Genomic DNA, 57671 nt, shown 5'->3' with positions numbered 1-57671 from the left:
CTGACAGGATCTCCGCTGAAATTGACGGTAGATGCGATGTCGGGCGACCTGCAAACTCTGCACAACCAAAACCTAGATAAAGTGAAGCAACTTAAAGCGCTATGGTGTGAATCCGAAGCGGACTTTTGGGCTTTGATCTCTGCTTCGGATGTGAACAAACGTAGCTACACCAAGAAGTCTCTGCCGACATGGTTAGAAGCGGTGACAGCATGGGCGCAGAGCGACACTCATGATTATCAATATCCAGATAAGTTAGAGAAGTTCTCGCAAGCCACTCTCATTGAAAAAACACCGAAAGGCACTGCACCTCAGCATGCAGTTTTCGGAGCGATTGAGGATTTCTTAAATCACCCAGCTGATTTGAAAGCTCCGTTATTGGCGCATGCGATTACTCATTGTCGAACTATGCTCGCCAAGGCGAAACAGCAAAAGCAGTGGTTGTCGTTTGATGACCTACTGACCCAGTTATCTGCGTCGATCGATGTCGATGAGCAGTCACTGCTGGTGGAAAGGATTCGCACGCTCTACCCGGTGGCGATGATCGATGAATTTCAGGATACCGACCCACTGCAATACAGTATTTTTAGCCGAATCTATCTTGATAATCCGCAGTGCGGCTTGTTTATGATCGGTGACCCAAAGCAGGCGATTTATGGCTTCCGTGGCGCAGATATCTTTACCTATATCAAGGCGAGAAACCAAGTTAGTGCTCACTACACCTTAGGCACTAACTGGCGCTCAAGTGCCGATATGGTCAGTGCAGTAAACCAAGTGTTTATGAATTCGGACAGCCCGTTTATCTACGATCAAGACATTCCATTTTTGCCCGTTGCTGCCAGTCCATCAGCCGACAAACGCCAATGGGTGATGAACGGAGAAACTCAGCACGCACTTACCTTTTGGCTGCAAGAGGCTGAAGATAAGCCATTGCCGAAAGGTGAATATCACAAGGCAATGGCAGAAGCGACAGCGAGTCAAATTCAAACTATTCTGACCGCTTCTCAAAATCAACAAGCCTATTTTGATAACGGCAAAAAACAACATGCCGTGAATGCGGGTGATATTGCTGTTTTGGTTCGAACCGGTAGTGAAGGTCGTCTGATTAAGAACGCGTTGTCGGAACAAGGCATTGCGAGCGTGTATTTATCCAACCGAGACAGTGTGTTCACCAGCTTGGTCGCACAAGATATTCAACGTTTGTTGCAGGCGGTGCTGACACCTGAAAATGACCGAGCATTACGCGCCAGTTTAGCGTCGGAGTTGTTTGCTCTGGATGCCGCATCATTGGATGAACTCAACAACGATGAAGTGGTGTGGGAAAACGTCGTTAACGAGTTTAGAGAATATCGTAAGTTGTGGCTTCAGCGCGGCGTGTTGCCAATGCTTCGCAGCGTGATCAGTAAACGACATCTCGCGGAACGCTTACTGGAAGAAGAAAATGGTGAGCGCTCACTCACTGATTTAATGCACATTGGCGAATTGTTGCAACAAGCAAGACAAGAACTCGACAGTGACTATGGCTTGTTGCGTTGGCTGGCTGAAGCAATCTCAGATGCACAAAATGGTTTAGGTGGCAGTGACGACGACATTCAACGCCTTGAATCAGAAAGAAACTTGGTTCAAATCGTTACCATTCATAAATCGAAAGGCTTGGAATATGACTTAGTATTTTTGCCGTTCGTTGCAAGCTATCGTGAAGCGAGTGAAGGTAAGTTCTACGACCATGACTCAGATACCACGGTACTTGATATTACGGGTAGCGACAGTGCCTTAGCTCAAGCCGACAAAGAGCGATTGGCGGAAGACTTACGTTTGATTTACGTGGCGCTGACTCGTGCTGTTTATGGATGTTTTATTGGCATGGCACCGCTACGTAAAGGGCGTTCAACCAAAGAGCCGACCGGCGTGCATTTGAGTGCGATGGGCTATTTGGTTCAAAACGGACAAGAGCAAGGTATTGCCGAATTGCACCAAGCTCTAGCGGCCATTGAAGGAAAAAATTCAAGAGTGCTGTTAGCCGAAACGCCAACCGCTCATGAGCAAGTGTTTGTACAAACAGAGCAAGTGAGTGAAGACTTACATGCTAATGAACTCAAGGCTTCAATTGACCGAGCCTGGCGAATCACCAGTTATTCGGGGCTTGTAAAACAAGGCAGTCACAGCGCGAGCCATGACGCGACCATTGAGGTGTCTGGCTTCGATATTGATTCGGCTGATGAGCAGGGTGAGTCTGAGTTAATTGAACCTGAACGCTCTATCTTTACGTTCCCTCGTGGTGCTCGTCCGGGTACTTTCTTACACACCTTGTTTGAGGACGTTGAATTTACCGAGCCAGCAACCAGCGAACATAACACGCAAGTAATCACTCACTTATTAGAATCAGAGCAATATGAATTAGAGTGGCTACCTGTGCTTCAGCAATTGGTCGATACAGTGCTGAACACCGCATTAGACGGCAAGAACTTAAAACTAAGCGAGAAAGACTCGACGCAACGTTTAGTTGAGATGGAATTCTTACTGCCGATCGAAGTATTGGCTGCATCTGAACTGAATCAAACCATTCAATATCACGATCCATTGTCAGCCAAAGCGGGCGATCTAGGTTTCCAAACCGTGCAAGGTATGTTGAAAGGCTTCATCGATTTGGTGTTTGAGCACCAAGGTAAATACTATGTACTCGACTGGAAATCGAATCACTTAGGAGATGATGTTGCTGTCTACCATGGCGAGGCATTGAAATCGGCGATGGCCGACCATCGCTATGATTTGCAATATCAAATCTATGCATTGGCGTTGCACCGTTTCTTACGCAGCCGCGTTGCCAATTACAGCTACGAACAACATTTTGGTGGCGTGTACTACTTGTTCTTACGAGGAATGGACGGCCAATCTCAGCAAGGTATTTTCTCGGCGAAACCAACACTGGCTTTACTTGATGAAATGGATCAATTGATTGACGGTAAAGTGATAGACAGACGTTCGGCACAATTGAATGACGATGAAACTGGACAGATGGGGCTTTTATAATGACAACAACGACCACTAATACCGGCATAGATACTGCGAACACAGCAAAGCCAGTTTCACTTATTCCTGAGCAACTGATGGATGTACTCCAGTTTCTTGCGGATAAGGGTTCTATTCGTCAGTTGGATTATCAATTTGCCCGTTTTCTTGCTCAGCAAGCCACGAGCTACCCTCAAGAGATCGGCTTTCTCGCGGGGGTAGTGAGCCATGAATTAGGCAAAGGACACATTTGTACTCAGCTTATACAGCAGCATACGACAGGCCCTGAACTAGCGGCAGATCTTGCTCAGTTACTTGGGTTATACGGTGAAACTGCACTGCAATTGAACCAAAAACTGTTGGGTATTGATTGGGTGGCTGTGCTTCAATCATCAAACTTAGTGGGAACGACCAACGATTGTGTTAAGCCTCTAATGTTCGATGGGCAGCGTGTCTATTTACAGCGTTATTGGAACTACGAAGTTGTGTTGGCTGAGACCTTAAACCGTTTAAGTAAGCCGGTAGAGTTCAATACTGAGCAGAAAAAAGCGCTGACTGAAACGCTCAATCTACTTTTTGCACGTAGCTATCATTTTCTGTTTAACGCCTTAGCCAGGGCTGAAGCAAATCAGCAGACGTCTCAGGTATTACGCCAACAATTGGTGTGTGACCATCTTGATATTGTGAATGAGCAGGCTTTAGATTGGGGATCAATCGACCAAGCGATTGTACAAGCTAAGCAGGTGACGGACTTAGATGTGTTGGACGACTTGGTGCCGTTATCGGCATGTTTGAACTGGCAAAAAGTGGCGGCAGCAGTCGCACTGAGTCGTCGTTTTGCGGTGATTTCTGGTGGACCGGGTACCGGTAAAACGACCACGGTAACCAAATTACTGTCGGCGATGGTCGAGCAATCACTAAGCCAAGGTAAAACACCAACGATTAAGCTAGTGGCACCAACGGGTAAAGCGGCGGCGCGTTTAACTGAATCAATCGGTAAAGCGATTGAGCAACTGCCTTTAGCGCCTGAAGTAAAAGCCAACATACCAACGGAATCGAGCACTTTGCACCGATTACTTGGCGCGATTCCCAACCGTGCTGAGTTTAGACACAACCGACGTAATCCACTCCACCTTGATATTTTGGTGGTGGATGAAGCATCGATGGTTGATCTGTCGATGATGTATAAGCTGGTGGATGCACTTCCTGAACACGCAAGGCTTATCTTGTTGGGAGATAAAGACCAACTGGCTTCCGTTGAGGCCGGTGCTGTGCTCGGTGATATCTGTTCGTTCAATTCCGCAGGTTATAGCAGTGTACAAGGCACCTTGATTGCGGAGATGACAGGTTTTGATGCGATAGCCAATACACAGCAGGCAAAAGCGGTAGCTGTTAACCCTCCAGCGATTGCAGACAGTCTGTGTATGCTGCAGAAGAGTTACCGTTTCGATGCGCGCTCTGGTATTGGTCAGTTGGCAAAAGCAATCAATAATGGTTCTGCGAATCAAGTAGATCAAGTGTTTGCTAAAGGATTTGGTGATATCGAAAATCATCCTCTATCGAGCGACAGCTATAACTTGATGCTACGTACCTTGGTTAATGAGTATGGTGCGTATCTCAATCGAATGAATGTGCCGTTAGAAGAATTAGAAACCCAAGAAGCGAGAGCTAAATCGGTACTCGATTTGTTCAGCCAATGCCGACTGTTGTGTTCTATTCGTGAAGGCGATTTTGGTGTTAATGGCCTTAACCACAGAATAGAAAGAGCGCTTGCCGCAAGGCGTTTAGTGAATCCCCATAATGATGAATTGTGGTATCACGGGCGACCTGTAATGGTTACGCGTAACGATCATGGCTTGGGTTTATATAATGGTGATATTGGTATCTGTATGCTTGAGGCGGATTCAAACCAACCTGAATCAACGCCTCGTTTGAAGGTCTATTTTGAATTGCCTGATGGCAGCGTGAAAGCGGTACTACCAAGCCGAGTGCCTGAGCATGAAACGGCTTATGCGATGACAATTCATAAATCTCAAGGTAGTGAATTTGATTTGACCTTAATGATTCTGCCACCAGATTTCAGCCCAATCTTGACTCGTGAGCTTATCTATACGGGGATTACGCGTGCGAAGAAACGACTGATGATGTTCAGCGATACGAATGTATTGAAGCGTGGGATTAAGGTGAAAACAGAGCGAGTGAGTGGTTTAGGAAGCCGCTTAACCAACTAGAGATAATTGAGGTATTTGAACAAAGCAACCATCCCTGGTTGCTTTGAGCGTGCTAGGAATCAGTGCCTAAAAACGCTCGAGTAAACGATATGTGGTTTATCTTGTATTTTGCTTGGCAATTCAAAATAAACTCTTTTAGATTTTCGCTCACAGGGAACACGCAGTGAACGTCTAGCCCTTCTAAGAATTGGTTATCAGCCATATCCCAAAAACTTTGCAGCGAGTTACAAACAATGGTTCTCATATCAATGTTGCTCTTTTTGCTGTTTATATCAACGACCAGAGCATCAATCGCCTGCTGATCGTTAACGGGTATAGCAATCCGTGCAGTAACCACTTCGATTCGCTCAAATGATTTGTGTCATAGGGCGGTCGAGGTGGTCATTCCAATAAAAACATTTGTTATTTTTTTAAAGCGAGCAAATTCTAAACAATTTTGTTTGTGAGTTAAAGTGCATACCTAATAAATCTCATATAGAAAACGATTACATTTGCAATTATTTTTCCTTTGAAGTGAGATTTTAGTCCAAAACTTTATTTACACATTTAACGCTAAGATTTTTGAGTTACGTTGATAGTTGTATAGGCCCTGTTTTTCCATCGGTAGCTCATCAACTCCAATCTCGTAAAACCCTTGTTCACGGAACCAATGCAGGCTATGTGTAGTTAAAACGAAAATTTGGTCGATATCACGAGACTTCGATTGATGACGCATATAATCCAGTAGTATTTGTCCGCGGTTGCCATCACGATAATCAGGATGAATAGCCACACAAGCCATCTCCGCCATATGATCTTCCGGGTATGCGTAAAGCGCTGCACAACCGATAATCAGTCCATCTTTTTCAATAATGGTAAATCGGTGGATCTCTTGTTCTAATTGCTCTCTTGAGCGGCGTACTAAGATGCCTTGCTCTTCAAGAGGGCGAATAAGGTCAAAGATGCCGCCAATGTCGTCAATCTGAGCTTGTCTTACTTGCTCGGCACTCGCCATCACCACTTGGGTTCCAATACCATCGAAAGAGAACAGCTCTTGTATCAGGGCGCCATCCACTTTGTAGCTGATTAAGTGGCAACGAGGTACGCCTGCACGACAAGCGGAAATTGCTCCTTTCAGGAAGCGCATGGTCCCGGTGCTCATGTCTTCAACTGGATTCTGATTTTCGGTTAAGCGTTCAAGAATCTGTTTAGCATCTTTAGGAAAGAGCTCGGCGAGCACATTGCCGTTTTGGTCTGTTACCCCTTGCTCAGAGCAAAAGCCAATAAGCTTGTCGGCTTTTAAACGAATCGCTACCTGGGTTGCGACCTCTTCTGAGAGTAGGTTAAAGCTTTCGCCTGTAACGGAGCTGGCAATCGGGCCAAGCAACACGATGGAACCTTGGTCGAGCGTTCGATTAATCCCTTCAATATCGATTCGACGAATACGTCCGCTATGGCAATAGTCGGTGCCATCATCCACCCCCAATGGCTGTGCTGTAATGAAGTTGCCACTCATCACGTTAAGTTGAGTGCCCGCCATTGGCGTGTTGTTTAAGCTCATTGAAAGACGTGCGGTAATAGCGAGTTGAAGCTGTCCAGCAGCCTGCATAGCCACACCCAGGGCATATTCATCGGTGACTCTAATGTTCTTATGATAGGGTGTGTGGCAATCTTGCTTCGCCAGTAGCTGGTTGATCTGTGGTCTTGCACCGTGAACGAGAACAATCTTTACTCCAAGGCTATGGAGCAGAGCGATGTCACTAATTATGTTACCAAAGTTCTTATCGGCAACAGCTTCGCCTCCCAACATTATGACCATGGTTTTGCCACGGTGTGCGTTAACATAGGGGGTTGATTGTCTAAAGCCTTTTACTAGTGCTGTACTTCTTAGTTTCACAGAACAAATCCGATTTGTTTATTTATTCGATAATTTAGCATTTAAATTCAAAATTAAACAACATCTTTTTGGAATAAAGCGCAAACAATTCTCATCTAGGCTTCATTATATAAAGTGTCTCAGTGTAGAATGCGCACAGCATCTTCATGAGTAGTAACCGAATGCCACAAGCTTCAGCACAAAAGAATAAAATCGATGAGATTACTAAAGGCCTCTACAGTGAGGCTGAACAGCGCAGTCAATCTCCATTGAAGCGCAAGATCATAGAGCGTTGCCTGATGGTGTTGGCTCTGGTCGGTTCGTTTGCTGTCGTATCGCTTTATGGTGATGTCATCACTCGTTTGCAGGAGGCTGCAACGCCAAATCATTTGCTGTATGGCACTTGGATTGAGCAAGATGTGGCTCATTATGCGACGGATGAGTTTGTGTTGAATGCCAATGGAGTGTCTGTCGCTGGATCTATTATCGCGACCAGTTTTGAATTTGACGGCAACTACTTCGAGTATAAAGCGGGAGATAAAACGTACCGCTTCCGAATGACCAATTCTGACAACACAGAAATGACGCTGGATTCAGAGAGTCATTACAATCCCGTCTTTCGTTTAAAAGGTCATAATGATAACTCCGTCCGATAGGTTATCTTCTTGTAAACTCTTACAAACTAAGATTGTGTTATCTGATCGTTTTTGTCATCCTCGATGCATAGAATTTTTAGGATGACTCTTGTGATTAAAAAATGGCTTCCCCTTGTCGCAGCCTCTGTTTTATTTGGCTGTGCCCAACCCACCGATCTCGCTCAACAACACCTTGATGATGAATTTCCTCGCACCTTAAATAAGGTCGATGTAGTGGAGTCTAATAAACCAAGAGATTACACGGCATTTGCTGAGCAAGCTGAGATGGTTGTGTCTCGATCACCATCGATGGCGAAAATCTACGAGCCGCTATACAAGCAACTTAATGAGTGGGCGATGCTAAGTGGTGATCCAAGTGAACTCGCAAACTTTGGTGTTCAAACGGCTCAGCTTGGTGGTGGAGATAAGCAGGGCAATGTTTTGTTCACGGGCTACTTTTCTCCTGTGATGGAGCTGCGCCACGAAGCGAATGAAGAATATCGTTACCCTGTTTACGGGCTTCCTGAGTGTGGTAAAGAGTGTCCAACACGCCAAGAGATTTACAACGGCGCACTAGAAGGTCAGGGCCTTGAGTTAGGTTACTCAGCAAACCGTATCGACCCATTTATGATGGAAGTACAGGGCAGTGGATTTGTACACTTCGGTGATGATGACACGCTGCAGTATTTCGCCTACGCGGGTAAGAACAATAAAGCTTATGTGAGCATTGGCCGTGTTCTGATTGAACGAGGCTTAGTTCCACGCGAAAAAATGTCGCTAAAAGCAATCAAAGAGTGGGTATTGGCAAACGATCCTGAAGTGGTCAAAGAGCTGCTTGAGCAAAACCCATCTTTCGTGTTTTTTGAAGCGAGAGACGACCTATCTGTGATGGGTAGCGCGGGCATTCCTCTATTACCTATGGCGGCGGTTGCGGGCGATCGCTCTATCTTGCCTATGGGGACGCCGATTCTTGCTGAGGTTCCATTATTGAATGCTGATGGTACTTGGAGCGGCGCTCATCAACTAAGACTGCTATTGGTTTTGGATACGGGCGGCGCGGTTAAGCAAAACCATTTGGACCTTTACCACGGCATGGGCCCTCGAGCGGGTACAGAAGCGGGCCATTACAAGCATTTTGGTCGTGTGTGGAAGCTCGGTTTAGATGGCAGCGCAACTGAAGCGCCTTGGGCTTTGCCTCCTGAAAAGGTTGAGTAAGCTACAATAAAATAGGGCATTGAAAGCGAATCGCTAATCCCCTAGACTTTTTATTCAAGAGTGCGTATAAAACGCACTCTTTTCTTTTTCTCAGAAATAAATTGGCGGCAACAATGCGTGAATTGACCACTCCAGCTTCAGAAAACTATGACCAACGATTTGGTGGCACACGTCGCCTATATGGCAATAGTGAAGTCGACATACTTAGAGCAGCACACGTGTGTGTGATCGGTATTGGTGGTGTCGGTTCATGGGCGGTTGAAGCGCTTGCTCGTACTGGTTTAGGTGAGCTGACTTTGATCGATATGGATGATGTGTGTGTGACCAACATCAACCGTCAGATCCACGCAATGTCGGGTACCGTTGGTAAAAGCAAAATTGAAGTGATGGCAGAGCGCGTTAAGCTGATTAACCCTGAGTGTAAAGTTAACCTGATTGACGACTTCATCGGCCCAGACAATCAGGCTGAATACCTGTCGAAAGAGTTCGACTTTGTATTAGATGCGATTGACAGCATGAAAGCTAAGGCTTCACTGTTGGCATATTGTCGTAGCAACAAAATTAAGGTGATCACCACTGGTGGTGCGGGTGGTCAAATCGATCCGACTCAAATCAAAGTGGCTGATCTGACGAAGACGATTCAAGATCCGCTCGCGAAGAAGCTAAAAGATACCCTTCGTCGTCATCATAATTTCCCTAAGAACCCTGCGCGTAAGTTTGGTATCGATTGTGTGTTCTCGACTGAACAGCTGAAATACCCTCAAGCTGACGGCAGTGTATGTGCTGCGAAAGCAACAGCGGAAGGTCCAAAACGCATGGACTGTGCGACGGGTTTTGGCGCTGCGACAGTGGTCACTGCGACGTTTGGTTTTGTGGCTGTTTCACGTATTGTTGAAAAGCTGATTCAAAAGCACTCTAAGTAGTTCTTTATTATTTGCTTGAGAACACTAAACCATTGTCACCTGTACATTTAGTCATAATCTATTGGATATTAAAATGATGTCATTCCCAAGCTCTCCATTCGGCACTGAAATTACCAGTGATGATATTGTCGCGAAGATGCAGACATTCAGCGGCTGGGAAGACCGTTATCGCCAAGTGATTCAATGGGGTAAGAAACTGCCAACGATGCCTGATGAACTGAAAAGTGAGCAGGTGATTGTCTCTGGCTGTGAAAGCCAAGTGTGGTTGGTTTCTCAGAATATCGATGGTGTTTGGCACTTTTGTGCTGATTCTGATGCGCGTATCGTTCGCGGTCTGATTGCATTAGTAATGGCTGCGTATGATGGAAAAACATCAGAGCAGGTTCAAGCGTTCGATATTGATGGTTACTTTGAACAAATCGGCCTAATTACCCACCTTAGCCCATCTCGCGGTAATGGATTAAAAGCGATTGTTGCTCAAATCCAAGAGCTAAGTGCTTAATATCTCCTTGATACACAGAAGCAAAAAGGGTTGACGTTAAACGCCAACCCTAAGTAATTTCGCTACTCCCTAAAGCATATCAACGGCTTTTTCTATTGCCGCGATGAGTTTTTCAACATCCTCCATGGTGTTGTAAATACCAAATGAAATTCGCACCGTTCCTTTCACATTAAGTGCATCCATTAATGGGTGAGCACAATGATGTCCTGCACGTACTGCGATACCTTGCTGATCCAGTAGAGTCGCTATATCTTGATGGTGAACACCATCCATCACAAAAGTAATCACACTTGCGTTAGGTTGATACCCTAAAATCTGAATGTCATCCAGTTTACTGAGAGCAAGATAAGTCTCGTGTTGTAGTTGGTGGATATGATTTTCGACATCTTGTTGTACAAAACCACTTAACCATTCTATTGCGGTGCTTAGTGCTATGGCTCCTGCCACATTTGGCGTGCCCGCTTCGAATTTGCCAGGCAGTTCTGAAAAAGTAGTGCCAGAGAAAGAGACGCGCTCGACCATTTTGCCACCACCATGCCAAGGTGGCATCGCTTCTAACAATTCAAGCTTGCCGTAAAGCACACCGATGCCCGCAGGGGCATAGAGCTTGTGTCCAGAGAATACGTAGAAATCAGCGCCTAAAGCAGCAACATCAACCGATTCATGAACGATACCTTGTGCGCCATCGACTACCACAATTGCATTCATCTTATGTGCTTTCTCGATGACGGTTTCAATCGGCTGACGAGAACCCGTTACGTTGGTTATCTGAGCTAATGCAACAATCTTGGTTTGTTCATTTAAAAGTGCATCAAACGCAGTGAGGTCAAATTCACAATCCGGTGTCATCGGTACTTTAACGACTTTAGCGCCGGTTTGTTCTGCCACAATTTGCCAAGGCACTATGTTGGCGTGATGTTCCATCTCACTCACTAAGATCTCATCACCAGGTTGAAGCGTGCTTCTTGCATACGTTTGAGCAATTAGGTTAAGTGCTTCCGTAGCACCGCGAGTCCAGATGATCTCTTTTGAAGACGAAGCACCAATAAACTGGGCGACCTTGTCTCTAGCGGCTTCAAATTGACTGGTAGCATGGGCAGTTAAGCTATGGCTACCACGGTGCACATTGGCATTCTGCTTCGAGTAATATTGGCTAATGGCATCAATAACCACCTGAGGCTTCTGTGTCGTCGCCGCGCTGTCTAAGTAAATCAACGGTTGTTGATTGATGGTTTGGGATAGCGCAGGAAACTGCTCTCGGATGTGATTGATATCAAACATCTGTTCTTACCTAAATCTTGAAAGTGGGTGCTAGCATTATGCTGAGCGGTCTTGTTATTTTATCGCGACTTGTTAAGCGTTGCTGACGAATATTCATGATCCCAGCGCTTTTCTTGCTCTTTGACTTGAGCAAACAGCTTTTGGTTAACAGGAACCTTTATGCCGTGCTTAAGTGCTGTCTTGATTAGATGGCCGCTAATGAAGTCGACCTCTGTCTTACGCTGATAAAACATATCTTGCTGCATTGAAGAGTAGTTCTCTGCCGTCGCTAGGATGACGCGTTTGACGCTTGCTGCTAATTCCTCGAATGAACAGGCGATCCCTTCTGCTTGCATCACTTCTGTCAGTTCTTGAACTATCGAACGCAACACCCCCTCAAATTGGTGATCAGCAAGTTCGCCATTCTTAATCTGCTTGAGCCCAGTGAGTGGATTTATGGCACAGTTAATCGCGAGCTTAGTCCAAAGCGCAGTTTTTATTTCAGGGTTCCAGCTTACCTCTGGCAGGGCATGGTTGAGGACATCAACTAAAAACGTGCATTGCTGACCGACTTGGTTAAAAGCACCCAATTGGGTGTGGCCTAACCCTGTATGAGATACATGATTACGGCTGGGTTTGAATGCGGCTTGAGTCGTGGTCGCCAATACAACGGGGTAACCATCGACTTGAGTAGCAATATTATCGACCGCGCCCATTCCATTGTGCATGAACATGAGAATGGTGTCTGGGTCGAGATGTTGGAGGAGCGGAGTGGTTGCGGTTTCGACTTGCCAAGCCTTGACGGTGAAGATAACCAGATCACTCGCGGCTAATCGTTCGATATTGTTGTTACTGATAGGGAGAGAGGGTTGTCCATCAAGTGATAGCTCAATGGAGTGGTCGGAAGAACGGCTCCACAAAGAGACATTATGACCCGCTTTAAGCAGTTTTATCGTCCATAAAGAGCCGATAGCTCCAGGCCCTACAATCGTGATATTCACAGCAATACCGAGATAAGAAAATGATGCTGCAAGGATAACGAGGCCATAAATGAAAGCAATAAAAAATGGCACCGAGGGTGCCATTTAGGAAATTTTGTCAGAGGTTCGATTAGAACTTGTACGTCGCTGCAAAGTAGTGAGCTGCGCCAGACGTAGAGAAGCGACCATTTTCAGGAGCTGCATTATCGAAATAAGCTCCGTCTTGTAGGCCATAAACATTGCTGTAAAGTTTTAGACCATAACCTACTGCGTAGTTCTTGTAGTGCCAGTAAATACCATTGTACATTGCACCGCCGTGACCTGATAGGTTATCAGCAGTATCGTCCATACCGAATTCGTAATCTAGGTAGCCTTGGTATGAGATGAAAGAACCGTTTTCAAAGTTAATAAATGGTTTAAACCAGTTAGTCGAGATCTGGTAACCATTCCACTCATGCGATGTTAGTTCGTGGCGTGCATATAGGTTGAATTGCATTTTGCCAAACCAAGGCACCATGATGTCAGAACCGATACCCCATTTAGTAGTATAGCCATTATCACCACCATCAATGATGTTTTCGCTGGCAATGTAGAGCTCTTGTAGCGGACCAAAAGATAAATCAACACCTGTCGCTGCATCCAGTGACATACGTGGGTTAAACTTCATAAACAGACGGTCAGCACCATCTTTAGCGCTCGTTGAGTTATTTGTTGGGTTAAATAGATCAACGTAGCCATAAAGATCGAAAATTCCAGAACGACCGCCAAATTCCATTTCTAGGTAAGTGTGGTCGATATCTCCTGGCTTTTCATCAAGCACATGCATGATATTAAACTGCATCCATGAATAGTCGTTACTACGAACACCCTCTGAATAATCAGCTGCGATTGCAGGAGCTGAAGTTGCAGCAAGTAGACCAAGAGTTAAAAGTGATTTACGCATAATGGAACTCTCTATGTTTAAAATAAGTGACCCGAAAACTGGTAAGTATTTACGTCGTCCGAATGCAGAGCATAATAGCGATTTTGCTCTCAAATAAAAGTGAGACTGAGTGAAAATTGCAATTATTAAGGTGAGGTCGATCACATTAATGATCTAAATGATGGAACTTTAACGCGGCAATGCATCTTGATGCACCTCTAATTCTATTGATTTTGTGAAATTGGATTATTTTGTAGATAAATTGGTGAATAACCGCTCTAAGCAAACGATTATACTAAATAGAGTGATATGCATATCAAAATCAACAGTATTCTTTTCTAAGCGTTTTCTCTTAAAAAATGACTCATTCAAACCACCTCTTAATCTCGTCTTTGATCTATTTTTGACCAACAGCGTAGTGGAGTTGGAATCAATTGATGGACAACTCATGTGATGACTGCCTAGGGATTTGAACCTAGCTACTTTTTGAATCACGGAGAATTAAAGACAGTTCACTGCACTAGATTTTGAAATACTTTTTAAAGATTAGTTATTGGACTAATCATTTGTGTGACGAACTGGTCTAACTTTTTTGGAGAGAAGACCGATGAAATATTCACCTATACTCGCTGTAGCGATATCAGCCCTTTTCATTGTTGGGTGTGATGATGACGATGAACCTACTACACAACTTCAAGCTGTTCATGCATCACCCGATGCTCCTTTAGCTAATGTTATCGTCAACAGTCAGGCTCGATGGACTGGTGTCGATTATGCTCGAGCGTCTGGGTACGCTTCAGTGCCAGAAGGGCAGACTTCAGTGCAAGTTGATGTTCAACTTCCCGGAGAGGCTGTCGCAACCGTTATACCTCAAAGCCAATTTAACCTGAGCCAAGACCTAGATTACACGGTGATGGTGGTGGGCGATGCAGATGGTTCCAATAACCCTGTAGAAGCTTTAGTTGTTACTCGTCCTGCTGCGGGCACGGCAACCAGTTCAAGTTTAGATGTGCAAGTAGTCCATGCGGCAACAGGTGTCGGCGATGTAAACTTGTATGTCACAGGTCCTAGTGATCCATTGGGTGCACCGTTGGGGACGTTGGCTTATAAAGATTTTACCGATGTGCTCAATATTCCTGCGGGTCAATATCGTGTGAGACTTGAAACAGTAAGCGGTAGTGCTATCGCGTTTGATTCAGGAGAGATCACTCTCCCTGCTGGTAGCGAGCTGACCATTGCAGCCGTACCAAGAGCAGATTCTAATAGTGCTTCACTTGTTAAATTGATGGTAATGGATGGTTCGGGCTCATCTTTAATCTACGACATGGCAGAAACGGCAGAAGTCAGAGTAGGACATTTAGTTGATGGTGCTCCAGACGTAGACCCATTTGTAAATGGTTCGGCTTTTGCGCCTTTAGCTGATTTGATGTTCAAGGAAATCCGAGGTTTTATCGATTTGGCTGTCGGAAGCTACGATATTGATATCTTTGCAGATGGTACTACAACTAATGCACTGATTGATGCGGATGGTGTCGCTGTATTTGCGGGTATGGATTACAGCATCTACGCGGTGGGCACAGTGAGTCCATTGAATTTGGAAGCTTTGGTAGTTCCTGAAAACCGTCGCCCGGTTGCGACCAGCGCAGTATTGAATATTACCCATGCTGCGGCAAACCCAATTGCAGCTTCGGTAGATATTTACTTGACCGAGAACACGGGTATTGCTGGCAGCACTCCAGCGCTGAGTGATGTGAAATTTAAAGATTATGTGAATGGTATTTATGTCGCAGCGGGAACCTATTACGTAACGATTACCGTTGCAGGTGACCCATCAACAATAGCGGTTAATTCAGCACAGGCGATGTTAGCTGATGGCGTGGTATACCAAGTTGTTGCGATCGACGATTCGGCTGGCACAGGCTTCAACCTTATTGTGAGTGATACAACAGACTAGCGCTTACCAAATCATTAGTGACAAAGTAAAGAGGGTAGCGTGAAGCTACCCTCTTTCTATTCGGTCTTCTTTTTCTCTTATTCGTGGTTGGTTTTAGCTTTTTCTAGTAAATCTGTGAAAAAGTGGCGCAACGAATAGAGCATGATCAAACTTGGTATCACCATGAGAGCAGTAAGTATAAAGAAGGTTGACCAGTCATTGAGGTAATCAACCAACTCACCGCTGAAGGAAGCCAGTGTGGTGCGACCGAAGTTACCTAAGGATGCGAGTAAGGCATATTGCGTTGCCGAGAAAGCTTGCCCAGTTAGTAGCGTTAAGAAGGAAACGAATGCCACTGTCGAAAAGGCGGTTGTGAAGTTATCGACAATAATCGTTGCCAAGAACAGTGTTTCACTTGGGCCTGCTTGAGCGATCCATGCAAACATTAGATTACTGGCTGCCATGGCAACACCGCCAATCATCAGTCCGCGTACAATGCCGAATTTTACATTGAAGACGCTGCCTACCAAAGTGAAGAATATGGTTGCGCCCCAACCAATTAACTTCGAATAGTGGCCGATCTGTTCGTTACTGAAACCTATCTCTTTATAGAAGGTGATCGACATGCGACCTAGGAAGGCTTCACCTATCTTAAATAGGAATACGAACAGCAGTAGGGTGATGGCAACTTGAACTCCGTTTCGTTTGAAGAAGTCATAAAACGGTTCTAACACGGTAACACTGAACCAAGCCACGACTTTCGAACCGACAACCTTATTGTGGCGTTGCTGAGCCTGTTCTTGCAGGGCTTCGCGTTGTGTATTTGGCTCTCCGACAAAAAGAGTAAACAGCATTAGTACGACAACGACGCCTGCCATTCCGTAATACACGCCATTCCAACCGATTGAGTCTGCGTTAATAAAGGCAAGGTAGCCTGGTAGAGAATACCCCGTCCACCAACCAATTACGGCCATTGCAGAAGCTTGCGGCAGTTTTGATGCTTCGGATTTTGGGAAGGTATCAATACGAAATGCATCAATCGCGATGTCTTGCGTGGCTGAGGCAATGGCAATAGCGAGCGCCAACATTGAAGTAAACGCCAAGTTCTCTGCGGGATTGACGCCTGCGATGAATAAGGTACCGATTAAAACAATGGATTGGCAGAAAAAGATCCAACTGCGTCGCTGGCCGAGTATTGCGTGAAGCACCGGCAGTTTTACTCGGTCTACCAATGGTGCCCATAAAAAGTTAATCGCATACACGGCAAACACACTACCAAAGTAGCCAATGGCAGCACGCGTTAAACCTGCATCTTTTAGCCAACCAGACATGTTGGATCCAATAAGAACCCATGGGAAGCCACTCGAACAGCCGAGCATAAACACCCAAAGTAGACGTTTATCTAGGTAGCTGCGAAAAGTCTGCATCCAAGAAAGAGAGGGAGTGCCTGATGACATAGGGCGTCCTTGTATAGAAAAACGCCCTTAAGAAATAAGGGCGTTAGATTGGATTACTTAAGAAGGGTCACTTTAGTGATGACGATTGGGTCGACTGGGATGTCTGACATGCGGCCCATTCGCTTGGTTGGAATCGTTGCCATCTTTTGAACAACATCAAAACCTTCAGTTACTTTGCCAAATACAGCGTAGCCTGGGTTACCACCTTTTGCGTTCAAGAAATCATTATCAGAGAAGTTAATGAAGAACTGACGAGTTGCAGAATCTGGCGCATTAGTACGAGCCATAGCGATTGTTGCTGTATCGTTCTTCAGGCCGTTGCTGCCTTCATTCTTGATAGGAGCATAAGTCGCTTGTTGATTCATGTCTTGATCGAAGCCGCCACCTTGTGCCATGAAACCAGGGATAACACGGTGGAAGATAGTGCCTTCGTAGCTGCCGTCTGCAACGTATTTTAGGAAGTTCTCCGCGCTAACCGGTGCTTGTTCTTGGTTTAGCTCAATTGTGAAGTCGCCTAATGTTGTTTCCACGTTTACTTTAGGACCAGCCCAAACGCTTACGCTCACTAGCATTAATGCGATAGAAGATAAAATACGACCCATTAGAAACGTTCCTTCATGTAAGTTTGTAGCTCTTGGTCGTTAGCGATCTCAGTAAGAACCAAGTTGATCACGTCATTAAGAACCATAGAGATGTCGTCGTTAGATGCACTCAATGCACCAGTGCGTGTTGCAGTGCCGTTGAATGTTTTAACTAGTTTGCCTTCAGGCGTTTCAGCGGTAACTTCAAGCGTTACTTTACCGTCCATTTTGTTTTCCATAATGGTGTGCTCTACGGTAACGAGTGCTTCTTGAATCTCCAAAACAATCGAGTTTTCACTGTTTACGCTCGCACGAAAACCTTGAGACTCTAACTGCTGTGCAACAGCATTTTCTAGAGAAATACGCATGTTTTGCTTAGCGTGAATTGGCTGAATGTTTGAACGGCCACTATCAACCAATGCAACATATTGAGCGGCACGAACATCTTTACTGGTTAGTGTGTATGTTTTGCCTTGTACAAGGTTGCTTGAGCTTAGTGAAGCTTCTGGCATTACATTGATCTGTTCTTGCTGAGGGGCTGAACATGCTGTCAAAGCCATAATAGAAGCAGCCAAAATCAGTTTTTTCATTCCTTTATCCTTTCTAAATTCACACCAGAAGCTCGGTATCTTAAATTCTTGTGAAGTCGTTTCTGCTTATTTATTAAAATTCGCAGGTTCTCTTGTTGCTTGTAATATCTCAAATTTTTGGTTTAGTTCAAGCGTTTCAACGTTAGCTTCACCAAATAGTCTTGCTAGTTTGACATCGTATCCGAGGTGTCGGTTGCCAATAACAATTAATTTGCCTCCATTGCTTAGAACATGCTTTGCATCACAGAACATTTGCCACGCAATGTGATCCGTAATCGCTTGTTGCTGATGGAATGGAGGATTACACATCACTAAGTAGGTGCTGTTTTTCTTGAAGCCATCTAAACAGTTGTTGGCGATGAACTGGAAGTTGCCTTCTTCACCAAGGTTATCTTTGACGTTTTGGCGCGCCGATTCCACCGCCATAAAGCTTTCATCCACACAGGTGATACGGGCTTGTGGGTTCAATTGCCCTGCTTTTACACTCAATACACCGTTGCCACAACCAAGATCGATGATATGACGCAGCTCAGGATCTTGTGGGATGTGCTCTAGCATATAGCGAGCGCCTTGATCGAGTGCTTCCCCTGAGTAAACATTTGGTAAATTTTTCAGGCGGATATCTTCACCGTCTACATCCCATTCAACAAAAGGCTCTACCGTTTGAATTGGCTGGCAGTTTGGAGATGAGAAGACTAAGCGGTGTTTTTTCTTCGCTAGTGATGTTTTGGTTTCGCCTAGGTATTTTTCGAACAGGTTAAGCGTAGAGGTGTGAATCTCTTTTACCTTGTTGACGCCGATCACTTGGCAGCCTTCAGGCAATGCTTGGCGTAGCTGACTCAATTGCCAGATTAGGTGACGATTTGTTTTTGGCAGCTGCATGATCACAAGATCGATACCGTGTGGGATATTATCCATCGTGTTCAAGAAGTTCACTCGGTTACTTTGATTGCGCTGCAAGTTTTTCAGGGCACCACGGTGAGAGATAAATGAGTCGCTCATCATAGTGACATCATGATCTTTCGAGAACCAAGCGGATAGGGCACCGAAGCTGTCGTTCATGATCAGGATGTGTTTGCCAGGTTCGAGGTTCATCTCTTCAACATGACTGATCAGGTATTCGTCGCCCGCATCCCAAGCTTGAAGGGTTTCATTTGAACGTTTCGGGAAACGATGTAAGGTTAAAGTTCTATCGTGAAGGGTAAGTTCGGTTTTCATTGCTTGAGATACTTATGTAAGAAATAACAAAGATATTGTCTCAAATGCAGGCTGAACAAGATAGAAAAAACTCAACCAAACCTACGCCATTCGCTATCAAATACTCAGACAGTCGACCGCTTAGGGTTTATACTCATCCCACGGATAATGCCAATACGTTATTAAGGAATCACAATGATCCAAGAAGTTATCGAAACAAAATTGCACAATGAGTTTTCACCAAGTCATTTAAACGTGGTTAATGAGAGCTATATGCACAATGTTCCGGCTGGTTCTGAGAGTCATTTCAAAGTGATTGTTGTCAGCGATGTGTTTGAAGGTTTGCGTCTTATTGCTCGTCATCGAGCGGTAAATAAAGCTCTTTCAGAAGAGCTAGCGAATAATATTCACGCACTGTCCATTCACACTTATACAAAAGATGAATGGATGAAGCAGCTCGATAACGTGCCAGACAGCCCTATGTGTATGGGTGGTGGCAAGTAACACAGCGAGCATATTGACAAAAGGTGGTGATGCCGCCTTTTTTGTCGCCAAACCTATGTGTTTTTCGTTGTTATATCACTCAAACTGATGGCAATTTGAACGACTAAAAATACCTACAATGAGTAATGTTTTTATTAACAGTGTTTCAACATAACTCGTAAAATATTAGTTTGTGACAGAGTATTAATCTCTTGTTTAAAACACGATTCAAAAGCCAATCTATCTGTGCGGCTCGTCAAATTTATACATATTTGAGAGTCCATATGCTTCAAATCTCACCAAATAAAGGCCGTATTCAAGTTATTGGTCATGGCATCAAGTTGTCAAAAAATGCTAGAATACGGCACCTGATAAATCTCACATAATATTTGTGATGAGTTTATTAATGTAATGTTGCGATTTTGGTATCTCAAATTTACCAAAACCGGACACTGTAATGTCGTGTCTAAGGGCGATTTTAAAACGTCCCGAATTTACGCAATTAAAAGAATCTTTTTCCCGATAAAGTAGTGCAAGTGCGTATGATTACAATAAAGAAGGGTTTGGATCTTCCTATCGCAGGAACTCCATCCCAGGTGATTAATGATGGTAAGTCCATCACTAAAGTCGCCTTGCTTGGCGAAGAGTACGTTGGTATGCGTCCTACGATGCATGCTCGCGTTGGTGATGAAGTGAAGAAAGGCCAAGTTCTTTTTGCAGATAAAAAGAACCCAGGTGTTGTATTTACTTCTCCAGCAAGCGGTAAAGTTATTGAAGTGAACCGTGGTGCTAAGCGTGTTCTTCAATCAGTAGTGATTGAAGTAGCAGGCAATGAGCAAATCACGTTCAATAGCTATGAAGCTAACCAACTAGTAGGCCTTGACCGTGAAACGGTTAAAGCTCAGTTAGTTGAGTCTGGCGCATGGACCGCTTTGCGAACTCGTCCGTTCAGCAAGGTTCCAGCAGTTGATTCTGAAACTCAGGCTATTTTCGTTACTGCTATGGATACTAATCCGCTAGCAGCTGAGCCAGAATTAATCATTAACGAGCAGTCTGATGCTTTCGTTGCTGGTTTAGATCTTCTTTCAACTCTGACTAACGGTAAAGTGTACGTTTGTAAAAAAGGTACTAGCTTACCTCGTTCAGCTCAGTCTAACGTTGAAGAACATGTTTTTGATGGCCCACACCCTGCAGGTCTTGCAGGCACGCATATGCATTACCTATATCCGGTAAATGCACAAAATGTAGCGTGGAGCATTAACTACCAAGATGTTATCGCATTCGGTAAGCTTTTCCTTACTGGTGAGATTTACTCTGAGCGTGTTGTTTCTCTGGCTGGTCCAGTGGTGAACAACCCACGTCTAGTTCGTACTCAAATTGGTGCTAGCCTTGAAGAGTTGACAGACAGCGAGTTAATGCCAGGCGAAGTTCGTGTGATTTCTGGTTCTGTACTTACGGGTACTGAAGCAACAGGTCCACATGCTTTCCTTGGTCGTTACCATCAGCAAGTTTCTGTTCTACGTGAAGGTCGTGATAAAGAGCTATTCGGCTGGGCTATGCCTGGTAAGAACAAGTTCTCTGTTACTCGTTCATTCCTTGGTCACCTGTTTAAAGGTCAGTTGTTCAACATGACAACGACAACAAACGGTAGTGACCGCTCAATGGTTCCAATTGGTAACTACGAGCGCGTAATGCCTCTAGATATGGAACCTACATTGCTGCTTCGTGATCTATGTGCAGGCGACATTGATAGTGCTCAAGCACTAGGTGCGCTAGAGCTAGACGAAGAAGATGTAGCATTGTGTACCTTTGTATGTCCAGGTAAGTACGAGTACGGTCAACTACTTCGTGAATGCCTAGATACGATTGAGAAGGAAGGGTAATTTTCATGGGCCTTAAAAAGTTTCTTGAAGACATCGAGCATCATTTTGAGCCAGGTGGTAAACACGAGAAGTGGTTTGCGCTTTACGAAGCAGCAGCGACAGTGTTCTACACGCCAGGTCTTATTACAAAGAAAAGCTCGCACGTTCGTGATAGCGTTGATTTAAAACGTATCATGATCATGGTTTGGTTCGCGGTATTCCCAGCAATGTTCTGGGGTATGTACAACGCGGGTGGCCAAGCTATCGCAGCACTTAACCATATGTATGCAGGTGCTGAACTAGCATCTGTTATCAGTGGTAACTGGCACTACTGGCTAACCGAAATGCTTGGAGCCTCCTTAGGAGCCGATGCAGGTGTTGGCAGCAAGATGCTACTTGGTGCGACTTACTTCCTACCTATCTACGCAACGGTATTCATCGTTGGTGGTTTCTGGGAAGTTCTGTTCTGTATGGTGCGTAAGCACGAAGTAAACGAAGGTTTCTTTGTTACTTCTATTTTATTCGCGCTTATCGTTCCGCCAACACTTCCTCTATGGCAAGCAGCACTAGGTATTACCTTCGGTGTTGTAGTCGCTAAAGAGATCTTCGGTGGTACGGGTCGTAACTTCCTGAACCCTGCACTTGCTGGCCGTGCGTTCCTATTCTTTGCATACCCTGCACAGATTTCAGGTGACGTAGTTTGGACTGCTGCAGATGGTTTCTCTGGTGCAACTGCTCTTAGCCAATGGGCTCAAGGCGGCGGTAGCGCACTAATGAACGTAACATCTGGTGAAGCAATCACTTGGATGGACGCATTCATTGGTAACATCCCAGGTTCTATCGGTGAAGTATCGACTCTAGCACTTATGATCGGTGCTGCGATGATCGTTTACATGCGTATCGCTTCATGGCGAATCATTGCTGGTGTAATGATCGGTATGATTGCTGTGTCTACGCTGTTTAACGTGATCGGTTCTGATACTAACGCAATGTTCAGCATGCCTTGGCACTGGCACCTAGTTCTAGGTGGCTTCGCATTCGGTATGTTCTTCATGGCGACTGACCCAGTATCAGCTTCATTTACCAACAAAGGTAAGTGGTGGTACGGCATCCTAATCGGCGCAATGTGTGTAATGATTCGTGTAGTTAACCCTGCATACCCAGAAGGCATGATGCTTGCGATTCTATTCGCAAACCTATTTGCTCCTCTGTTTGACCACGTTGTAATCGAGAAGAACATTAAGCGGAGACTAGCGCGCTATGGCAAGTAATAACGATAGCATTAAAAAGACGCTGTTTGTTGTTATCGCATTGAGCCTAGTGTGCTCAATCATCGTTTCAACAGCTGCAGTTGTTCTTAAACCTAAGCAACAAGCTAACGCGGTTCTAGATCAGCAAACTAAGATCCTTGAAGTTGCGGGCATTGAACTTGCGGGTAATATCCCTGAACTGTACGCAGAGAACATTGAACCTCGTCTAGTTGATTTCGCTACTGGCGATTTCGTTGACGGCGATGCTGCTGCATACGACCAACGTAAAGCGGCAAAAGATCCAGCTCAGTCAATCAAGCTTTCAGCTGAAGATGACATCGCTAAGATCCTTCGTCGTGCTAACACGGGTACTGTATACCTTGTGAAAGATGGCGCTGAAACTTCTAAAGTTATCATCCCTGTTCACGGTAACGGTCTATGGTCAATGATGTACGCATTCGTTGCGGTAGAAACTGATGGCAACACAGTTTCTGGTATCACTTACTACGAGCAAGGTGAAACTCCTGGACTTGGTGGTGAAGTTGAGAACCCATCTTGGCGCGCTCAATTCGTTGGTAAGAAATTATTCGACGAAAACCACAAACCTGCTATTCAGGTTGTTAAAGGTGGCGCTCCTCAAGGTTCTGAGCACGGTGTAGATGGCCTTTCTGGTGCAACACTGACTAGCGTTGGTGTTCAACATACATTTGACTTCTGGTTAGGTGATATGGGCTTTGGTCCGTTCCTAGCAAAAGTTCGTGACGGAGGTCTGAACTAATGTCTAGTGCAAAAGAAATTAAAAAGAGCATCTTAGCGCCGGTGTTGGACAACAACCCAATCGCGCTACAGGTTCTTGGTGTGTGTTCTGCTCTTGCGGTAACCACTAAGCTAGAAACAGCATTTGTTATGACTATCGCGGTAATGTTCGTTACTGCTCTGTCTAACTTCTTCGTTTCTTTGATCCGTAACCACATTCCTAACAGTGTGCGTATCATCGTTCAGATGGCAATTATCGCATCACTAGTAATCGTGGTAGACCAAGTGCTTAAAGCATACCTATACGATATCTCTAAGCAGCTATCTGTATTCGTAGGCCTAATCATTACTAACTGTATTGTAATGGGGCGTGCTGAAGCATTCGCAATGAAGTCTGCGCCAATCCCATCTCTAATCGATGGTCTTGGTAACGGTCTTGGTTACGGTTTCGTTCTTATCACTGTTGGTTTCTTCCGAGAGCTTCTAGGCTCTGGCAAACTATTTGGTATGGAAGTACTACCTCTAGTGAGCAACGGTGGTTGGTATCAGCCAAACGGCTTGATGCTTCTAGCACCTTCTGCATTCTTCCTAATTGGTTTCTTGATTTGGGCAATTCGTGTGTTCAAACCAGAACAAGTAGAAGCGAAGGGGTAAGGTAGTCATGGAACATTATATTAGTCTGCTAGTTAAATCGATTTTCATCGAAAACATGGCGCTTTCTTTCTTCCTAGGTATGTGTACATTCCTAGCGGTATCTAAGAAAGTTAAAACTTCTTTTGGTCTTGGTGTTGCGGTAGTTGTAGTACTTACAATCGCTGTTCCTGTAAACAACCTTGTTTACACACACATCCTGAAAGAAAACGCGCTTGTTGAAGGTGTCGATTTAAGTTTCCTTAACTTCATCGCATTCATCGGTGTTATCGCGGCACTTGTACAAATCCTAGAGATGGTTCTAGACCGTTTCTTCCCACCTTTGTACAACGCACTAGGTATCTTCCTTCCACTGATCACAGTTAACTGTGCAATCTTTGGTGGTGTATCTTTCATGGTAACTCGTGACTACAACTTTGCTGAATCTGTTGTTTACGGCTTCGGTTCTGGTGTGGGTTGGATGTTAGCTATCGTTGCTCTTGCGGGTATCCGTGAGAAGATGAAGTACTCTGACGTACCTCCAGGTCTTCGTGGCCTTGGTATCACGTTCATTACTGTTGGTCTGATGGCGTTAGGCTTTATGTCTTTCTCTGGTGTTCAACTGTAGGGTAAGCACCCAGTAATAAGGAATAACAAATGTTTAGTATTATTCTTGGCGTAGCGATGTTTACCATTATTGTACTGGCTCTAGTACTAGTGATTCTTTTCGCTAAGTCTAAGTTAGTACCATCAGGTGACATCACTATTTCAGTAAACGGCGACCCTGAAAAGGCGATCGTTACTCAACCTGGTAGCAAGCTACTTGGTGCCCTAGCTGGCGCTGGTATCTTCGTATCTTCTGCTTGTGGTGGCGGTGGCTCTTGTGGTCAGTGTCGTGTAAAAGTTAAGTCTGGCGGTGGCGACATCCTACCAACTGAACTTGATCACATCACAAAAGGCGAAGCTCGCGAAGGCGAACGTCTTGCATGTCAAGTTGCTATGAAAACTGACATGGAGATTGAACTAGACGAAGATATCTTTGGTGTTAAAAAGTGGGAATGTACTGTTATCTCGAATAACAACGAAGCTACTTTCATCAAAGAACTTGCTCTAGCGATCCCTGAAGGTGAAGAAGTTCCGTTCCGCGCGGGTGGTTACATTCAGATTGAAGCTGAACCACATCACGTGAAATACGCAGATTACGATATTCCTGAGGAATACCGTGGTGACTGGGATAAGTTCAACTTGTTCCGTTATGAGTCTATCGTTAAAGAGCATTCGATCCGTGCTTACTCTATGGCTTCATACCCAGAAGAGAAAGGCATCATCAAGCTTAACGTGCGTATCGCAACTCCGCCGCCAAACAACCCTGACGTAGCTCCTGGTGTTATGTCTTCATACATCTGGTCTCTTAAAGAAGGCGACAAATGTACTATTTCTGGTCCATTTGGTGAGTTCTTTGCTAAAGACACAGACAATGAAATGGTATTCATCGGTGGTGGTGCAGGTATGGCGCCTATGCGTTCTCATATCTTCGACCAACTTAAGCGTCTTAAGTCTACTCGTAAGATGTCTTACTGGTATGGCGCGCGTTCTAAGCGTGAGATGTTCTACATTGAAGATTTCGATGGCCTAGCGGCTGCAAACGAAAACTTCGTGTGGCACTGTGCACTGTCTGATCCTCAACCAGAGGACAACTGGGACGGTTACACTGGTTTCATCCACAACGTACTGTACGAAAACTACCTGAAGGATCACGAAGCTCCTGAAGATTGTGAGTACTACATGTGTGGTCCACCGATGATGAACGCTGCTGTTATCGGCATGCTGAAAGATCTTGGTGTAGAAGATGAAAACATCCTACTAGATGACTTCGGTGGTTAATCCACTTAAGTGATTGATATTATGGCTGACTCCTACGAGTCAGCCATTTGTTTTTCTAAGACAGCTTTTGACAACATACTGGCTTATATAAGAAAGAGTAAGGCATTCAAAATACCTATTTTTTACTCTTATTTTTCCTTATATAAATCCTCAACATTAGACAGGAGTAAGCAAGTGAGAATTTGGCTTGTTGCATTAACTTCTTTGATTTTTCTTGCGGGCTGTGAGCAGTCAAGAGAGCAAGTGCATTTGAGTGGCCCAACGATGGGCACGAGTTACAATATTAAATACATCAATGGTGATGAATTTCCTGAGTCTAATGAAGTTCATACAGAGATCGATCGTCTACTTGAAGAAGTAAACGACCAGATGTCGACTTACCGTGAAGATTCCGAATTAAGCCGTTTCAACCAGCATAAAGGTGCGGATGCGTTCGAAGTATCTGAGCAAACAGCGACGGTTGTGAAAGAAGCGATTCGTTTGAACGGTCTTACTGAAGGAGCTCTGGATGTAACGGTTGGTCCGTTAGTTAACTTATGGGGTTTTGGTCCTGAAGCTCGTCCTGAAGTTGTGCCATCAGATGAAGAGCTGGCGGCTCGCAAGGCTAAGATTGGTATCCATCATCTTAGTGTTCAAGGCAACATGTTGAAGAAAGACCTACCTAACCTGTATGTCGATCTATCCACGATTGCAAAAGGTTGGGGTGTTGACGTCGTCGCTGACTACCTTGATTCTATCGGTATTCACAACTACATGGTTGAAGTCGGTGGCGAAATTCGTCTGAAAGGTTTAAACCGCGAGAACGTGGGCTGGCGTATCGCGATTGAGAAACCAAGCGTTGATGAGCGTAATATCCAAGAGATCATCGAGCCGGGTGATATGGCTATCGCAACCTCTGGTGATTACCGTAACTATTTTGAACGTGATGGTGTTCGTTACTCACACATCATCAACCCTGAAACAGGAAAGCCTCTTCACCATAAAGTGGTTTCTGTGACTGTTTTAAACCCGTCTTCAATGACTGCAGACGGCTTATCTACGGGCCTTATGGTCTTAGGTGAGGAAAAAGGAATGGAAGTCGCAAACCAACATAACATCCCAGTGTTCATGGTGGTAAAAACAGCAGATGGCTTTAAAGAAATTGCTTCTGAAGCATTTAAGCCATACTTAGGTAAATAAGGTAAGCGAGATAATTATGAATACATTTCTGATTACATTTGGTGTTTTTCTTGCAGTAATCGCAGCGATGTCAATTGGCTACATTATCCAAAAGAAAGTTGTGAAAGGTAGCTGTGGCGGTTTGGGTGCTGTTGGTATTGATAAAGTATGTAACTGCCCTGAACCTTGTGACGCGCGTAAGAAGCGTGAAGCACGTGAAGCTTACCGTGAAGAGAAGCTGGCTGAGCGTCAACAAAAAGAAGCGGCTTGGAGTAAAGACCGTATCGCTTAATTGGTGACAGTCATAGGGGATAGAGTTATCTATGCCCTCAAATTGAAAAGCTCAAGATTATCGTCTTGAGCTTTTTTAGTTTTGAGGTCTAGCAATTAATCTTGGTATAGCAAAAATGGAAACAGAGGCGAATGACTATTGTTCGATTTGCATGCTGTTACGCGCAAACACTAGTTGGTTTCTACCTTGCTCTTTTGCCGTATAAAGAAGCTCATCAGCGGCTTTGATCTGCTCATCTAGCTTCGCGTCTAAATCGGTTACGCCGATACTGATACTGACCTTGATTCTTTGAGAGTCATGCTCAACAACATGGCTTTCAATGGCTTCTCTCATGGACTCTAAGTTGTCAACAAAGCTCTCAAACGAACCACACGACTGAATACAAAATTCTTCGCCACCGAAGCGTACAGCAACATCATCTTTAAAATGGTCTTTGATGATCTTGCCGACTTCCACGAGGACTGCATCACCACCATCGTGACCGTAGGTGTCGTTCACTTTCTTGAAGAAGTCGATATCCATCATGGCTATACTGCGCTGCTCACAACCTTTACATGTTTGATTGAACAGGTAACGACGGTTCCATAAGCCAGTAAGAGCATCCTCGTTGGCATGTCGAAATAGCTCGTTGGCCGCTTCTTTCATATCAAGCAGTTGATGGATACGGCAAAAAAATTCTTCTTGGTTAAAAGGCTTGTAAAGGAAGTCGTTAGCCCCCGCTTTAAGGAATCGAGCTGTCATGGTGCGATCATCGCTGCCTGATAACCCTAGAATAGCCAACTGGTTTCTGTCGTGATCGCGTCGTATCTCACGGATCATCGCTATACCGTCTTTCTTCGGCATATCATGGTCTGTAACAACGAACGTAATATCGGGATCGTTATGAAGGAGCTTTAATGCTTGTTCGCCATCTTCGGCTTGGATAGTTTGGATATATTGGTGTTCTAGAAGTTGAGCTATGTAACGGCGAACGACCGCTGAATCATCGACAACCAATGCTTTGTGATGGCGATTATTCGAAATTCTTTGAACCAGGGGAAGTAGGTAGCTTACTGATGACATACTGTCTTTAAGTATGTAATCGATAACGCCTTTGGCTAGGACTTGCTCTCGCAGTTGAGTGTCGAACATCCCGGTCAGGACAATGATTTTCTGTTGATAGCCTAAGACGAGATCAATGATCTCACCGTCTTGCCCGTCAGGTAAGCAGTAATCTAATACGGCACACAAGAAATCCGTCTCTTGTTCCAAGATGTTTTTTGCTTCTGCAATCGATTCAGCAACTGCTACCTCATAACCGCTATTTTTCAGCTGTTGGTACAGGTAGTTGCGAAATGCTCGGCTATCTTCCACTACTAGTATTTTTTCACTCACAAGCGATCCCTACTTATAGACTAAATACTCGTTAACAATAGTATCAGAAGAGCTCATGGCTATTGAAGAGAAACCTCTTTAGCTGGACTCGAGATCGTTTTAAATCTGATAATAATTGGATTATACTGTTTATAGATACAGTTGTAAGGTCGAGTGATTCCTAGATGTGTAGTGCGGGTGAAGAGAAAGTAAGAAAAATAATTCATGTTGATATGGATTGTTTTTACGCTGCTGTAGAAATGCGTGATAACCCTGCTTACCGAAATCGCCCGTTAGCTGTTGGTGGGCATGAAAAGCAACGCGGTGTTTTGAGTACCTGTAATTACGAAGCCCGCAAGTTTGGTGTTCGCTCTGCAATGCCGACCGGAAAAGCCCTGCAGCTTTGTCCTAATCTATTGGTTGTGCCGGGAAGAATGTCGGTCTATGTCGAGATATCTAAAAAGATCCGCGAAATCTTCTCTCGATACACATCAATCATTGAACCTCTTTCTTTGGATGAAGCTTTCCTTGATGTCACCGATTCTAAGCGGTGTCATGGTTCAGCAACACTTATTGCCGAGTCTATTCGCCGTGATATCTGGAACGAACTGAACCTGACAGCTTCTGCAGGAATTGCACCGATTAAATTCTTGGCGAAAGTGGCCTCGGATCTGAATAAGCCCAATGGTCAGTTTGTTATCCCTCCACAAGACGTGCAATCAGTGATCGATGAGCTACCACTTGAAAAGATTCCCGGTGTTGGCAAGGTGAGCATTGAAAAGCTGCATCAAGCAGGTTTCTTTACTTGTAAGGATATTAAAGAGTCTGACTATCGAGACCTGCTACTCAAGTTTGGCCGTCAAGGTGCATCACTCTGGAAGCGCAGTCATGGCATTGATGATCGAGAAGTTATCATCGAGCGCGAGCGAAAATCGGTAGGCGTAGAACGCACCTTCACTCAAAATATTTCAACTTACGCTGAATGTTGGCAGGTAATCGAAGACAAGCTATTTCCTGAACTCGAGACTCGCTTAGAAAAGGCTAGTCCAAGCAAAGCGATCATCAAGCAGGGCATTAAGCTCAAGTTCGCCGATTTTCAACAAACCACGATTGAGCACATCCACGCCTCTCTCGATCGTGAACACTTCAAAGAGCTGCTTAGTGAAATACTGAAAAGACAACAGGGGCGAGAGATACGCCTGCTTGGTTTAAGCGTAATGCTGCAACCTAAAGACCAAATGCGTCAGTTGAGCTTCTTTTAAAGATAATGAGTGAGATGAATACCGACTACGCTTCATAGCCTAGTCGGTTTTTTATAAGTAAGAATTACATAGGAAGTTGTTTTACTCGCGCTAAGGTATCACTGAACGGTTGCTGCTCTAGCTTGCCGTAACCGACCATTTTGCTGGCTTTAAGCTTGGTTGAAAGTGGGGTGGCGATTCCACATAAGAAGCGAGTAATTGCCTCGTCGGTAATCAGTTGTTGGCTAGCCGAAATAAACTCATGTATCCATGTCATCACCGTCTCATCATCGATAGGTTCAACATCAACGGTTGGTAAGATTGCCACTTCTCCTCGACATACAGAGCAGTGACCGCAGTTTGTTGGTGCTTTATCATCGGCAAAATAACTCGCAAGGCGTGAGCTTAGGCAAGTATCCGCCTCAAAGAAATTCAGCATTTGGTTAAGGCGGTTTATCTCGCTGTTTTCTTTTGCTTTAAACAACTCAGTTAGACGCTCTGACAGTTGCATCATATCTTCAGAAGTATTGTGGATCGCGTAGACATCGGTGATCTGCTTGCTTTCTAGTTCAATCCAACCTTGTTCATTGAAGTAGTCGATAGCCGCAATCACACGCTGACGATCGGCTTGGAAGTGTGTCCAAAGCGCATCGAAGTCGACTTGGCACCACACTCTTGCTTGAGGAGAGCATTGGAAAATCGCTTCGACAAATTGACGACGTTCACTTTGAAATTGCTCTGTGATCTGCTGTTTCGGACGAAGGAACTTAAATTTGTAGTCTGCGAAGTAGCTGTACTTGGGCTCAATCACACCTTCAATTTCGAGATACACCAGTAGTGTTTTTAGCGGTAACTGACGAATGTTGGATTCACGTGATAGTTGATTAAGCATGATCTCCCATTGATTCGAGCCAGAAGCGCCAATGTTTTGATTTTCGTAGATCTCTTTTAATACCGCTTGGATCGATATGTTGTCTGGCGTATCACCAAAAACGAAGTTCTCGAGTGTGCTTAAACCGTGTTTGTTAGCCAGTAAAATACATTCAGACGCTTGCCCATCTCGACCAGCTCTGCCGATCTCTTGTGAGTAGTTTTCGATCGATTTTGGTAAGTCAAAGTGAATCACTCGGCGAATGTTGGACTTATCCACGCCCATACCAAACGCGATAGTTGCGACGATACAGCTCACGTCATCATTCATGAATTGGTGTTGAATAGCATCTCTATTTTCAGGCTTAAGACCCGCATGGTAAGCCACTGCATTAACGCCAGCATTGCGAAGCTGCTGAGCCACCATCTCTGCCGTTTGTTGAAGGGTGACATAAACAATAGTCGGAGCGAGAGAAGCTTGGTTAACCACATTGCACAAGGTTTCTAGCTTACTGGTTTGTTCACAAGGTTGAATCGACAGATCGAGATTTTGACGATAGAAACCCGTAACCACAACGCGCTCCTCATCAATTTCAAACTTTGACTTCATATCTTGGATAACCGCTGTAGTCGCAGTGGCTGTCAGTAGTAGAACCTGAGGAATATTGAGCTGTTTTTGGTATTGAGGAAGCTTCAGGTAGTCGGGTCTGAAGTTGTGTCCCCATTCTGAAATACAGTGCGCTTCATCGACCACAAGCAGTGAGATCGACACTTGGGAGATAAACTGACGAAAGCGTTCGTTCTTCAAGCGCTCGACGGAGATCATGAGGATCTTGGTGTTTCCGTTACGTACCGACTGCATCACTTGTTGGGTGGTTTGTCTGTCTTGGCTTGATTCGATTGCAGCTGCGCTAATGCCTTTGCTGTGCAGGAAAGCGAGTTGGTCTTTCATCAAGGCTAACAGCGGTGATATCACCAAGGTTAAGTGCGGCAATTCTAATGCTGGTAATTGATAACACAGAGATTTACCTGAGCCTGTAGGGAATATGGCCGCCGTCGAATGACCAGATAGAACATTATCAATGACTTGCTTTTGCCCATTACGCAGTGAGTCGAATCCGAATACTTGTTTTAACTTCTGCTCAATCATTTATGTTCTACCTGAATTATTAAGTGTCGTATTGATGATAAAGCGAGCGCCCATTCATGATAGCGTCGCTTGATGAATCAAATGTCTTGCACCTGATTGTACCTAATTCTATTCTGTAGCTCCTATAGAAAAGCACCCCAATAGTATGAATAAGTCTGAGCTTCGCCAAATAATCTTAGAGCAACTCGAATCCCGACTACGTATCGCCCAATCTGCGACTCAGCGTGCGATTGATGCTGCGACCGATGAAGAGACTGTGCCTGAACATAAGTACGATACATTGGCATTAGAAGCTTCGTATCTCGCCCATGGTCAAGCGGTGAGGGTACAAGAGTGTGAAGACGATATTCAGTGTTATCGTAACTTAGTGTTGCGTGATAGTGAGAAGGTTACGGTGAGCAGTTACGTTGTGGTCATTGACGAGCATGATCAATATAAACACTTTTTTATGGGGCCGAGAGTCGGCGGACTTTCTGTCACGTGGAATGAGAATGAGATTGCCATCGTGACGGCAAATGCACCTTTTGGCCAGGCTCTAATGGGTAAAGAAGTTGGTGATGAGATTGAGTTTAAGGTCGCAGATAAACAGTTTTGCTACGAAGTTATCTCTATCGACTAACTAACTGACTAATAGATATAAAACGTTTCTCTGACAAAGGAGCATATACCAAGGGTATAGTAATCTGTCAGATTGATGAGAGGATGTTATGAAAAGCAATGTATTTACGAAAAACCGTGTATTTACGAAAAACAATGTATTAATTGCATCGTTAACAGCGGCGATCTCTGTTGTGAGCTTGCCAACGTTTGCTGCTCAGTGTCGAGTTGACTTGAAGAATGAACTACGAATTGATGACCAAAAAGTCGAAATCCATCAAGTGAATGGTGATACGGCCGTTTTTGATGATAACAACGACCTCTATATTCATGGTGAGAAGGTTGAGCTTGATGCCGACCAACAAGCGGCGATTGAGAAATATCGCGAAAACATGAGTGAGTACTTACCTCGAGCGAAACAAATGGCCAACGATAGCTTAGCGTTAGCCAATGACGTGATTGATGATATCGCGGCTAGCCTGGATTCACCTGAGTCATTTGATAATGTAAAAGAATCAATGAAAACCTACTTTGCAGAACTGGAAGCGCGTTATTACAAAGATGGCGAATTAGTGTTGCCTGCAGAAAGCTTTGATTCGATGGCCAATGGCTGGTCTGAAGATTTCGAGAAGGCGAAAGAAATCTTTAACCAAGAATTTATCTCTAGCGCTTTTAATGCGATGTCAGAAAAAATGAAACAAGACGGTGGCCTAAACCTGACTGAACTGGCTGACAGTATGGCTGAATTAAAGCTGAAAGTTGAAGAGCGAATGAAAGAACACTCTCAACAAGTACAGGAGGAAGCGAATGAGTTCTGTGATTCACTTGATGAGATGGCAGAACAAGAGCAAGAACTGCATGAAATCATTCCGAACTTAAAAGATTACCAAGTCTTCACAATTTAATTCGAGTCTAGTGATGAATAGTAAGAGCACCGGTCGGTGCTCTTTTTGTTTGTATAAATGGAACCACACGGCGAGTATTTATCTCAATTCAATCCATTTTCTTCTTAAGCCTACTGCTTCGCTTTGTTGCTTATAATTGAACGATAAGACTGGTTTTTTGTTAATTTTGTTGTTCTAAATAGCGCATTGATTGTAAAAATCAGAGAATTGTTCATTTATTGGTTGTGCCTATCATTGCTTTTTATTACTGTACTTCTCAACTAGTTCACTGATTTTTAATGCGGGCGATATGGACCAACAATCTTCCTCTTCAAGAGAGCACTTTAGCTCTCGTTTAGGTTTTATTTTAGCAGCGGCTGGTGCAGCGGTTGGCTTGGGTAATATTTGGGGTTTCCCGACTCAAGTTGCCAGCAACGGTGGCGGCGCTTTCCTTTTGGTCTATTTGATCATGATCTTCGTGGTTGCTTTCCCTATGCTGGTGGTAGAGATGGCTATCGGCCGTCACGGCCAAGCAAACCCAGTTGATAGCATGCGATCTTTGACGACAAACCCTTTGGGTAAGAAAGTCGGTGAGTTTGTCGGTTGGGTTGGACTGAGTGTACCAAGCGCAGTGTTGGCGTTTTACAGTATTGTTGGTGGCTGGTTGATCTGTTTCCTAATTGGTGCGGTCGCGGATCTTATCGGCCTAGAAGCGATTGCTGATTGGTTTAAAGGCTTCAGCGTTGAGCGTAATGTCTTTGGTACCGTTGCGTTCTACGTACTGACCATTCTTATTGTACAGGGCGGTGTTAAGCAAGGTATCGAGAAGTGGTCGACGCGTTTAATGCCAGCACTGTTTGTATTGTTCGGCCTATTGTTTGTTTACATCATGACGCAATCTGGTGCGATGGAAGGCCTAAAACATTACCTAGTCCCAGACTTTGAGAAAGTGTGGGATAGAAAACTGATTCTGGCGGCAATGGGACAGGGTTTCTTCTCACTCACCATTGGTGGTTGCTCAATGTTGGTTTATGGCTCTTACTTAAGCAAGAAAGAGAACCTGCCAAAAATGGCGATGAACGTGACGCTGGTTGATACTGCTGTCGCTTTTATTGCTGGATTAGTGGTGATGCCAGCAATGTTTGTTGCGATGCAAAAAGGCGTTCAAATCTACGCTGAAGACGGCTCACTATTAAGCTCTGACACTCTAGTATTCACGGTTTTGCCGTTGATGTTTGATAGTTTAGGTGTGCTTGGACAGATCTTTGCGATTGTGTTCTTTTTACTACTAACGATTGCTGCACTGACTTCTTCGATTTCGATGCTTGAAGGCCCGGTTGCGCTAGTGAGTGAGCGTTTCAATACTAGACGAACGCCAACAAGCTGGGTGATTGGTGGTGCTATCGCGCTGTTTAGTGTGGTGATTGTTTACAACTTTGCTGCGATGTTTGGCATGGTAGCGATGATTGCAACTCAGTATCTTCAACCAGTCGCTGCACTGATGTTCTGTGTGTTTGGTGGTTGGGTATGGAGCCGAGCTTCAAAAGTGAAAGAGCTTGAACAAGGCAGTCCTGATTTTCAACTTGGTTGGTTTGGTAAGGTTTGGCCAATGTATGTGAAGTTTGTGTGCCCAATTTTGGTAGCAACGGTTATCTGGGCATCTTTCGGTTAATGCAGAACCCTATCTGGGCTTTTTGAAATTACCTCCTCTGAACTTGAAATATTAAGTACAAAGCCACTCATAAAGAGTGGCTTTGTTGTTTTTATATAAAGCTTAGTGGCACGAAATATAAAGCTATAGCGGCACGAACAAGATAGAAAAAAGGCGCTGAACATAATATTCAGCGCCTTTGCATTGTTCGTTAAGCAATCGTGATTACTTAATTTCCATACCTTGAGCTTGCAAGTCCGCATGGTAAGAAGAACGTACAAACGGGCCACACGCTGCGTGAGTAAAGCCTAGCTCTAGAGCAATCTCTTTCAGCTCATCGAACTCAGAAGGCGGCACGTAGCGTTCTACTGGTAAGTGGTGACGGCTTGGTGCTAGGTATTGACCTAGTGTCAGCATAGTCACACCATGTTCGCGAAGGTCTTTCAGTACTTGAACGATCTCTTCTTTTGTCTCGCCAAGACCCATCATCACACCTGATTTTGTTGGGATATCAGGGTGCTGCTCTTTGAATTTCTTCAGTAGATCAAGAGACCACTTGTAGTTCGCACCTGGACGCGCTTTACGGTATAGACGTGGCGCTGTCTCTAGGTTGTGGTTGAAAACATCTGGCGGGTTGTCTTTCATTAGGTCAAGCGCAACGTCCATACGACCGCGGAAGTCTGGAACCAGTGTTTCGATACGAATATTTGGGTTGAGTTCGCGAATCTCACGGTTACAGTCAGCAAAGTGCTGAGCACCGCCGTCACGCAAGTCATCACGGTCAACTGAAGTGATTACAACGTACTTCAGTTTCATGTCTTGAATTGTTTTAGCCAGTTTCTTCGGCTCTTCAGCTTCAGGAGCAACAGGACGACCATGGGCAACATCACAGAACGGGCAGCGACGAGTACAGATAGCGCCAAGAATCATAAACGTTGCCGTACCGTGGTTGAAACACTCGGCTAGGTTAGGGCAAGACGCTTCTTCACAAACTGAGTGCAGGTTGTTTTTACGCATTGCTGATTTGATTTCTTGAATACGATGGCTGTCTGAAGGAAGTTTAATCTTCATCCATTCAGGCTTACGTAGAACTTCTTTCTGTTCAGCAGGCATATTCTTTACGGGAATTAATGCCATTTTGTCAGCGTCACGATATTTAACGCCTTTTTCCATTTGGATTGGTTTGCTCATGATTTTATGCTTCTGCTGTAATGTTACTGGTGGCTTGAATGTCTACTTGGTCATAGCCGAGTAGCTCTACGAGCTCTTGTATTAACTGTTGCTCAACGTTTTCTAGTTCACTTGGTCCGCCGAGTTGGCTTACCTGCGCCATTTCCATACCTTGGTAACCACATGGGTTAATACGTAGGAATGGAGACAGGTCCATATCGACGTTGAGTGCTAGCCCGTGGAACGAGCAGCCACGTCGAATACGTAATCCGAGTGAACAGATTTTCTTGCCATCGACATAAACACCAGGAGCGTCAGGTCGGGCAGCTGAATCTATATTGTAAGCTTTCAGAGTATTGATTACGAGGTTCTCGATATGAGTCACCAAATCACGTACTCCGAATTTCTTGCGGCGGATGTTAATCAGAAAGTAAGCCACTAATTGGCCTGGGCCGTGATAAGTCACTTGGCCACCGCGATCGCTTTGTATTACAGGGATATCACCAGCATTTAATACATGCTCAGCTTTGCCTGCTTGTCCTTGAGTGAAGACAGGGTTGTGTTCAACCAACCAAACTTGGTCTACGTCTTCTTCCGTGCGTTCGTCTGTGAACTTATGCATGGCTTTCCATACAGGTTCGTAATCCTGACGGCCTAATTTTTTTACGATTAGCTTATTTTGCAAAGCTGCACTCCCTCAAGGATTAATAAAGTGAACGCATTATAAACGCGAAACATGATTCTAACTACAGACGGACTGCAAGGTTTTTCAACTTTCTTTGTATTTATTGAAAATTAAGTTGAATGAATTTGAGCTAGATAGGGTGCTTTAAACAAAAACAGCGGCAATAAGCCGCTGTTTTTCATGTGTAATCGGAGATTACAGAACCATACGAACGATTTCGATCTCGCCCAGTTCTTTATAAAGAGTTTCTACTTGCTCAATTGAAGTCGCAGTAATATTGATAGAAACAGAGTGGTAGTTACCTTTCGCACTTGGTTTTAGCGTTGGGCTGTAGTCACCAGGAGCATGACGCTGGATCACTTCTAGTACTAGCTCAGTCAGTTCTGGCTTAGCGTGGCCCATTACTTTGTAAGTGAATGAACAAGGGAACTCTAAGAGGTCTTTTAGTTTTGCATCAGAATTGATGTTCATGATTAGCTCCAAAAGGCTAGACTCTCGCAAATTGGCGAAATGTCGATAAAAAGCGTGTTCGGTCAACAGACACGAGTAATAATGCGGAATATTACGTGTAAATATCGCCGAACTCAAGATCAACAAAAGCCGCACATGGCGGCTTTTGGTTCGCTAATGAGTAAATCATGAACTTACTCATTAGGTTAACTATACAACAAGCTTAGGTTTTACCTAGAACAAACCTTTGGCTTGTTTAGAATAAACCCTTGAACAGAAGAACTAGGTAGTCCCATAGACGGCTGAATAGGCTGCCTTGGTCTACATCTTCAAGTGCTAGTAGTGGGTATTCAGCAACGTCTTCACCGTCTACTTGGTAGAATAGTTTACCAACCACATCGCCTTTGCTGATTGGCGCTTCTAGCTCTTTCTCAAGAACGAAGCTTGCCTTCAGGTTCTTAGCTTGACCACGAGGTAGCGTTACGAAAGTATCTTCGTCGACACCCAGTGCAACTGTGTCCTTGCTACCCATCCAGATCTTCTCTTCTACGAAGGTTTCACCGGCTGTGTGTGGTGCCACTGTTTCAAAGAAGCGGAAGCCGTAGCTAAGCAGTTTTTTGCTTTCTGTTTTACGAGCATTCGCATTCTTGGTACCCATAACTACAGCCACTAGGCGCATTTTGCCTTCTGTCGCTGAGCTTACTAGGCTGTAACCTGCATTGCTTGTGTGGCCCGTTTTGATGCCATCAACGTTCATGCTCTTATCCCATAACAGACCGTTACGGTTGTATTGGGTGATGCCGTTGTATGTGAATTTCTTCTCTGAGTAGATACGGTACTCGTCTGGTACGTCGCGAATCAGCGCCTGACCAAGTAGCGCCATATCGTAAGGCGTTGAGTATAGGTTCGGGTTGTCTAGACCGTGCACGTTAGCAAAGTGCGTGTCTTTCATGCCGATAGAGCTTGCCCAAGCGTTCATTAGGTCAACGAATGCATCTTCAGAGCCAGCGATGTGTTCAGCCATAGCAACACATGCGTCGTTACCTGATTGAATGATGATACCGCGGTTTAATTCTTCAACTTTAACCGTAGTGCCCACTTCAACGAACATCTTAGATGAATCTGGGAAGTTTTTAGCCCAAGCATTTTCACTGATTACAACATCGTCGTTTAGGTTGATGTTGCCACGGTCGAGCTCTTGGCCGATCACGTAGCTCGTCATCATCTTGGTTAAACTTGCTGGAGAAAGCTGAGTATTCATCTCTTTCTCTGCTAGTACTTTGCCTGAATGGTAATCCATCAGAACAAAACCTTTAGCGGCGATTTGAGGAGCATCAGGAACAACAATAGGAGCGGCGAATGACGATGTAGCTATCGTTGCAGAAAGAGCAACAGAAGTAGCAAAAATCGATTTAACAAGTTTATTAGATTTAATCATTTTGAATGCAATTATTTGGTGAACTATTCATATATTAACAGAATCACTCTGTCACACCAGAGCGCTGATTACCAGAAGTAACTGTTAGATTAATTAGCGAGTTAGGGTGTGTTTTTTTATATAAGCTGACGGGTAACCCATTAGCTTAACTTGTTCTAATTTCTCTTGAGTCAGAGCATAGTCATGAAATGGCCCAATCATCAGACGGTAGTTGTCATCATTTGGCTGCAAGAACGTTGCTACTTCTAGCTTTTCGGCTAGATCTTTCGCTAACTTTTCGGTCCTATCTTCATGTGGAGATGTTGCGACTTGAATAATAAATTGCGGTAAAGCAGCCTTTTTATTTGCGTCGGTTGGCATAGCCACAGTAATGACTTCAATCTCAACATTTGCCGTGCCGGTTCTCAACACATCGAGCTTGTAAGCTGCCGCATAACTAAGGTCAATGATTCGGCCTTCATGGAATGGGCCGCGGTCATTGATACGAACAATTGTCGTTTTGTTGTTGTCAGTATTCGTCACTTTTACATAGCTTGGAATTGGCAATGTTTTGTGCGCCGCAGACATCGAATACATGTCGTAGATCTCGCCATTAGACGTTAAGTGACCATGAAACTTCTTACCGTACCAAGAGGCTTTGCCTTTCTCAGTAAAACCTTCGGTTTTCTTTACGATCTTGTAGTCTTCGCCACGCAAAGTGTAATCCGTATTACCACCTAAACTATAAGGTTCATACTGAGGGTGAGCATCCTCGAGATGCTCTACTGAGATCGGTGCGTCTGGTGCAATATCTGAATCAATATCGTAGCGCCCTGTTGGCTGCTTTGAAGAACAACCATTGATTAAAATCGCTAGCCCCAAGATAGAGATTATTTTTTTGATTGGCAGCTCTTCAACCAAGGATGCTTTGTTTTGAAACGTTGTAATAGACATCGATTAGGTCGCCTTTGAGAATGCTTTTCTGTGTGTATGTATCGACATTAAAATACCAAAACCAGCCATGAGGGTAACCATTGAAGTACCGCCATAACTGACTAGAGGAAGAGGAACACCAACCACAGGTAGAATGCCACTTACCATGCCAATGTTTACAAAAATATAAACGAAGAAGCTCAGTACAATACTGCCGCCCATCATTCGACCGAATGCGGTTTGAGCTTGGCTCGCAAGCACTAAGCCACGTCCAATAATGAACAAGTAGATAGCAAGCAAGAACAATATACCAATCATGCCCCACTCTTCGGCAATGACCGCAAAAATGAAGTCGGTATGACGCTCTGGAATAAACTCTAGTTGAGATTGAGTGCCTTGCAGCCAACCTTTTCCTGAAATACCACCAGAGCCTATCGCAATCTTACTTTGAATGATGTGGTAACCCGCACCTAATGGATCTGATTCAGGATCAAAGAGGGTTCTTACACGTACCTTTTGATATTCACGCATCAAGAAGAACCATAAGATTGGAATAAATGCCCCTAACGCGATTGCGGCGCTAGCAATGATTTTCCAACTGATACCTGCCAGGAATATCACGAAGATACCTGATGCGGCGATAAGGATAGATGTACCTAGGTCAGGCTGCTTTGCGATTAGAATCGTCGGTACAAACACCATCACTAGCGAGATCGCTAATGTTTGGAATGTTGGTGGAAGTGAGCGCTTACCGATAAATCGTGCCAGCATCAAAGGCACCGCGAGCTTTAATAGCTCTGACGGTTGGAATCGAACAAAGCCGAAGTTTAACCAACGCTGGGCGCCTTTAGAGGCTTCACCAAAGAACAACACGCCCAATAGCAAGATGACACCACCTACAAATAGCAGTGGTGCCAAGGTTTCATAAGTACGAGGTGAGATTTGCGCTAGGAAGATCATCACACCTAAAGACAGAGCCATGCGCATCGCCTGGCGGTCCATCATCGCAAGGCTTTGTCCGCTTGCGCTGTACATGATCAGCAGGGCAAAGCCCATTAAAACCAGAATGCCGAGCAATAGCGGCAGGTCGATATGCAGCCTTTCGAATAGGGCTCTATTTCGTCCAGTTGAAGGATCAAGTTTCATTATTTAATTGGCTCACTTTGATAATCTTCTGCAAGGATAATATGGTCTAAAATCCTTCTTACTACTGGGCCGCCGTTAGAAGAACCGCCACCTGCGTTCTCTAGAACGATAGTCACGACGGCTTCAGGATCTTCAAAAGGCGCGTAACCCGTAAAGAGGGCGTGATCGCGTAAGTGCTCTGCGATTTCATCCGCGTTGTACTCTTCATCTTCTTTTAAGCCGAATACCTGTGCGGTACCCGATTTACCAGCGGTTTGGTAAGACATTTTCTGGAATGAACGTCTTGCCGTGCCTTTTTTACCGTGGTTAGCCAGCCTCATACCTTCCTGAGCGATATCCCAATACTTCTTCTTAACCCCGGTTAGCGGTGGGTAAGTTTCAATGTCCGACATGATTTGTTCATCGAATGGACGACCGTTATCAATGGTTGAACGAAGTAGGTGAGGTGCGGTTACTTCACCTTCATTGACCAAAACTGATGTGGCTTTTGCAATCTGCATGGGTGTTGCAGTCCAGTAGCCCTGTCCAATACCAACTGGAATAGTATCACCTTGATACCAAGGCACACGGTGTCTGGCCATCTTCCAATCACGAGTTGGCATATTGGCTTTGCTTTCTTCGTAGATATCGATGCCAGTATAATCACCAAAGCCGAACATCATCATCCATTTGGATATGCGATCAATGCCGAGATCATAAGCAATTTGGTAAAAGAAGGTATCCACCGACTCTTCAATCGCTTTTTCTATATCCACGACACCGTGTCCCCAACGCAACCAGTCACGGAATGGTCTCGTTTTTGAGTTTGGTATCTTCCAATAGCCTGGGTCATTGCGCGTAGTGTTTGGTGTAATAACACCTTCTTGCAGAGCAGCAACAGCAATGAAGGGTTTGATCGTCGATGCTGGTGGGTAAATCCCTAGCGTGGCACGGTTAACCAAAGGGCGGTTTTTGTCTTGAAGTAGCGCGTTATAGCCTTTAGACGAGATACCATGCACGAATGCGTTTGGGTCGTAGCTTGGGCTCGATACCATGGCTAACACGCCATTGTCTTTCGGATCGAGAACGATAGCTGAACCACGGCGGCCATCAAGTAACTTATGTACGTATAGCTGTAGCTTGATATCTAAGTTAAGTACGATATCTTTGCCTGGAACCGAAGGGACAAATTTGAGGGTACGAATCACTCGTCCACGACTGTTAACTTCGACTTCTTGGTAGCCAGCTGTACCGTGCAACATATCTTCGTAATAACGCTCAATACCCAACTTACCGATATCACGTGTAGCTTGGTAATTGGCGTCTTTTTCTTCTCGCATCAAGCGCTGCATATCACGGTCATTGATGCGCGATACATAGCCTATTACGTGAGTGAGCACATCACCGTAAGGGTAGAAACGCTTCAAAGTTCCCGTAACTTCAACACCTGGGAATTTGTGTTGGTTTACAGAGAAGACGGCAACTTGTTCTTCAGACAGTTGATTAAGAATAGGTACTGATTTAAAGCGTCGTGAATTACGACGATCACGATTAAAGCGCTCGATACGCTCTGGCGGGATCTCAATTAATGCTTGCAGACGAGCAAGCGTGTCATCCATATCTTTAATTTTTTCGGGTATGATTTCTAGATTGAAAACAGGACGGTTTTCGGCAAGAAGTATACCGTTGCGATCGTAAATCAAACCACGGTTAGGGGCGATCGGAACGACCTTGATACGGTTGTCGTTAGAACGAGTTTTATAGTCTTGGTATTGATTGACCTGAATGTTGTACAGGTTAACAACCAACATCGACATCATGACTATGATCCCCGCAAACGCAACAAAAGCACGGCTAGTAAATAGTCGTGCTTCTGCTTTGTAATCGCGGATTTGGCTACGTTTACGTAACATTAACGCTTATTCTCGATGATAAGGGTGGTTAGCAGTGATGCTCCAAGCTCGATACAAGCTTTCAGCCATGATAACGCGTACTAATGGGTGAGGGAGAGTAAGCGCAGACAGAGACCAACTTTGGTCTGCGGCCGCTTTACATGCAGGTGCTAATCCTTCAGGCCCGCCAATTAGGATAGATACGTCACGTCCATCCAGCTTCCAACTTTCTAATTGCTCAGCAAGTTGAGGTGTATCCCACTTTCTACCTGGGATATCGAGCGTGACAATACGGTTGCCTTTTGGAACTGCAGCCAGCATCGCTTCACCTTCTTTTTGAAGAATGCGTGCAATATCTGCATTTTTACCGCGCTTTCCTGCAGTAATTTCAATGAGCTCTAATGGCATATCGTGAGGGAAGCGGCGTTTGTATTCTTGAAACCCTTCTTCAACCCACTTCGGCATTTTTGTGCCAACTGCGATTAACTGGATCTTCAAAGCTTAGCCCCAAAGTTTTTCTAGTTGGTACAGCTCACGATGCTCTTCTTGCATAACGTGAAGCATGCTTGTGCCCATATCTAGAACAACCCATTCACCTTCTTGCTGACCGTCCATACCTAGAGGTTGCATACCCGCTTTACGCACTTCATCAGCAACATGCTGTGCAATAGAGGCAACATGGCGTTTAGAGGTGCCAGTACAAACAATCATGTAATCAGTAACGCTTGATTTGCCTTCTACATCGATAGTTACAATCGATTCTGCTTTCATGTCGTCGGCTTTGTCTGCAAGAAAATCTTTTAGTTCTTCACGTAACACTGGGTGTTCCTTTAATCTGAATTTAGCTTTGTTTAGGGCTTGTTGACCCTAGAATATAACACGCTTTTATGCGTGGAATGGTATTGAAGCTGAAGGGATACAAAACTCTACGCTTAACTGATGAATTAGTGGCCAAGGCGACTGCTCATATTGAGTTTTTGTCATCAATTCAGCTTGAGTGAGCAACGCGAACAAAGAGTGTAATTGAGAAATCGAAACTCTTGTTAGCGCGGCGTTATAAAGAGGCTTTTTAGATTGCCAGATACGGTGTTTTTCGAAGACCTGACCAATCGGCATCTGTTTCATTTGTTGCTGCATTTGTAATAGCAGAGCAAGCTCTCGTTGTATGCTACGTAATAAAATGACGGGTTCGACACCTTCAGCTTCTAGCTGACGCAGGATTCGTTGTGCTCGATTTCCTTTCCCTGCCAATAGGGCATCACTCCAATGGAATGGAGTGAAGTGGTTGTGGCGGCTCAGCGATTCTTCTAAGCGCACTAAGGTTAGCTTTCCATCTGGATATTGAAGTGCCAGTTTTTCGAGGCTTTGTGTGAGTGCAAACAGGTTACCCTCATGCCATTGCGCCAGCATTTGAATCGCTTCAGGGTCTGGCGACAACCCGACTTGACGGCAGCGTGCTTGAACAAATTGAGGTAGCCTGCTGACATCTGGCGTTAGGCAACTGACCCAGTGACCCTGATTCGAAAGAGCCTTAAACCACTTAGCGCTTTCTTGAGCTTTGGTGAGCTTAGTGCCCACCAAGATTAACAAGATATCACTGTGGATATGCTCGGAGATTGCGAGTAGCTCTTTCGCTATTGCGGCATTGACGCCTGACTCTGGCAGTTCAAGCTCGATGACCTGACGGCTAGAGAATAGGCTCAGTGCTTGAGTGCAGTCGTAGACTTGATTCCAGTCGAGACTGCTATCAATCGCAAAGCGGTGACGTTCTTCAAAGCCTTGCTGTTTTGCAGCCTTTTGAATCGCTTCTCGGCTCTCTTGCAACAGTAGCGGTTCGTTACCAAAAATTAGGTAAACATTACTCAACTGTTTAATAAGTTGCTCTGATAAGCGGTCAGCAAAAATACGCATCAAATAAACCTATTACTCAGCCGAATCGCTAAGTGTTGGTTGTTCTTCTGAAGCTGGTACGATCTCAACATTCTTGATGTTGTATTGCTTTTCGAGTTCTTTCACTTGAACGTGCTCTAGTGCATCTAGGTCCATGCTATCAGCTGCAATGTTCGCTTTTAGTCGAGCCATCTGACGAAGGATTTGGCTTGTTGCCAACTTACGCATCTCATCTTCGATCATGTCTCGTTCAACCGACTTCGCAAGTGCAGTTAGCGGGTTATCTAGGTAACTACGGGTTACGCTGGTTGAGAACGTCTTTGAGCCTAGATCCGGGACAGTTACGCGGTATGAAGCGCGGAATGTCAGTTCTTTCTCTGCTGCACGAGTGTTTTGGTATAGAGACAGAGTTCGCTCACCTACGCTCTCACTAATAATATGCAGGTTAGGTGTATTCTCAGCCGGTGGCACAATTTCTACATCATTCATACGCAGTTGACCTTTCATCATACGTGTAAACGTACTGTATTGGTCGTAACTGGTTACGGAGATCTTGTTGAGTTCTTCTGGTACGGAGTAATCACCACGTAGGTGGAAACCACACGCACTTAATAGGCTGACGGTTAAAACAACAACAGTAACTTTCAATGAAGATAGTGAAATCAGGCGCATTATTTGATGGCTCTCATGAAGGTAGAATACTTATTTAAAGGCTTTAGTTCGTTTGAGTGGTTAGGCTCAAGTCTAAAGCGCTTAAATAAGTAGACAGGGCAATTAGCTACCCTGTCTACAGACTGCTTTTGATGAATTAAGTTCGTTAATTCTTTAGCAATTGCATTGTGCTAACGAAATTAGTTAGCAACGATGTTTAGAAGCTTACCTGGTACGAAGATAACTTTACGGATAGTTAAGCCATCTAGGAACTTCTTAGCGTTCTCATCGTTTAGACCAAGCTCACGAACTTGCTCTTCTGTTGCATCAGCAGCAACGGTTAGTTTCGCACGTAGCTTACCGTTGATCATAACAACGATAGTTTTCTCGTCTTCAACTAGCGCTTTCTCATCGAAAGTTGGCCATGTTGCTGAGTCTACGTTTGATTCACCCAGTGCAATCCACATTTCGTAAGAGATGTGTGGCGTCATTGGGTAAAGCATGCGAACAACAGCTTTTAGCGCTTCATCAAGGATTGCACGATCTTGTACAGACTCTTGAGGTGCTTTCGCTAGCTTGTTCATCAATTCCATGATCGCAGCGATTGCTGTGTTGAACGTTTGGCGACGGCCGATATCGTCCGTTACTTTCGCGATAGTCTTGTGGATATCACGGCGAAGTGCTTTTTGGTCACCAGACAGAGCAGAAGCATCAACAGATTCAGCAGCACCCTTAGAAGAGTGAGCGTGAACCAATTTCCAAACACGTTTAAGGAAGCGGTTAGCCCCTTCTACGCCAGACTCTTGCCACTCAAGCGTCATGTCTGCAGGTGATGCAAACATCATGAATAGACGTACTGTATCAGCGCCGTACTTGTCTACCATCTCTTGTGGGTCGATACCGTTGTTCTTAGACTTAGACATTTTGATCATGCCTGAGTGTTCAACTTCACGACCTTGATCGTCGACTGCTTTTTCGATGCGACCTTTACCGTCACGTTCAACCGTTACGTCAGTCGGTGCAATCCACTCTTTGGTGCCTTTTTCGTTTTCGTGATAGAACGCGTCAGCCAGAACCATGCCTTGACATAGTAGTTGCTTGAACGGTTCATCAGACGTCACGTAGCCAGCATCACGTAGAAGCTTATGGAAGAAACGAGAGTAAAGCAGGTGCATACAAGCGTGCTCGATACCACCAACGTATTGGTCAACTGGTAGCCAGTAGTTTGCTTTCTCTGGATCTAGAATGTCGTCTGCTTGCGGTGAACAGTAACGTGCGTAGTACCAAGAAGACTCCATAAACGTATCGAACGTGTCAGTCTCACGTAGAGCGGGTTCGCCGTTGAATGTTGTTTCAGCCCAAGACTTGTCAGCCTTGATTGGGCTCGTTACGCCATCCATTACTACATCTTCAGGAAGAATGACTGGCAGTTGGTCTGCTGGTACTGGGTGAACTTCACCGTCTTCAGTGGTTACCATTGGGATTGGAGCGCCCCAGTAACGTTGACGAGATACACCCCAGTCACGTAGACGGAAGTTTACTGTCTTCTTACCTTTGCCTTCAGCTTCAAGCTTCGCAGCAATTGCATCGAATGCTTCTTGGAACGCAAGACCATCGAATTCACCAGAATCAAACAGTACACCTTTTTCAGTGTAAGCCGCTTCAGACACGTCTAGTTCAGAACCATCTTCAGGTTTGATTACTGGGATGATATCGATGCCGTACTTAGTTGCGAACTCGTAGTCACGTTGATCGTGAGCAGGAACCGCCATTACCGCACCTGTGCCGTAATCCATAAGTACGAAGTTTGCTACGTATACAGGAACAACACGACCGTTAAGAGGGTGGATAGCCGTTAGGCCAGTATCCATACCTTTCTTTTCCATCGTTGCGAGTTCAGCTTCAGCAACTTTAGTGTTACGACACTCTTCAACGAATGCAGCAAGCTCTGGGTTGTTCTTCGATGCTTTCTCTGCAAGTGGGTGACCTGCAGCGATACCAACGTAAGAAACACCCATTAGTGTGTCTGGACGAGTTGTGTACACTTCCAGTGGCGCTTCTTCACCGTTAACAGCGAAAGATAGCTCAACACCTTCAGAGCGGCCGATCCAGTTGCGCTGCATGGTCTTAACCATTTCAGGCCAACCTTCAAGGTTGTCTAAATCGTCTAGTAGCTCTTGAGCGTACTCAGTGATCTTAATGAACCACTGTGGGATTTTCTTTTGTTCTACTGGAGTATCACAACGCCAGCAGCAGCCATCTTCTACTTGCTCGTTTGCAAGTACAGTTTGGTCGTTCGGACACCAGTTCACTGAAGATGTCTTCTTGTAAACTAGGCCTTTTTCGTAAAGCTTAGTGAAGAACTCTTGTTCCCAACGGTAGTACTCAGGCGTACACGTTGCGAATTCACGGTTCCAGTCGTAACCAAAGCCTAGAAGCTTAAGCTGGTTCTTCATGTACTCAATGTTTTCGTAAGTCCATGGTGCAGGTGCTGTATTGTTTTTAACAGCGGCGTTTTCTGCAGGTAGGCCGAATGCATCCCAACCAATTGGCTGCATAACGTTTTTGCCTTGTAGACGTTGGAAACGAGATACCACATCACCGATGGTGTAGTTACGCACGTGACCCATGTGCAGTCGGCCACTTGGGTAAGGGAACATAGAAAGACAGTAGAATTTTTCTTTGTTTGGGTCTTCACTTACAACGAAAGTCTCGCTGTTATCCCAGTGTTGTTGAACCTTTTGTTCAATCTCTTGCGGGTTATATTGTTCTTGCATCGATGGTATCCGGTTATCTTGGAATTTGTGAGTTCGGTTAGAACAGAATCTTACAGATCGTCATAGAATACCTAAAGGAGCTGAGTACAACAATAGTTATACCCTTCATACTTGCAGTTGCCGCTTAGTAGATTGTGTAATTTTCACTGAATTTCGCAGGGCAACTATACTTAAGAGTATGAATTGCATTTGTTTGTAAGCGGGAGTGCATTGCAGCGCATCCGTTTGCTCACTAAAAGGTTGGTTATCTTAAGGAGGTTGTTATGCCGAAGAAAAAAGCGCTCTATGAAGAAGTCGTCGAAGAGGTGATTGAAACGCTGAAGCATAGCCCTGAAGAGCTCAACAACAAAATCGAAACGTCGGGCAAGTTTGCGAAAGCAGCTAATGATATGACTAAAGATGAGCTTTCATTGATCTCTGCCTACGTGAAGTCGGACTTAAAAGAGTTTTCCGAAAGCTATGAAGAGAGTAAAAGCGGTCCATTCTATTTGATGATTGCGGACTCTATTTGGCAAGGGCTGTTGGATATTACTGATCGTACTAAGGTGGAATGGGTTGAACTGTTCCAAGACTTAGAACACCAAGGCTTGTATCAAGCGGGTGAAGTCATTGGCTTGGGAACCTTAGTATGTGACGAGTGTGGTCACCAAACCGAATATAACCACCCAACCAATATCATTCCATGCATTAAATGTGGTTCTAAAGGGTTTAGTCGTAAAGCCCTTAAACCGTAAGCTTCTGAACCATAGCGTATCAACGCAAAACCACAGCAATGAAAAAGGGTTGACCCGATCAGTCAACCCTCAAATCACTTTTCGTCGAATCTAGCTTTTTGGCTTTCTAATTACCCAACCAATCACCAAGCTGAGCATCGCCCAGATATACAGTGGCCAAGTACCTACTGTGTGATAAGGCGTTTGACCATCCGTTGAAATGAGTTCAGCTTTTAACACTGCCGTTTCAAACTGAGGCACTTGCTTGATTATATTGCCTTTGTAATCAGTAACTGCCGTCACACCGTTGTTGGTCGAGCGAATAACCGGCTTACCAAGCTCCAGAGCACGCATCTGTGCAATTTCCATATGTTGCAGAGGGCCAATCGAACGACCAAACCACGCATCGTTAGAGAGCGTTAAAATAAAGTCAGTCTCGTCGGTTACGTTCTGTCTAACTTGATCATTAAAGATGATCTCATAACACAGTGCCGGCGCTAAGTGACGACCATTTGCCACTATGTTTGGTTGAACAAAGTCGCCACGGCTAAATGATGACATTGGCAAGTTAAAGAAAGGTGCTAATGGACGCAAGATATCTTCAAACGGCACAAACTCACCAAATGGTAACAGGTGGTGTTTATGGTAGCGTTCGTCTGGATCGTAGCTGTACTCACCATATGGATTCACGCCGATAGAAAGAACACTGTTGTAGTATTTCTTATCTTCAGACTGATTCAGTACACCGGTAATGATCGAGCTGTTGTTCATCTTCGCTGCGCTATCCAAGTTACGTAGGAAAGATGGGATCTCAACTTCGAATGCTGGAATAGCGGCTTCAGGCCAGATGATGATGTCCGCTCCCCAATTTTCTCTGCTTAGGTCGGTGTACTTCATCATGGTCGGCCAGCGATGACTCGGCAGCCATTTGCTGTCTTGATCGACGTTGCCTTGGATTAAGACGACTGACGTGGTTTTTTCAGGGTTCGGCGTGACCCAGTCGATGTTGCGAATACCAAAGCCTGCACTAAATACGACGGCGGGAATGAGAGCGATGCTCCAAGCTCGGTTAACAATCGCATAAGTGAATGCAGAGGCTGAAACAATGATCGCTAAAGTTACTAGATCTACGCCGCCAATCGGTGCAAATGAACCTAATGGCGAATCGATTTGGCTGTAGCCTAACCAAAGCCAAGGGAAGCCCGTCATTACCCATCCACGCAGCCAATCGCTGACTAACCACAATGCAGGAGCTGCGAGGAAAAAGCGGCTTAGGTTATTGGCAGGGAAGAATTTATTCAAACCCCAGGTAAATAGCCCTGAATAAACGGCTAGGTAGCCAACAAGCAATGCCATCAAAAATAGGTTGGCTGCCAGTGGCATGCCGCCAAAACCATCAATGCTGACGTATACCCAGCTGATACCTGTGGTGAATTGACCTAAACCCCATGCGTAGCCAATCCAAAGCGCACTTTTAGGAGAGCGGTTGTGGATCAGTAACAGCAACAAAGCTGGGCTGAGAATAGCAAGAGGCCATATAGAGTATGGAGCGAATGAAAGGGTGGTTATAGCGCCAACAAAAACGGCCGCAAGCGGCCGTAATAGGCGATGAATAAAGGTATTAGTCATCTAATTTCTGTCATCTCTTTAGAGAGAAGTTGTTATTCTTCGATAGTCGGAAGAGGCTGTTCGTCAGGAATGGTTACCTGTAGCTGAATCACACGACGGTTATCTGCTGATGTTATTTTGAAATGGTAGTTTTCGATTTCTACAATTTCGCCACGAACCGGCAGGTGGCCGAGTGCTGTCATAACCATGCCGCCTACCGTATCCACTTCGTCGTCACTAAAGGCAGTGTTAAACGTATCGTTGAACTCTTCAATGGTGGTTAAAGCTTTAACAGAGAAGGTATGCTTACTCAGCTTACGGATATCTAACTCTTCTTCATCGTCGAACTCGTCTTCAATTTCACCAACGATTTCTTCGAGGATATCTTCAATGGTTACTAGGCCAGAGACACCGCCAAACTCATCAACAACTATAGACATGTGGTAACGCTCTTCACGGAACTCCTTGAGTAGGCGATCAACACGCTTACTTTCAGGAACAACAACCGCAGGGCGAATCACTTGTTCGATATCAAATGGGGCACTGTCTGAACCCAAGTACTTAAGTAGGTCCTTCGCTAATAGAATGCCTTCAACATGGTCTTTATCTTCACTGATCACTGGGTAGCGAGAGTGTTGAGCATCAGTAATGAGCGCAATCAATGTATCTAGATCATCTGTGCGTTCAACTGTAACCATTTGAGAGCGAGGCAGCATGATATCGCGTACTCGCATCTCTGAAATTTCCATAACACCCTCGAGCATGTCGCGTGTGTCGTGGTCAATTAGGTCATTAATTTCTGAGTCGCGGATTACATCTACGAGCTCTTGGCGATCTTTTACTTCACCTTGAAATAGTTGGCCTAGGCGTTCAAAGAAGGACTTTCTACTCGGACCTTCAGATTTTTTACTTCCCTCAGAAGTGGGGGGGTTACCTTCGTTCATGATTTCTCAAAAAATAACGCTATCAGAAGTGTGATAGCACACGTTACAACTCAGATTCCTGTGAAAATCACAGGTTCGATGAGTTATTGTTTCTCTGCAACCTACTTTACTAGAATCAATTTACTTTTCTAGAATGTAAGGGTCTTCAAACCCCATAGATTGCATGATTTCTGTCTCGAGTGACTCCATCTCTTCAGCTTCATCATCTTCGATATGATCATAACCTAGCAGATGCAGACTGCCATGTACAACCATATGAGCCCAGTGTGCTAGCAGAGGCTTACTTTGCTCTTCTGCTTCTTTTTCGACAACTTGGCGGCAGATAATGAGGTCGCCCAGTAGATCTAACTCGATCCCTGGAGGAGCCTCGAATGGAAAAGACAACACGTTAGTTGGCTTATCTTTGCCACGATATTCATGATTGAGCTGGTGGCTTTCTTGTGTATCAACGATACGAACCGTCAACTCAGCGTTCTCTTGAAACTGAGGAATTGTCTTGTCCAACCAAAGCTGAATATCTTGCTCAGTTGGAAGACCTTGCTCATTTTCGACCGCTAATTGCAGGTCTAGTTCAATAGACATCTATTTATCACCTTGTTCTGCAATTACAGAGCTATTTTGTGTTGCTAATTGTGTCGTAACTACCTGCTGAGCCTCAAGAAGTTTGGCTTCACGCTCTTCACGTTTACGCTTTTCAAACTCTTTGCGCTCTTTCTGGTCTTTTGCTTCCCACTTCTCGTATGCGTTGACGATACGAGCAACTACAGGGTGACGAACGACGTCTTCAGACATGAAGAAGTTAAAGCTAATGTCGTCGACTTCATTGAGCACTTCAGTCGCATGGCGTAAGCCTGATTTTGCACCACGAGGTAAATCGATTTGCGTAATATCACCTGTGATCACAGCGCGTGAGTTAAAACCGATACGGGTTAAGAACATCTTCATCTGTTCTACCGTGGTGTTTTGGCTCTCATCAAGAATGATAAACGCATCATTCAATGTACGACCACGCATGTAAGCCAGTGGCGCAACTTCAATTACGTTACGTTCAATCAGCTTCTCAACTCGCTCAAAGCCAAGCATCTCAAACAGCGCATCGTAAAGTGGACGTAAATATGGGTCTACTTTTTGGCTTAAATCACCAGGTAGGAAACCAAGCTTCTCACCGGCTTCAACAGCAGGACGAGTCAGTAGGATTCGGCGAACCTCTTGGCGTTCAAGTGCATCAACTGCTGCAGCAACGGCTAAGTAGGTTTTACCTGTACCTGCTGGCCCAATACCAAAGGTGATGTCATGAGTCACCATGTTCATTAGGTACTGTGCTTGGTTTGGCGTTCGAGGTTTGATGACGCCTTTTTTAGTCTTAATGGTCACTTCTTTGCCGTAGTCAATTTCAGACTCGACGTGTTGCTCCAAAATGCCTGACTCGGTGATCGCCAGATGTATTTGCTCTGGTTCGATATCGATTATGTTGCCTTTAACTGGAGCCGTTTCAACATAGAGGTGTTTGATGATGTCTAAAGCTGCGGCTGTAGTGTGAGGCTTACCAACAATGGTGAAAAAGTTGCTACGGTAATTAATCTCAACGCCCAGACGACGCTCAAGATGCTTGATGTTGTCGTCAAATGGTCCGCATAAACTTGCCAAGCGCTTGTTGTCTGCTGGTTCTAGATTTATCTCTAAGGTAACGATTTTATTGCTCAAATTAGCCTCTCATTTTGTGCCACTCACTCTTAAATAAAACAAAGAGCAAAAAGCCCGATTTAGACCGGGCTTCTGATGGTGATATCCCTATTTCTAAGATGGTCACTTAGTTAGGTAATTTCAAGCTTTGTGTTTGCGCTTTGTGCTCAAACAGTTGTATTGCCTATGGCGTAAATGTCGCTACACCTAGCTCGTCTTCACGTTTTGTTTTTTCCATCATTTCTGCTGGAGTCATAACAACGCGTAGACCCATGTCTTTTTCTGTGCGAACTAGCTCACCACGTAGTGAGTTGGTGTAAACCTCAGTGATCTTCACATCTACGAATTGACCGATTAGGTCTGCAGAACCTTCGAAGTTCACAACACGGCTGTTTTCTGTACGGCCGCGAAGTTCCATTAGGTTCTTTCTTGATGGGCCTTCAACAAGGATACGTTGCTCTGTGCCTAACATTAGACGAGAGAAACGCATAGCTTGTGTGTTTACCGTTTGCTGCAGTTCGTACAGACGATCTTTCTTCTCTTGTGCTGGTACATCACATGGGTAATCTGCCGCTGGCGTACCTGGACGTGGAGAGAAAACAAAGCTGAAGCTCATATCGAAATCAACGTCTTTAATTAGCTTCATTGTATCTTGGAAGTCTTGCTTAGACTCACCAGGGAAACCAACAATAAAGTCAGAGCTGATTTGAATGTCAGGGCGAGCTTTACGCAGTTTACGGATAATAGATTTGTACTCGATAGCCGTATGTGGGCGCTTCATCATCGTAAGAATACGGTCACTACCACTTTGTACTGGTAGGTGAAGGAAGCTCACTAGCTCTGGTGTGTCTTTGTAAACTTCAATGATGTCGTCACCAAACTCAAGCGGGTGGCTTGTTGTGAAACGAATACGGTCGATACCGTCGATAGAAGCAACAAGACGAAGCAGTTCTGCGAATGAACAGATATCGCCTTCGTGTGTTGGACCGCGGTATGCGTTTACGTTTTGACCTAGCAGGTTAACTTCACGTACGCCTTGCTCTGCAAGTTGAGCAACTTCGAAAAGTACATCATCCATTGGACGGCTAACTTCTTCGCCACGTGTGTATGGTACAACGCAGTAAGTACAGTATTTAGAACAACCTTCCATGATAGAAACGAACGCCGTCGCGCCTTCAGCTTTTGGCTCTGGCAGGTTATCGAACTTTTCGATCTCTGGGAAAGAGATATCCATTACTGGCTTTTCGTTAGACAGTGATGATTTAATCATCTCTGGCAAACGGTGTAATGTTTGTGGGCCAAAGATAACGTCTACGTAAGGTGCACGTTGACGAATGTGATCACCTTCTTGAGTCGCTACACAGCCACCCACACCGATCACCACACCTTCTTTTTTATCTTTAAGCGTTTTCCAACGACCAAGCTGGTGGAATACTTTTTCTTGCGCTTTTTCGCGGATAGAACAAGTATTCAATAGTAGTACGTCTGCTTCCTCAGGTACTTCAGTTAGCTCATAGCCATTTGCAGCGTTAAGCAGGTCGGCCATTTTTGATGAATCATATTCATTCATCTGACAGCCCCAAGTTTTAATTAGCAGTTTCTTACTCATTATATGTTCGCTCGATCGTTAGTTTAATTTAAGGGAGCAAATCGCCCATTATTCATCCGCTAGCCCCGTTTGTCATAATTCGGTATTCAATTTTATGACAGGCTCTAGCGGCAAGCGGCGTATTGTACTGGTTTCAAAACCGACTGACTAGTAGTCTGAACAAATCTCTTATGTAGTGGTTTTTATTATCGTTAACGCCATATGCCATAAGGGATAACCCTTTTTTCGAATAAGGTTTTTGGTTACAAGTTAGTTATGAAAAAGTACAATCAAAAACAGTCAAAGAATCAAACTGATAAGTACGAAATATGAACAGTTACGATATTGTAGTAGTCGGTGGCGGCATGGTTGGCGCAGCAACAGCAATCGGTTTTGCAAAGCAAGGTCTGAGTGTTGCGGTGATCGAAGGTTTTGCCCCACAAGCTTTTGATGAATCGCAAGCGATGGACATTCGTGTGTCAGCGATTTCTCAAGCATCGGTCGATTTGCTTGAAAATCTTGGTGCATGGCAAAGTATTGCAGCAATGCGAGTGTGTTCTTATAAACGTTTAGAGACGTGGGAGCACCCAGAGTGTCGTACTCGATTTGATGCTGCCTCACTAGACCTTCCTCGTTTGGGCTATATCGTTGAGAACAGACTCATTCAATTAGGTTTATGGTCTCAATTTGATGCCTACGACAATCTCGAACTGTTATGCCCAGAAAAGCTCGATGTGATTGAGTTTGGTGAAATCAATATCGTAAAGCTTCAATCAGGGGCTGAGTTGTCTGCGAAGTGGGTGGTTGGTGCTGATGGTGCGAATTCAGCCGTTCGCCAACAAGCTGGAATTGGCATCACGGCTTGGGATTATCGACAACACTGTATGCTTATCAATGTAGAAACAGAACAACCTCAGCAAGATATTACTTGGCAGCAATTTCTACCAAGTGGCCCTCGTTCATTTTTGCCTTTGTGTTCTCTAACCTCTGACGGTCAAGAAGTCGGGCTGGGCTCGTTAGTTTGGTATGATTCTCCACTGCGTATTAAGCAACTGTCAGCAATGACCCCTGAAAAACTACGTAACGAAGTACTTACTCACTTTCCTAAAGAGTTAGGTGATATCAAAGTCTTGAATTCGGGTTCTTTTCCTCTGACACGACGTCATGCTCAATCATACTCGAAGAATAACTGTATTTTGGTCGGAGACTCTGCGCATACCATCAACCCTTTGGCTGGGCAGGGTGTTAACTTAGGCTTCAAAGATGTATCAGTACTGCTGGATGTCACCAAAGAAAAGGGTGAATTGAACCAGTCTGTAGCAAGACGCTACGAGGTGATGAGAAGAGGTGACAACCTAGTGATGCAAAGCGGTATGGATTTCTTCTATAAGACATTCAGCAACGACATTGGTCCACTTAAGTTTGTGCGTAATGCTGCACTCAAGCTAGCAGAGAACTCAGGGCCGATTAAAGCTCAAGTGTTGAAGTATGCCCTGGGCCTTTAATTGAGTATTACAGACACTTTATAAAGAGAAGGAGAGCGAATGCTCTCCTTTTTTGTATTCGATGATGTCTATCGTTGCTGTGTCACACAAACTGGCGCATCTAGCTCTAATGAGTAGCCTGTGTAAACCAGAGAGCCGTCTTCTGTATTTCGCTTGAATGACGTGATGTTGTTGGAGTGCTGGTTGGCGGCGATAAGCCATTTCCCATCGTTCGTTATATGGAAGTCTCTTGGGAATTTGCCTTCAGTGTCGTAGTTATCAATGAAAGTCAGCCTTTGAGTCTCAGAGTCGATTTTGAAGCTACTGATTCTTGATTGGTGTCGACATGACACATAAAGGAATTGCTCATCAGGCGATAGCTTAATCGCAGCTGCGGCTTCTCCCTTCTCCATATTAGGCAATGCATCAATCTCTTCCACTACATTCCAAATGCCTAAAACCTTTTCCAAAGTCAGCAACGTTTCAGAGAGTTCACAGACCACATAGGCTCTGTCTTCAGCTTTGTTAAATATTAAATGGCGAGGTCCATTGCCGGCGGGCACCTTAATAGACTGCATTGGTTCATCAAGGAACTCTTCTTGCTCTTCATCAAAGCAATAGAAGTTGATGCGATCGGTGCCGAGATCGACAGTCACAAACTGTGGTGAGTTTTGTAAGAACAGGCATTGATGGGCGTGTGGGCTAGTTTGTCTCTCTTTGTTTGGCCCGGAACCAACCATCTGGATTGTTTTGAGTCGTTTATCGATGCTGCCGTTGATACTTAAGCTAAAAATATCGAATGTGCCTGATGAGTATTGCGACGTGATAGCAAACTTATTGTGTGGATCTATCGCGACGTGACAAGGGTGATCTCCCGAGATGAGGCTTGTATTGTGTGTTAGCTGTGAATCAACATTAGGTATATGAATGAGCTGGGGCTGTTTTTGCTGGTCCACTTCCGATGCAGTATAGATCCCAGTCTTTGTTACAGTAATAAAAGAGGGGTTAGTACATTTGATGATCAGCTCTAGAGGTAATAGTTTTCCTGTTTCTAGATCTAACTGAGTTTGATAAACACCTTGGCTTTTACTTGGTGTATCTGTGTAGCAACCGATCGTTAAGGGGAGGGGTTTCATAGGCTAGTCATACTCAATTAGAAAATGGAGCTGACATTGTCTTATAAAATCGTATTAAAAGTGAGGTTATAGAAGAGAATACTTGGTGACTTGGCTAGCAGATTTGCATATTCCAGATAAAACAAAACCCAGCTAAAAAGCTGGGTTCTATTTAATGATGGTGCGGTCGGAGAGACT

At 44.7% G+C, this 57671-nt stretch carries 51 protein-coding genes (1 of these 51 running past the window's edge); 22 read left to right on the top strand and 29 right to left on the bottom strand.

Annotated features, from left to right (window positions below):
* Together recB and recD are read left to right on the top strand one after the other, a co-directional pair.
* Positions 1–3027: the 3' portion of an exodeoxyribonuclease V subunit beta gene (gene recB / locus AB4583_RS15005; protein WP_372118054.1), read on the top strand. The gene continues 648 nt to the left of window position 1, outside the view; only the last 3027 of its 3675 coding nucleotides appear in the window; its start codon lies beyond the left edge, outside the window; it ends in the stop codon at positions 3025–3027.
* Positions 3027–5237, top strand: coding sequence for an exodeoxyribonuclease V subunit alpha (recD, locus tag AB4583_RS15000; protein ID WP_372118051.1), 2211 nt, complete (start codon positions 3027–3029; stop codon positions 5235–5237). The genes recB and recD overlap by 1 nt, the downstream gene beginning before the upstream one ends.
* Positions 5238–5289: 52 nt before the next feature.
* Here the strand turns inward: recD and AB4583_RS14995 are convergent, their stop codons facing one another.
* Positions 5290–5481 carry a hypothetical protein gene (locus tag AB4583_RS14995; RefSeq protein WP_008223046.1) on the bottom strand — a complete coding sequence of 64 codons (192 nt, stop codon included), beginning with the start codon at positions 5479–5481 and terminating at the stop codon, positions 5290–5292.
* A gap of 294 nt (positions 5482–5775) precedes the next feature.
* Positions 5776–7113, bottom strand: a complete 1338-nt coding sequence (gene argA, locus AB4583_RS14990) for an amino-acid N-acetyltransferase (RefSeq protein WP_372118048.1) — start codon at positions 7111–7113, stop codon at positions 5776–5778.
* A gap of 161 nt (positions 7114–7274) precedes the next feature.
* Here argA and AB4583_RS14985 point away from each other — a divergent pair, with 161 nt between their 5' ends.
* The 4 genes from AB4583_RS14985 to csdE all read left to right on the top strand — a co-directional run bounded on the left by AB4583_RS14985 (position 7275) and on the right by csdE (position 10367).
* Positions 7275–7748, top strand: coding sequence for a DUF2850 domain-containing protein (locus AB4583_RS14985; RefSeq protein ID WP_372118113.1), 474 nt, complete (start codon positions 7275–7277; stop codon positions 7746–7748).
* A gap of 81 nt (positions 7749–7829) precedes the next feature.
* The gene (mltA, locus tag AB4583_RS14980; RefSeq protein ID WP_372118046.1) at positions 7830–8942 is read left to right on the top strand and encodes a murein transglycosylase A; all 1113 of its coding nucleotides are present in this window, start codon (positions 7830–7832) and stop codon (positions 8940–8942) included.
* A gap of 113 nt (positions 8943–9055) precedes the next feature.
* Positions 9056–9865 (top strand): tRNA cyclic N6-threonylcarbamoyladenosine(37) synthase TcdA, encoded by an 810-nt coding sequence (gene tcdA, locus AB4583_RS14975; protein ID WP_102557806.1) that lies wholly within the window; start codon positions 9056–9058, stop codon positions 9863–9865.
* Positions 9866–9938: 73 nt separating this feature from the next.
* On the top strand, positions 9939–10367 hold the full coding sequence (gene csdE / locus AB4583_RS14970; RefSeq protein WP_372118043.1) for a cysteine desulfurase sulfur acceptor subunit CsdE: 429 nt from the start codon (positions 9939–9941) through the stop codon (positions 10365–10367).
* Between the two features lie 69 nt (positions 10368–10436).
* Here csdE and csdA read toward each other — a convergent pair whose 3' ends face one another.
* The 3 genes from csdA to AB4583_RS14955 all read right to left on the bottom strand — a co-directional run bounded on the left by csdA (position 10437) and on the right by AB4583_RS14955 (position 13550).
* Positions 10437–11648: a cysteine desulfurase CsdA gene (csdA, locus tag AB4583_RS14965; RefSeq protein ID WP_372118040.1), complete on the bottom strand. Its 1212-nt coding sequence runs from the start codon at positions 11646–11648 to the stop codon at positions 10437–10439.
* Between the two features lie 59 nt (positions 11649–11707).
* Complete coding sequence (gene panE, locus AB4583_RS14960) at positions 11708–12628, bottom strand: 2-dehydropantoate 2-reductase (RefSeq protein WP_372118110.1); 921 nt, start codon at positions 12626–12628, stop codon at positions 11708–11710.
* Positions 12629–12737: 109 nt separating this feature from the next.
* Positions 12738–13550, bottom strand: coding sequence for an outer membrane protein OmpK (locus AB4583_RS14955; RefSeq protein WP_136982357.1), 813 nt, complete (start codon positions 13548–13550; stop codon positions 12738–12740).
* A 586-nt stretch (positions 13551–14136) separates the two neighbouring features.
* On the opposite strand from AB4583_RS14955, the gene AB4583_RS14950 reads away from it, so the two are divergent.
* The gene (locus AB4583_RS14950) at positions 14137–15483 is read left to right on the top strand and encodes a DUF4397 domain-containing protein (protein ID WP_017068519.1); all 1347 of its coding nucleotides are present in this window, start codon (positions 14137–14139) and stop codon (positions 15481–15483) included.
* Between the two features lie 77 nt (positions 15484–15560).
* On the opposite strand, the gene AB4583_RS14945 is transcribed toward AB4583_RS14950, so the two are convergent.
* The 4 genes from AB4583_RS14945 to AB4583_RS14930 form a co-directional block, all read right to left on the bottom strand.
* A complete protein-coding gene (locus tag AB4583_RS14945; protein WP_017068518.1) occupies positions 15561–16919 on the bottom strand; it encodes an AmpG family muropeptide MFS transporter in 1359 nt (452 codons plus the stop codon).
* Positions 16920–16972: 53 nt separating this feature from the next.
* Positions 16973–17521, bottom strand: a complete 549-nt coding sequence (locus AB4583_RS14940; RefSeq protein ID WP_017068517.1) for a peptidylprolyl isomerase — start codon at positions 17519–17521, stop codon at positions 16973–16975.
* Positions 17521–18090, bottom strand: coding sequence for a YajG family lipoprotein (locus AB4583_RS14935; protein ID WP_017059907.1), 570 nt, complete (start codon positions 18088–18090; stop codon positions 17521–17523). The genes AB4583_RS14940 and AB4583_RS14935 overlap by 1 nt, the downstream gene beginning before the upstream one ends.
* Positions 18091–18156: 66 nt before the next feature.
* Positions 18157–19308, bottom strand: coding sequence for a methyltransferase (locus AB4583_RS14930; RefSeq protein ID WP_372118035.1), 1152 nt, complete (start codon positions 19306–19308; stop codon positions 18157–18159).
* Between the two features lie 174 nt (positions 19309–19482).
* On the opposite strand from AB4583_RS14930, the gene bolA reads away from it, so the two are divergent.
* The 9 genes from bolA (at position 19483) to nqrM (ending at position 27602) form a co-directional block, all read left to right on the top strand.
* Positions 19483–19791 carry a transcriptional regulator BolA gene (bolA, locus tag AB4583_RS14925; RefSeq protein ID WP_017064186.1) on the top strand — a complete coding sequence of 103 codons (309 nt, stop codon included), beginning with the start codon at positions 19483–19485 and terminating at the stop codon, positions 19789–19791.
* 521 nt (positions 19792–20312) lie between these two features.
* Complete coding sequence (locus AB4583_RS14920) at positions 20313–21653, top strand: Na(+)-translocating NADH-quinone reductase subunit A (protein WP_019823845.1); 1341 nt, start codon at positions 20313–20315, stop codon at positions 21651–21653.
* A 5-nt stretch (positions 21654–21658) separates the two neighbouring features.
* Positions 21659–22903 (top strand): NADH:ubiquinone reductase (Na(+)-transporting) subunit B, encoded by a 1245-nt coding sequence (locus tag AB4583_RS14915; protein ID WP_017067139.1) that lies wholly within the window; start codon positions 21659–21661, stop codon positions 22901–22903.
* Positions 22893–23660: a Na(+)-translocating NADH-quinone reductase subunit C gene (locus AB4583_RS14910; protein WP_017059911.1), complete on the top strand. Its 768-nt coding sequence runs from the start codon at positions 22893–22895 to the stop codon at positions 23658–23660. Before AB4583_RS14915 ends, AB4583_RS14910 begins: the two co-directional genes overlap by 11 nt.
* The gene (locus AB4583_RS14905; RefSeq protein ID WP_008223083.1) at positions 23660–24292 is read left to right on the top strand and encodes an NADH:ubiquinone reductase (Na(+)-transporting) subunit D; all 633 of its coding nucleotides are present in this window, start codon (positions 23660–23662) and stop codon (positions 24290–24292) included. The genes AB4583_RS14910 and AB4583_RS14905 overlap by 1 nt, the downstream gene beginning before the upstream one ends.
* Before the next feature lie 7 nt (positions 24293–24299).
* Positions 24300–24896, top strand: coding sequence for an NADH:ubiquinone reductase (Na(+)-transporting) subunit E (gene nqrE, locus AB4583_RS14900; RefSeq protein ID WP_009848375.1), 597 nt, complete (start codon positions 24300–24302; stop codon positions 24894–24896).
* Positions 24897–24925: 29 nt separating this feature from the next.
* Positions 24926–26152, top strand: a complete 1227-nt coding sequence (gene nqrF / locus AB4583_RS14895) for an NADH:ubiquinone reductase (Na(+)-transporting) subunit F (protein WP_017059912.1) — start codon at positions 24926–24928, stop codon at positions 26150–26152.
* A 174-nt stretch (positions 26153–26326) separates the two neighbouring features.
* Entirely contained in the window at positions 26327–27331 is a 1005-nt protein-coding gene (locus AB4583_RS14890; RefSeq protein ID WP_372118032.1) for an FAD:protein FMN transferase, read from the top strand.
* 16 nt (positions 27332–27347) lie between these two features.
* Positions 27348–27602, top strand: coding sequence for a (Na+)-NQR maturation NqrM (gene nqrM, locus AB4583_RS14885; RefSeq protein WP_009848378.1), 255 nt, complete (start codon positions 27348–27350; stop codon positions 27600–27602).
* Between the two features lie 135 nt (positions 27603–27737).
* On the opposite strand, the gene AB4583_RS14880 is transcribed toward nqrM, so the two are convergent.
* Positions 27738–28976 carry a response regulator gene (locus AB4583_RS14880; RefSeq protein WP_372118029.1) on the bottom strand — a complete coding sequence of 413 codons (1239 nt, stop codon included), beginning with the start codon at positions 28974–28976 and terminating at the stop codon, positions 27738–27740.
* Between the two features lie 164 nt (positions 28977–29140).
* On the opposite strand from AB4583_RS14880, the gene dinB reads away from it, so the two are divergent.
* Entirely contained in the window at positions 29141–30217 is a 1077-nt protein-coding gene (gene dinB, locus AB4583_RS14875; RefSeq protein ID WP_017071277.1) for a DNA polymerase IV, read from the top strand.
* Positions 30218–30281: 64 nt separating this feature from the next.
* On the opposite strand, the gene AB4583_RS14870 is transcribed toward dinB, so the two are convergent.
* Positions 30282–32216: an ATP-dependent DNA helicase RecQ gene (locus tag AB4583_RS14870; protein WP_372118026.1), complete on the bottom strand. Its 1935-nt coding sequence runs from the start codon at positions 32214–32216 to the stop codon at positions 30282–30284.
* Positions 32217–32361: 145 nt separating this feature from the next.
* On the opposite strand from AB4583_RS14870, the gene AB4583_RS14865 reads away from it, so the two are divergent.
* The 3 genes from AB4583_RS14865 to AB4583_RS14855 all read left to right on the top strand — a co-directional run bounded on the left by AB4583_RS14865 (position 32362) and on the right by AB4583_RS14855 (position 35369).
* Positions 32362–32835, top strand: a complete 474-nt coding sequence (locus AB4583_RS14865; protein WP_372118023.1) for a GreA/GreB family elongation factor — start codon at positions 32362–32364, stop codon at positions 32833–32835.
* Positions 32836–32923: 88 nt separating this feature from the next.
* A complete protein-coding gene (locus AB4583_RS14860) occupies positions 32924–33718 on the top strand; it encodes a YggN family protein (protein ID WP_372118020.1) in 795 nt (264 codons plus the stop codon).
* A 289-nt stretch (positions 33719–34007) separates the two neighbouring features.
* Positions 34008–35369: a sodium-dependent transporter gene (locus AB4583_RS14855; RefSeq protein WP_372118017.1), complete on the top strand. Its 1362-nt coding sequence runs from the start codon at positions 34008–34010 to the stop codon at positions 35367–35369.
* Positions 35370–35573: 204 nt separating this feature from the next.
* Here AB4583_RS14855 and lipA read toward each other — a convergent pair whose 3' ends face one another.
* The 12 genes from lipA to leuS form a co-directional block, all read right to left on the bottom strand.
* Positions 35574–36539 (bottom strand): lipoyl synthase, encoded by a 966-nt coding sequence (gene lipA, locus AB4583_RS14850; protein ID WP_017064177.1) that lies wholly within the window; start codon positions 36537–36539, stop codon positions 35574–35576.
* A gap of 4 nt (positions 36540–36543) precedes the next feature.
* Positions 36544–37203, bottom strand: a complete 660-nt coding sequence (gene lipB / locus AB4583_RS14845) for a lipoyl(octanoyl) transferase LipB (protein ID WP_004737632.1) — start codon at positions 37201–37203, stop codon at positions 36544–36546.
* 195 nt (positions 37204–37398) lie between these two features.
* Positions 37399–37677, bottom strand: coding sequence for a DUF493 family protein YbeD (gene ybeD, locus AB4583_RS14840; RefSeq protein WP_026084358.1), 279 nt, complete (start codon positions 37675–37677; stop codon positions 37399–37401).
* A gap of 232 nt (positions 37678–37909) precedes the next feature.
* On the bottom strand, positions 37910–39091 hold the full coding sequence (locus AB4583_RS14835) for a serine hydrolase (RefSeq protein WP_017068508.1): 1182 nt from the start codon (positions 39089–39091) through the stop codon (positions 37910–37912).
* 93 nt (positions 39092–39184) lie between these two features.
* Positions 39185–40024, bottom strand: coding sequence for a septal ring lytic transglycosylase RlpA family protein (locus tag AB4583_RS14830; RefSeq protein WP_372118014.1), 840 nt, complete (start codon positions 40022–40024; stop codon positions 39185–39187).
* Positions 40025–40027: 3 nt separating this feature from the next.
* Complete coding sequence (gene rodA, locus AB4583_RS14825; protein ID WP_017062334.1) at positions 40028–41149, bottom strand: rod shape-determining protein RodA; 1122 nt, start codon at positions 41147–41149, stop codon at positions 40028–40030.
* The gene (gene mrdA, locus AB4583_RS14820; protein ID WP_017068507.1) at positions 41149–43041 is read right to left on the bottom strand and encodes a penicillin-binding protein 2; all 1893 of its coding nucleotides are present in this window, start codon (positions 43039–43041) and stop codon (positions 41149–41151) included. Before mrdA ends, rodA begins: the two co-directional genes overlap by 1 nt.
* A 6-nt stretch (positions 43042–43047) precedes the next feature.
* Positions 43048–43518 (bottom strand): 23S rRNA (pseudouridine(1915)-N(3))-methyltransferase RlmH, encoded by a 471-nt coding sequence (gene rlmH, locus AB4583_RS14815; protein ID WP_017068506.1) that lies wholly within the window; start codon positions 43516–43518, stop codon positions 43048–43050.
* A gap of 3 nt (positions 43519–43521) precedes the next feature.
* Complete coding sequence (rsfS, locus tag AB4583_RS14810) at positions 43522–43839, bottom strand: ribosome silencing factor (protein WP_004735247.1); 318 nt, start codon at positions 43837–43839, stop codon at positions 43522–43524.
* A gap of 66 nt (positions 43840–43905) precedes the next feature.
* A complete protein-coding gene (gene holA, locus AB4583_RS14805; protein ID WP_372098217.1) occupies positions 43906–44931 on the bottom strand; it encodes a DNA polymerase III subunit delta in 1026 nt (341 codons plus the stop codon).
* 12 nt (positions 44932–44943) lie between these two features.
* Positions 44944–45582, bottom strand: coding sequence for an LPS assembly lipoprotein LptE (gene lptE, locus AB4583_RS14800; RefSeq protein ID WP_017068504.1), 639 nt, complete (start codon positions 45580–45582; stop codon positions 44944–44946).
* Positions 45583–45761: 179 nt separating this feature from the next.
* Positions 45762–48338, bottom strand: a complete 2577-nt coding sequence (gene leuS / locus AB4583_RS14795; protein WP_017068503.1) for a leucine--tRNA ligase — start codon at positions 48336–48338, stop codon at positions 45762–45764.
* Positions 48339–48601: 263 nt separating this feature from the next.
* Here leuS and AB4583_RS14790 point away from each other — a divergent pair, with 263 nt between their 5' ends.
* Positions 48602–49072, top strand: coding sequence for a zinc ribbon-containing protein (locus tag AB4583_RS14790; protein WP_017062329.1), 471 nt, complete (start codon positions 48602–48604; stop codon positions 49070–49072).
* Between the two features lie 90 nt (positions 49073–49162).
* Here the strand turns inward: AB4583_RS14790 and lnt are convergent, their stop codons facing one another.
* The 5 genes from lnt to miaB form a co-directional block, all read right to left on the bottom strand.
* Positions 49163–50680, bottom strand: a complete 1518-nt coding sequence (lnt, locus tag AB4583_RS14785) for an apolipoprotein N-acyltransferase (protein ID WP_136974119.1) — start codon at positions 50678–50680, stop codon at positions 49163–49165.
* Positions 50681–50712: 32 nt separating this feature from the next.
* Positions 50713–51603 (bottom strand): CNNM family magnesium/cobalt transport protein CorC, encoded by an 891-nt coding sequence (corC, locus tag AB4583_RS14780; RefSeq protein ID WP_372118007.1) that lies wholly within the window; start codon positions 51601–51603, stop codon positions 50713–50715.
* 120 nt (positions 51604–51723) lie between these two features.
* Positions 51724–52185, bottom strand: a complete 462-nt coding sequence (gene ybeY / locus AB4583_RS14775) for an rRNA maturation RNase YbeY (RefSeq protein WP_012603383.1) — start codon at positions 52183–52185, stop codon at positions 51724–51726.
* Positions 52186–53307, bottom strand: a complete 1122-nt coding sequence (locus AB4583_RS14770; RefSeq protein ID WP_017064169.1) for a PhoH family protein — start codon at positions 53305–53307, stop codon at positions 52186–52188.
* A gap of 163 nt (positions 53308–53470) precedes the next feature.
* On the bottom strand, positions 53471–54895 hold the full coding sequence (miaB, locus tag AB4583_RS14765) for a tRNA (N6-isopentenyl adenosine(37)-C2)-methylthiotransferase MiaB (RefSeq protein WP_065584439.1): 1425 nt from the start codon (positions 54893–54895) through the stop codon (positions 53471–53473).
* A gap of 308 nt (positions 54896–55203) precedes the next feature.
* Here miaB and AB4583_RS14760 point away from each other — a divergent pair, with 308 nt between their 5' ends.
* Positions 55204–56379, top strand: coding sequence for a 2-octaprenyl-3-methyl-6-methoxy-1,4-benzoquinol hydroxylase (locus tag AB4583_RS14760; protein WP_372118003.1), 1176 nt, complete (start codon positions 55204–55206; stop codon positions 56377–56379).
* Positions 56380–56447: 68 nt separating this feature from the next.
* Here AB4583_RS14760 and AB4583_RS14755 read toward each other — a convergent pair whose 3' ends face one another.
* Entirely contained in the window at positions 56448–57494 is a 1047-nt protein-coding gene (locus AB4583_RS14755; protein WP_372118001.1) for a lactonase family protein, read from the bottom strand.
* Positions 57495–57671 lie beyond the last annotated feature (177 nt).

It is taken from the genome of Vibrio sp. 10N.222.49.C12 (assembly GCF_041475025.1).
Classification (GTDB): Bacteria; Pseudomonadota; Gammaproteobacteria; order Enterobacterales; family Vibrionaceae; genus Vibrio; species Vibrio crassostreae_C.
Note: the sequence above shows the minus strand (reverse complement) of the source record. Positions and strands in the feature narration are given on the sequence as shown.

Coding starts and splice junctions, on each gene's coding strand:
- recD (WP_372118051.1), top strand. CDS start 3,027: ATGACAACAACGACCACTAATACCGGCATAGATACTGCGAACACAGCA.
- AB4583_RS14995 (WP_008223046.1), bottom strand. CDS start 5,481: ATGAGAACCATTGTTTGTAACTCGCTGCAAAGTTTTTGGGATATGGCT.
- AB4583_RS14985 (WP_372118113.1), top strand. CDS start 7,275: ATGCCACAAGCTTCAGCACAAAAGAATAAAATCGATGAGATTACTAAA.
- mltA (WP_372118046.1), top strand. CDS start 7,830: ATGACTCTTGTGATTAAAAAATGGCTTCCCCTTGTCGCAGCCTCTGTT.
- tcdA (WP_102557806.1), top strand. CDS start 9,056: ATGCGTGAATTGACCACTCCAGCTTCAGAAAACTATGACCAACGATTT.
- csdE (WP_372118043.1), top strand. CDS start 9,939: ATGATGTCATTCCCAAGCTCTCCATTCGGCACTGAAATTACCAGTGAT.
- csdA (WP_372118040.1), bottom strand. CDS start 11,648: ATGTTTGATATCAATCACATCCGAGAGCAGTTTCCTGCGCTATCCCAA.
- AB4583_RS14955 (WP_136982357.1), bottom strand. CDS start 13,550: ATGCGTAAATCACTTTTAACTCTTGGTCTACTTGCTGCAACTTCAGCT.
- AB4583_RS14950 (WP_017068519.1), top strand. CDS start 14,137: ATGAAATATTCACCTATACTCGCTGTAGCGATATCAGCCCTTTTCATT.
- AB4583_RS14945 (WP_017068518.1), bottom strand. CDS start 16,919: ATGTCATCAGGCACTCCCTCTCTTTCTTGGATGCAGACTTTTCGCAGC.
- AB4583_RS14940 (WP_017068517.1), bottom strand. CDS start 17,521: ATGGGTCGTATTTTATCTTCTATCGCATTAATGCTAGTGAGCGTAAGC.
- AB4583_RS14935 (WP_017059907.1), bottom strand. CDS start 18,090: ATGAAAAAACTGATTTTGGCTGCTTCTATTATGGCTTTGACAGCATGT.
- AB4583_RS14930 (WP_372118035.1), bottom strand. CDS start 19,308: ATGAAAACCGAACTTACCCTTCACGATAGAACTTTAACCTTACATCGT.
- bolA (WP_017064186.1), top strand. CDS start 19,483: ATGATCCAAGAAGTTATCGAAACAAAATTGCACAATGAGTTTTCACCA.
- AB4583_RS14920 (WP_019823845.1), top strand. CDS start 20,313: ATGATTACAATAAAGAAGGGTTTGGATCTTCCTATCGCAGGAACTCCA.
- AB4583_RS14915 (WP_017067139.1), top strand. CDS start 21,659: ATGGGCCTTAAAAAGTTTCTTGAAGACATCGAGCATCATTTTGAGCCA.
- AB4583_RS14910 (WP_017059911.1), top strand. CDS start 22,893: ATGGCAAGTAATAACGATAGCATTAAAAAGACGCTGTTTGTTGTTATC.
- AB4583_RS14905 (WP_008223083.1), top strand. CDS start 23,660: ATGTCTAGTGCAAAAGAAATTAAAAAGAGCATCTTAGCGCCGGTGTTG.
- nqrE (WP_009848375.1), top strand. CDS start 24,300: ATGGAACATTATATTAGTCTGCTAGTTAAATCGATTTTCATCGAAAAC.
- nqrF (WP_017059912.1), top strand. CDS start 24,926: ATGTTTAGTATTATTCTTGGCGTAGCGATGTTTACCATTATTGTACTG.
- nqrM (WP_009848378.1), top strand. CDS start 27,348: ATGAATACATTTCTGATTACATTTGGTGTTTTTCTTGCAGTAATCGCA.
- dinB (WP_017071277.1), top strand. CDS start 29,141: ATGTGTAGTGCGGGTGAAGAGAAAGTAAGAAAAATAATTCATGTTGAT.
- AB4583_RS14870 (WP_372118026.1), bottom strand. CDS start 32,216: ATGATTGAGCAGAAGTTAAAACAAGTATTCGGATTCGACTCACTGCGT.
- AB4583_RS14865 (WP_372118023.1), top strand. CDS start 32,362: ATGAATAAGTCTGAGCTTCGCCAAATAATCTTAGAGCAACTCGAATCC.
- AB4583_RS14860 (WP_372118020.1), top strand. CDS start 32,924: ATGAAAAGCAATGTATTTACGAAAAACCGTGTATTTACGAAAAACAAT.
- AB4583_RS14855 (WP_372118017.1), top strand. CDS start 34,008: ATGGACCAACAATCTTCCTCTTCAAGAGAGCACTTTAGCTCTCGTTTA.
- lipA (WP_017064177.1), bottom strand. CDS start 36,539: ATGAGCAAACCAATCCAAATGGAAAAAGGCGTTAAATATCGTGACGCT.
- AB4583_RS14835 (WP_017068508.1), bottom strand. CDS start 39,091: ATGATTAAATCTAATAAACTTGTTAAATCGATTTTTGCTACTTCTGTT.
- AB4583_RS14830 (WP_372118014.1), bottom strand. CDS start 40,024: ATGTCTATTACAACGTTTCAAAACAAAGCATCCTTGGTTGAAGAGCTG.
- rodA (WP_017062334.1), bottom strand. CDS start 41,149: ATGAAACTTGATCCTTCAACTGGACGAAATAGAGCCCTATTCGAAAGG.
- mrdA (WP_017068507.1), bottom strand. CDS start 43,041: ATGTTACGTAAACGTAGCCAAATCCGCGATTACAAAGCAGAAGCACGA.
- holA (WP_372098217.1), bottom strand. CDS start 44,931: ATGCGTATTTTTGCTGACCGCTTATCAGAGCAACTTATTAAACAGTTG.
- lptE (WP_017068504.1), bottom strand. CDS start 45,582: ATGCGCCTGATTTCACTATCTTCATTGAAAGTTACTGTTGTTGTTTTA.
- leuS (WP_017068503.1), bottom strand. CDS start 48,338: ATGCAAGAACAATATAACCCGCAAGAGATTGAACAAAAGGTTCAACAA.
- AB4583_RS14790 (WP_017062329.1), top strand. CDS start 48,602: ATGCCGAAGAAAAAAGCGCTCTATGAAGAAGTCGTCGAAGAGGTGATT.
- lnt (WP_136974119.1), bottom strand. CDS start 50,680: ATGACTAATACCTTTATTCATCGCCTATTACGGCCGCTTGCGGCCGTT.
- corC (WP_372118007.1), bottom strand. CDS start 51,603: ATGAACGAAGGTAACCCCCCCACTTCTGAGGGAAGTAAAAAATCTGAA.
- ybeY (WP_012603383.1), bottom strand. CDS start 52,185: ATGTCTATTGAACTAGACCTGCAATTAGCGGTCGAAAATGAGCAAGGT.
- miaB (WP_065584439.1), bottom strand. CDS start 54,895: ATGAGTAAGAAACTGCTAATTAAAACTTGGGGCTGTCAGATGAATGAA.
- AB4583_RS14760 (WP_372118003.1), top strand. CDS start 55,204: ATGAACAGTTACGATATTGTAGTAGTCGGTGGCGGCATGGTTGGCGCA.
- AB4583_RS14755 (WP_372118001.1), bottom strand. CDS start 57,494: ATGAAACCCCTCCCCTTAACGATCGGTTGCTACACAGATACACCAAGT.